General features: G+C 39.3%; 39 protein-coding genes and 1 riboswitch. Of the genes, 18 read left to right on the forward strand and 21 right to left on the reverse strand.

Annotated elements, in window-relative coordinates:
• Positions 1–37: 37 nt before the first annotated feature.
• The 6 genes from CXF64_RS04725 to CXF64_RS04750 form a co-directional block, all read right to left on the reverse strand.
• Positions 38–1,351 (reverse strand): sensor histidine kinase, encoded by a 1,314-nt coding sequence (locus CXF64_RS04725; RefSeq protein WP_101216457.1) that lies wholly within the window; start codon positions 1,349–1,351, stop codon positions 38–40.
• Positions 1,351–2,682 (reverse strand): sigma-54-dependent transcriptional regulator, encoded by a 1,332-nt coding sequence (locus CXF64_RS04730; RefSeq protein ID WP_101216458.1) that lies wholly within the window; start codon positions 2,680–2,682, stop codon positions 1,351–1,353. Before CXF64_RS04730 ends, CXF64_RS04725 begins: the two co-directional genes overlap by 1 nt.
• 121 nt (positions 2,683–2,803) lie before the next feature.
• Positions 2,804–4,012, reverse strand: coding sequence for an ABC transporter permease (locus CXF64_RS04735; protein ID WP_101216459.1), 1,209 nt, complete (start codon positions 4,010–4,012; stop codon positions 2,804–2,806).
• 11 nt (positions 4,013–4,023) lie between these two features.
• The gene (locus tag CXF64_RS04740; RefSeq protein ID WP_010553404.1) at positions 4,024–5,337 is read right to left on the reverse strand and encodes an ABC transporter permease; all 1,314 of its coding nucleotides are present in this window, start codon (positions 5,335–5,337) and stop codon (positions 4,024–4,026) included.
• Positions 5,338–5,340: 3 nt separating this feature from the next.
• Positions 5,341–6,051: an ABC transporter ATP-binding protein gene (locus CXF64_RS04745; RefSeq protein WP_101216460.1), complete on the reverse strand. Its 711-nt coding sequence runs from the start codon at positions 6,049–6,051 to the stop codon at positions 5,341–5,343.
• 42 nt (positions 6,052–6,093) lie between these two features.
• The gene (locus CXF64_RS04750; protein WP_101216461.1) at positions 6,094–7,347 is read right to left on the reverse strand and encodes an efflux RND transporter periplasmic adaptor subunit; all 1,254 of its coding nucleotides are present in this window, start codon (positions 7,345–7,347) and stop codon (positions 6,094–6,096) included.
• A gap of 698 nt (positions 7,348–8,045) precedes the next feature.
• Here CXF64_RS04750 and gltB point away from each other — a divergent pair.
• The 3 genes from gltB (at position 8,046) to CXF64_RS04770 (ending at position 15,872) form a co-directional block, all read left to right on the forward strand.
• Positions 8,046–12,503, forward strand: coding sequence for a glutamate synthase large subunit (gene gltB / locus CXF64_RS04755; protein ID WP_101216462.1), 4,458 nt, complete (start codon positions 8,046–8,048; stop codon positions 12,501–12,503).
• A gap of 9 nt (positions 12,504–12,512) precedes the next feature.
• On the forward strand, positions 12,513–13,928 hold the full coding sequence (locus CXF64_RS04760) for an FAD-dependent oxidoreductase (protein ID WP_007584567.1): 1,416 nt from the start codon (positions 12,513–12,515) through the stop codon (positions 13,926–13,928).
• A gap of 921 nt (positions 13,929–14,849) precedes the next feature.
• Positions 14,850–15,872 (forward strand): GGDEF domain-containing protein, encoded by a 1,023-nt coding sequence (locus tag CXF64_RS04770; RefSeq protein WP_232783785.1) that lies wholly within the window; start codon positions 14,850–14,852, stop codon positions 15,870–15,872.
• Between the two features lie 371 nt (positions 15,873–16,243).
• Here the strand turns inward: CXF64_RS04770 and recN are convergent, their stop codons facing one another.
• From recN to nadK, 3 genes are all read right to left on the reverse strand, one after another.
• Positions 16,244–17,917: a DNA repair protein RecN gene (recN, locus tag CXF64_RS04780; RefSeq protein ID WP_007584560.1), complete on the reverse strand. Its 1,674-nt coding sequence runs from the start codon at positions 17,915–17,917 to the stop codon at positions 16,244–16,246.
• Between the two features lie 75 nt (positions 17,918–17,992).
• Positions 17,993–18,550, reverse strand: a complete 558-nt coding sequence (locus CXF64_RS04785; RefSeq protein ID WP_101216466.1) for a hypothetical protein — start codon at positions 18,548–18,550, stop codon at positions 17,993–17,995.
• A gap of 77 nt (positions 18,551–18,627) precedes the next feature.
• Complete coding sequence (gene nadK / locus CXF64_RS04790) at positions 18,628–19,512, reverse strand: NAD(+) kinase (RefSeq protein ID WP_004335384.1); 885 nt, start codon at positions 19,510–19,512, stop codon at positions 18,628–18,630.
• A 154-nt stretch (positions 19,513–19,666) separates the two neighbouring features.
• Between nadK and CXF64_RS04795 the strand changes: the two genes are divergently transcribed.
• On the forward strand, positions 19,667–20,632 hold the full coding sequence (locus CXF64_RS04795) for an HrcA family transcriptional regulator (protein ID WP_024590838.1): 966 nt from the start codon (positions 19,667–19,669) through the stop codon (positions 20,630–20,632).
• Between the two features lie 58 nt (positions 20,633–20,690).
• On the forward strand, positions 20,691–21,302 hold the full coding sequence (gene grpE, locus CXF64_RS04800; RefSeq protein ID WP_024607690.1) for a nucleotide exchange factor GrpE: 612 nt from the start codon (positions 20,691–20,693) through the stop codon (positions 21,300–21,302).
• A 34-nt stretch (positions 21,303–21,336) separates the two neighbouring features.
• On the opposite strand, the gene CXF64_RS04805 is transcribed toward grpE, so the two are convergent.
• The gene (locus CXF64_RS04805) at positions 21,337–22,539 is read right to left on the reverse strand and encodes a Bcr/CflA family efflux MFS transporter (protein WP_101216467.1); all 1,203 of its coding nucleotides are present in this window, start codon (positions 22,537–22,539) and stop codon (positions 21,337–21,339) included.
• A gap of 197 nt (positions 22,540–22,736) precedes the next feature.
• On the opposite strand from CXF64_RS04805, the gene CXF64_RS04810 reads away from it, so the two are divergent.
• Complete coding sequence (locus tag CXF64_RS04810; RefSeq protein ID WP_101216468.1) at positions 22,737–23,534, forward strand: M48 family metallopeptidase; 798 nt, start codon at positions 22,737–22,739, stop codon at positions 23,532–23,534.
• Between the two features lie 234 nt (positions 23,535–23,768).
• Here the strand turns inward: CXF64_RS04810 and CXF64_RS04815 are convergent, their stop codons facing one another.
• The 3 genes from CXF64_RS04815 to CXF64_RS04825 form a co-directional block, all read right to left on the reverse strand.
• Positions 23,769–24,785 (reverse strand): alpha/beta fold hydrolase, encoded by a 1,017-nt coding sequence (locus CXF64_RS04815; protein WP_024592677.1) that lies wholly within the window; start codon positions 24,783–24,785, stop codon positions 23,769–23,771.
• A 161-nt stretch (positions 24,786–24,946) separates the two neighbouring features.
• Positions 24,947–25,735: a nucleoside-binding protein gene (locus CXF64_RS04820; protein WP_101216469.1), complete on the reverse strand. Its 789-nt coding sequence runs from the start codon at positions 25,733–25,735 to the stop codon at positions 24,947–24,949.
• 133 nt (positions 25,736–25,868) lie between these two features.
• A complete protein-coding gene (locus CXF64_RS04825; RefSeq protein ID WP_101216470.1) occupies positions 25,869–27,182 on the reverse strand; it encodes a Na+/H+ antiporter NhaC family protein in 1,314 nt (437 codons plus the stop codon).
• Between the two features lie 372 nt (positions 27,183–27,554).
• Between CXF64_RS04825 and dapB the strand changes: the two genes are divergently transcribed.
• The 6 genes from dapB to ribB all read left to right on the forward strand — a co-directional run bounded on the left by dapB (position 27,555) and on the right by ribB (position 36,076).
• The gene (dapB, locus tag CXF64_RS04830; protein ID WP_101216471.1) at positions 27,555–28,358 is read left to right on the forward strand and encodes a 4-hydroxy-tetrahydrodipicolinate reductase; all 804 of its coding nucleotides are present in this window, start codon (positions 27,555–27,557) and stop codon (positions 28,356–28,358) included.
• Between the two features lie 362 nt (positions 28,359–28,720).
• A complete protein-coding gene (carA, locus tag CXF64_RS04835) occupies positions 28,721–29,857 on the forward strand; it encodes a glutamine-hydrolyzing carbamoyl-phosphate synthase small subunit (RefSeq protein WP_007375827.1) in 1,137 nt (378 codons plus the stop codon).
• Between the two features lie 16 nt (positions 29,858–29,873).
• On the forward strand, positions 29,874–33,092 hold the full coding sequence (gene carB / locus CXF64_RS04840) for a carbamoyl-phosphate synthase large subunit (RefSeq protein ID WP_010553418.1): 3,219 nt from the start codon (positions 29,874–29,876) through the stop codon (positions 33,090–33,092).
• A 48-nt stretch (positions 33,093–33,140) separates the two neighbouring features.
• The gene (greA, locus tag CXF64_RS04845; protein WP_010553419.1) at positions 33,141–33,617 is read left to right on the forward strand and encodes a transcription elongation factor GreA; all 477 of its coding nucleotides are present in this window, start codon (positions 33,141–33,143) and stop codon (positions 33,615–33,617) included.
• A 241-nt stretch (positions 33,618–33,858) separates the two neighbouring features.
• Positions 33,859–34,917: a S66 family peptidase gene (locus tag CXF64_RS04850; protein WP_101216472.1), complete on the forward strand. Its 1,059-nt coding sequence runs from the start codon at positions 33,859–33,861 to the stop codon at positions 34,915–34,917.
• 80 nt (positions 34,918–34,997) lie between these two features.
• A riboswitch (FMN riboswitch) is annotated at positions 34,998–35,175 on the forward strand.
• Positions 35,176–35,422: 247 nt separating this feature from the next.
• On the forward strand, positions 35,423–36,076 hold the full coding sequence (gene ribB / locus CXF64_RS04855; protein ID WP_101216473.1) for a 3,4-dihydroxy-2-butanone-4-phosphate synthase: 654 nt from the start codon (positions 35,423–35,425) through the stop codon (positions 36,074–36,076).
• A 79-nt stretch (positions 36,077–36,155) separates the two neighbouring features.
• Here the strand turns inward: ribB and CXF64_RS04860 are convergent, their stop codons facing one another.
• Together CXF64_RS04860 and CXF64_RS04865 are read right to left on the reverse strand one after the other, a co-directional pair.
• Complete coding sequence (locus CXF64_RS04860; RefSeq protein WP_024592671.1) at positions 36,156–36,812, reverse strand: nitroreductase family protein; 657 nt, start codon at positions 36,810–36,812, stop codon at positions 36,156–36,158.
• A 368-nt stretch (positions 36,813–37,180) separates the two neighbouring features.
• On the reverse strand, positions 37,181–38,206 hold the full coding sequence (locus CXF64_RS04865) for a zinc-binding alcohol dehydrogenase family protein (RefSeq protein WP_101216474.1): 1,026 nt from the start codon (positions 38,204–38,206) through the stop codon (positions 37,181–37,183).
• Between the two features lie 133 nt (positions 38,207–38,339).
• Between CXF64_RS04865 and CXF64_RS04870 the strand changes: the two genes are divergently transcribed.
• The 3 genes from CXF64_RS04870 (at position 38,340) to rhlP (ending at position 40,742) form a co-directional block, all read left to right on the forward strand.
• Positions 38,340–39,275: a LysR family transcriptional regulator gene (locus tag CXF64_RS04870; RefSeq protein WP_101216475.1), complete on the forward strand. Its 936-nt coding sequence runs from the start codon at positions 38,340–38,342 to the stop codon at positions 39,273–39,275.
• Positions 39,276–39,288: 13 nt separating this feature from the next.
• Positions 39,289–39,633 (forward strand): lactoylglutathione lyase, encoded by a 345-nt coding sequence (locus CXF64_RS04875; protein ID WP_232783786.1) that lies wholly within the window; start codon positions 39,289–39,291, stop codon positions 39,631–39,633.
• A 314-nt stretch (positions 39,634–39,947) separates the two neighbouring features.
• Positions 39,948–40,742, forward strand: a complete 795-nt coding sequence (gene rhlP / locus CXF64_RS04880) for a rhombotarget lipoprotein (protein ID WP_101216481.1) — start codon at positions 39,948–39,950, stop codon at positions 40,740–40,742.
• A 69-nt stretch (positions 40,743–40,811) separates the two neighbouring features.
• On the opposite strand, the gene CXF64_RS04885 is transcribed toward rhlP, so the two are convergent.
• From CXF64_RS04885 to CXF64_RS04900, 5 genes are all read right to left on the reverse strand, one after another.
• Entirely contained in the window at positions 40,812–41,702 is an 891-nt protein-coding gene (locus CXF64_RS04885) for a dienelactone hydrolase family protein (protein ID WP_101216476.1), read from the reverse strand.
• 106 nt (positions 41,703–41,808) lie between these two features.
• A complete protein-coding gene (locus CXF64_RS04890) occupies positions 41,809–42,765 on the reverse strand; it encodes a hypothetical protein (RefSeq protein ID WP_101216477.1) in 957 nt (318 codons plus the stop codon).
• A gap of 124 nt (positions 42,766–42,889) precedes the next feature.
• Positions 42,890–43,066, reverse strand: a complete 177-nt coding sequence (locus CXF64_RS20750; protein ID WP_198551130.1) for a hypothetical protein — start codon at positions 43,064–43,066, stop codon at positions 42,890–42,892.
• 144 nt (positions 43,067–43,210) lie between these two features.
• Positions 43,211–46,360, reverse strand: coding sequence for an efflux RND transporter permease subunit (locus tag CXF64_RS04895; protein ID WP_101216478.1), 3,150 nt, complete (start codon positions 46,358–46,360; stop codon positions 43,211–43,213).
• Between the two features lie 2 nt (positions 46,361–46,362).
• Positions 46,363–47,541 (reverse strand): efflux RND transporter periplasmic adaptor subunit, encoded by a 1,179-nt coding sequence (locus CXF64_RS04900; RefSeq protein WP_007581894.1) that lies wholly within the window; start codon positions 47,539–47,541, stop codon positions 46,363–46,365.
• A 169-nt stretch (positions 47,542–47,710) separates the two neighbouring features.
• Here CXF64_RS04900 and CXF64_RS04905 point away from each other — a divergent pair, with 169 nt between their 5' ends.
• Complete coding sequence (locus CXF64_RS04905; protein WP_007375812.1) at positions 47,711–47,974, forward strand: YkgJ family cysteine cluster protein; 264 nt, start codon at positions 47,711–47,713, stop codon at positions 47,972–47,974.
• 204 nt (positions 47,975–48,178) lie between these two features.
• Entirely contained in the window at positions 48,179–48,649 is a 471-nt protein-coding gene (locus CXF64_RS04910; protein ID WP_007581896.1) for a hypothetical protein, read from the forward strand.
• A gap of 108 nt (positions 48,650–48,757) precedes the next feature.
• Here the strand turns inward: CXF64_RS04910 and CXF64_RS04915 are convergent, their stop codons facing one another.
• Positions 48,758–50,623, reverse strand: a complete 1,866-nt coding sequence (locus CXF64_RS04915) for a TonB-dependent receptor plug domain-containing protein (RefSeq protein WP_101216479.1) — start codon at positions 50,621–50,623, stop codon at positions 48,758–48,760.
• Positions 50,624–50,810: 187 nt separating this feature from the next.
• Here CXF64_RS04915 and CXF64_RS04920 point away from each other — a divergent pair, with 187 nt between their 5' ends.
• On the forward strand, positions 50,811–51,299 hold the full coding sequence (locus CXF64_RS04920; protein WP_101216480.1) for a peptide-methionine (S)-S-oxide reductase: 489 nt from the start codon (positions 50,811–50,813) through the stop codon (positions 51,297–51,299).
• Positions 51,300–51,688: the final 389 nt, after the last annotated feature.

Raw genomic sequence — 51,688 nt, forward strand, 5'->3', positions numbered from 1 at the left:
TTTTTAAGTGGCTTTGTTGTTTTTAATTTTTGTGAATTTACAAATAAGGAAGGCTCACTTGTACGTTTAAGCCGCCCTCTATTTTGTTATGTAAACTTATATGCCCCTGGTGCGCTTCTGCTATTTCTCTGCATAAGGCTAGCCCTAAACCACTCCCCGTACTTTTTGTAGAATAAAAGGGCACTAAAGCATTTGCCATTACTTGCTCGCTCATTCCTTTGCCGCAGTCGCTCACATTTATAACACAAGCTTGGGGTACAAATTCGACCTGAATATGTATTTCATTGGAGTTGGAGCCTGACTCGTGTGAATTTTTTAATAGGTTTATGAGCAGCTGCTCGAGTTGGGCTTGATCAGCTTGTAATTCATTGTGTGAATTTTTTATTTCGTAGCTAAATTGCCAGTGATTTTTTAAATTATTGAGTGTGTTTTGCCAGTTAATCCGTGTTTTTTGTGGCTGAGGTAATTTAGCAAACTTGCCATAGCCTTGTACAAATTCAGTTAAATGACTAATTCGCTCATCAATAGTTGCAAATACACGGGCAAGGCGGGGCTCATCAACTTTATTTGCGAGCAATTGTGCGCTGTGTAACATGGACGACATAGGGCCGAGTGAATTATTCAATTCGTGGCTGATAATGCGTATTACCTTTTTCCACACGGCAACTTCTTGGCGACTAAGCTCACGGGTTAATTGTTTAAATATATATAAATGATGCTTTTGGTTATTGAGTAAAAACTCCCCGGTGGCTAAATGCCAAGTTTGCGAGTCTTGATTCTCTATTTCTATATTAAAGAGGCCATCAACACCGTGCTCTATAGCTGCTATTAATTGCAGGGGCGAATTTTCGAGCAATTTACTTAGCTGCATACCTTCAAGGCGGGTTGCGCTATTAAATAAACTACGGCTAATTAAATTACTAAATACCACCGTATTATTATCATTGACCAGTAATAACGCTTGCGGCGAGCTTTGCAATACTTTATCAAGCATTAACTCGCGCTGGTAAATCCATTGTTTTTCTTGGCGAAGCTGTTTAGCGGTTTGATTATAAAGTCGGCATAGTTTTCCAAGTTCATCATTACTTTTATACGCTAGTAAGCTGGAGAGCTCACCATCTTTAAAATTAAGCAACCCGGTTTCGAGCGATTGCATGCCAAGCTTTATTGGTTTGGTGAGAGCTCTTGAAAGCAAGGTGCTAAATGCAAGCGTTAGTAATATTAAAAACAGAGTGTAGTACATATCAAAACCACTAAGTGCGGCAATAATAAAAACAGGCAGCGCGCTACAAAGTGCGCAAATTAACACAACCTTTTGGCTTAGGGTAAAGTGGCTAATAATGTTTGGCATTAATAATCAATATCCATTTTTTGTAATCGACGATAAAGAGCTTGTCGGCTTAAACCAAATTCACGGGCCACTTTGGCTATAACACCTTGATGAGCGCGCATTGCGTGTTCTATTTCCTGTTTGGTCGGTTCTGCTTTTGCTTCTTGTTGAGCAGTAACCGATGACGAAAGTGCAAAGTCATCGACTGTAAGCGCACCTGTTGGTTTTAGTACCGCTACACGTTTACAAGCATTTTCTAGCTCTCGAACGTTACCTGGCCATTTATAATGTTGAAGTGCTTGCTCTGTGTTTATAGTCAGCTCTCGGTGAGGTAAGAAGTGGCTAATGAGTGCTAAAACATCATCTTGCCTTTCGCTAAGGGCAGGCACATTGAGTTCAATTACATTAAGGCGATAATATAAGTCTTCCCTAAATCGACCTTGTTCAATTGCTTGTAGTAAGTTTTCGTTAGTAGCCGATATTACTCGCACATTTACTTTTTGTGTTTGTGTTGAGCCTAAACGTTCAAACTCGCCGGTTTGTACTACGCGTAGTAATTTTATTTGTCCTGAAAGTGGTAAATTACCAATTTCATCTAAAAATAACGTACCGCCATCAGCTGCTTCAAATCGACCAATACGTTGTTTAGTTATCCCCGTGTATGCGCCAGCTTCAGCGCCAAAAAGTTCGGCTTCTATAAGTTCTTGTGGTAGTGCGCCTGCGTTTACCTTAATAAAAGGTTGCGATACAAGTGGGGAGTTTTTTTGAATGATATGCGCAATGCACTCTTTACCACTTCCATTAGGGCCTGTAATTAATGCAGATATATCAGATTTAGCTACTTGTAGCGCCATAGTGACCAGTCGTTCCATAGCCGTGCTTTTAAATATTAGCCCGGCAAGGTCTGCGCTTTTAAATGTACCTTCACGCTCTTGTTGATGGCGATTATGTGTCGCCACTATTTTTTTAGCACAGCCTAGCTCTATTAAGTTACTGATACAAACTAGTAGTTTTGCATCATCCCAGGGTTTTGGTAAGTAATCGGCAGCACCGGCTTTTACAAGCTCAATAGCGGTAGCAAGTTCGGTCCAGGCTGTAATAAGTATAATAGGGAGGTGTGGGTTTATTTCTCGTAGTTCATAAAACAACGTTTTACCTTCTTCGCCAGAGGTTGTGTCGCTGGTAAAGTTCATGTCTTGAATTACAAGCTCAATTCGCTGATAGCGAACTATTTGCAGAGCATCAAACGGGTTTGTTGCAGTGACTACCGAAAAGTCGTGGATTTCGAGCAATAACGAAAGTGCGTCGAGTACTGCTTGGTTATCATCAACAATGAGTATTTTATGAGTCATAGGTTTTTTTTATAATTTTTTAATGGCTACACTGCCTTACTAATCAGTGTAGCATAGTGATTTTTGCATGATTTAGTAACCTAAACTCTGGATAATAAATCTACCTCAAGCGGATTCTAGGTTAAATTGTGCGAGTTGCGATACTGGGCGAAATATTAGCAGCGCGTTTAGCCGGCCCTAATACCGCAAGTAAGCTCATTAAAAATACGACAATGGCGGTAACGGCTATATAACTTGGCGGTAGTGCAGCTACAGAAAAATACTGCATTAACATTTTCCCAAGCAGTATTGCTGCTACTACACCTAAGGCTAAACCTAGGCTACAAATTAATGCATTTTCTACTAAAAAGTAGCTAACAATAGCTGACTTTCTTGCGCCAAGTGCTCTGCGTGTACCAATTTGCTTAGTACGTTTGCTAATATTAAATAAGGTTAAGCCAAAAATACCGAGAGCGGTTATAAGCACTAAAATAGTGATTAATACTATGAGCATGCGCATCATGAGGCGATCTTGAGCGGTATACTCATTTTTTAATTCATCAAGTCCTTTAATGTTGTTAATAACGCGTTTGCTGTAATTTTCGAGCATAGCATTTTCTATTTCTTTCATTACAGCTGCTCGCTGACCAGGCTCTGTACGAACGGCAACTTGTGCATAACTTGCTGCTTTAATATAAGGAATAAACGCAAGATTATCGGGTTTACTGTCTTTGAGCCACGGGCCTTTCATGTTTCCGATCACGCCAATAACTTTAAGTGGTAGGTCACCAAAATAAACTATTTTTCCTAAACCATCTCCATCAGGGTAGAGCTCATCAAGTAAGGCTTTAGTGACTATAGTGACGTTGGTGCGCTTTTGTGTAATTTCGTTTGTAACTAGCACTTCATCTTCGGTAAAGTTTCGCCCTGCAATTAAGTTAACGCCGTAGGTATTAATTGCGTGGTCATCTATAAAAAAATAAGCAGTTCTCACACTTAGGCCTTCTTGTGGAGCGGGTTGTAAATTAAAGCTCGAAGCGCTGCCACTCCCTGATAGTGGAATACTACTGCTTAATGCGGCATCGACCACGCCTGGCATTTTTCTAAGCATGCTTTCATCAAGCTCAAACTGCTGACTTAAGTTAATATCAGTACCAAAGGTCATTACATTAAACTTAAATATATCTTGTTCAGGGTAGCCCGTTTCTTGGTTTAAATAGCTAATTCTGTCTTGAATGATAAATGCAGCATTACTGACTATTGCCGTTGTGATTGCAATTTGAATTAGCAGTAATACAGCCCCCACCTTTGAGCGGCATAAGGCGTTGAATATAGGTTTTATTTCTAACATTGTTAAATTCCTTATTGGCTCTTAAGGTAAATGGCAGGGTTGGTTTTACACACTAGCCAAGCTGGGTACAAACCAGCCAAAATGCAGGTTGTAATTGCAATCAATGGGGCGCTCAATAGCATGGTTAAATCCATTGTCGCTAAGTTTTCATAGTAGTCGTAGCTTTGCCCTACGCCCATTAAGCCAAGTTGTGCTAGTACAATCCCTAGCATGCCACCTATAAAGCCAAGCATGGCGACCTCAACTAAGTGCTGTAAAAATATTTGCCTTTTACTAGCACCTAATGCGCGTCTTACACCTACTTCTGGTGCTCTGCGTAAAAACTTAGCTAAAAGTAAACCTAAAATATTGGCTAAGCAGACACCTAAGAACATAAAGCTCAGGCCCACTAAAATTTTATTGTCTTCGGTGACGACGTTGTTGTATTGCATCCATTGGTTTACATCGCGAAGTTTATACTCAAGTTCTTTACGATTAAATCGACCACGCTTTTGTTGTTCTTGCATGTAGGCTAATAAGTAATTTTGATAGGCTTGTTTTTGTTCAAGCGTATTTAGCTCTGCCCAAAACTGGATCCATACTTGCTCAGATTGCAGTTTATCTGCAAAGGTTGGTGTGTTTTCGTGTTTCCATCCATTGCTATTGCCCCAACTTACTAGCTCTTTTGCCTTTATTAAGCTAAAGGGCATAAATAACTCTTCTACTTGATTAAATGCACCGTTATTTAAATCATAATATTTAATATTGAGAGGCCAATGGTTAATAACACCAACTACTTGATAGCTTGCATCATCTAAGTAAATCAGTTCTCCGACGGAGTTTTGTCCTGCAAATAGTTTATCGTTTATCTCTTGGGTAATAACAACCACAGGTGCGGCTGAGTTTTCTTGCTCTTTGCTCCAAGCCCCTCCGTATAGAAATGACAAATTAAACATGCTAAAAAAGTCAGGCGTTGTCATGCGAGCATTACCTATAAAAGGTTTTATTTTGTCGGAGTCCAGATAAACTGAAAAGCCGGTACGCATCATAGCCACTTTTTTCTCTGACGTGGGTGCGTTTAATAAGTTCTCAGCATCTTGATAGGTCAGTTGCAGTGGCATGTTATCTTCTGTCCACCACGTACTACCATCGTCCATTGTTTGTAATTGCACACTGTAAAGTTGGCTGCTTTTTTCTGGAATAGGATCGGCCGACATCATGTGATAAACACTAAGGCTGGTCATTGTTATGCCTATACCTATCGCAATGGCAAGTACCATTAAAAAGCTAACCAGTGGGGTGCGCTTGAAGCTGCGCCAACTTAAATCTAAATAATGAATAAACATTAGTTAAACCCTCGATGCTGTTTTTATAGTTTGCGCGCCCTGATAAAGCGTAAAGTCGGCAAGTTGTCCATCAACTACTTGAATATTACGCGGAGCACGGCGGGCTAATTCGCTATCATGCGTTACCATTACAATAGTGGCACCGTCGCGATTGATTTGTTCAAGTAACTCCATAACTTGGCGAGCCATTAAGCTGTCAAGGTTACCTGTTGGCTCATCGGCAAGTAAAAAACGAGGTTTACCAGCAAGCGCACGGGCTATTGCCACACGTTGTTGCTGGCCACCAGAGAGTTGTTGAGGTAAGTGTTTAGCGCGAGATGCTAAACCAACTTGTTCAAGGCATTGCTCAATTCGACGTTTTCGCTCATTTGCTTTAATCCCTCTGTAGCGAAGAGGAACTTCTATGTTTTCATATAAATTTAAATCAGGGATCAAATTAAAGCCTTGGAATATAAAGCCAATTTTTTGATTACGTAAATCAGCACGTTGGTTATCGTTTAGGCAGCCAACATTAACGCCATCCAACAGGTATTCACCTTCGTTAAAAGGCTCGAGCATACCTGCAATATTTAAAAAGGTTGTTTTTCCTGAGCCGCTAGGACCAGTAACAGCAATAAATTCGCCTTCGTTTACTTGCAGATTAAAATCTCGAAGCGCATGGGTTTGTACCATTTCTGTTTGGTATACTTTACTTACATTGTTCATTTGTAACATGGTTGTTCCTAATTATTTTTAGCGTTGGTTGAGAACGTCTGTTTAATTTAATAAAATCGTGTTGGCTTGCTTAAAGTCGCTGTAGCTTGAAATAATAATTTCATCGTTTTCTTTTAGTCCGCTTAAAAGCTCAACCGCATTAATGCTGGTGGCGCCTATTGTAATAGGTATACGCTTTGCGATATTGCCATTGACTTTATAAGCTATAATTCCGCCTTGCTGCATAAATGGACCACGCTTTACTTGCATTACACCTTCTCGGTTGTCGAGTAAAATACGTGCAGTTAAGCGTTGGTTCTGACGAATGTTGTTAGTAACACCTTTAAACCGGACGCGTGCGGTTACTTCACGATTATTAACTTCTGGTGATATGGCGGATAAATTCCCCATCACTGTTTCATTGCCTAACTTAAGCTCTACTTCCATACCGAGCCCTAATTCGTTTGCGTAACTTTCAGGAACTTGGAGTTCGGCTTCAAAATTACTTAAGTCGACGAGAGTCATAAGAGGTTGGCTTTGCGTCACTGCGGCTTTTTGTTGCACTAATAGGTTACCCACGATCCCTGTAACGGTAGCCTTAATAGATAGGTTGCTTACTTTTCGGATTAAGTCATCAACAATAAGTTGTTGGCGGGTCACATCACTTTTAGCAGCTTGTAGTTCAAAAGCGAGCGTGTCTTTGGCAAGCAATACCTCTTGCTGCGCATGCTTATAGGAGAGCTTAGCTCGGGATAAATCATCAACTGCTTTTTCTAGATCAATTTGGCTAATTAAGTGCTTTTGTATTGATAACTGTGCGCGACGATTTTCGCGCTCAGCGGCGTTAAGCTCGACTTGTGCCATATCGAGTGTTTTATTTAAGGTGAGTGTTTGGCGTCTTGCTTGCAAATGTTGCCTTTGCTGTTCGCCTTCAAGTCTTTTAAGTACAGACTCCTGTTGCTTCAATTCATTAGTTAACTCAGGGCTTTGCAGCAGGGCAAGTGTGTCGCCTTGCTTTACTGTATCGCCGGCCTTTACTTTTAAATCTATAAATCCACGTTCTGGACTGTAGATTTTAGGAGCATTAGCAGCAACAATTTTACCACTGGCGGCAATGTCTCGAATGAGCGCTTTAACATGTACTTTTGCAATCTGTACTTTTGAGCGGCTAATAGAGCTTTTAGCGCTATGGCTCGTTAAAAAAATATAAGCAATTGCAGAGACTACAATGAAAACAATCGCAGTGATTATCGCGTATTTTTTATAGCTTATAGGTGCCTTTACTTGTACGTCTTGTGCGCTGGTATCTTTAATCATTTAATTTCCCCTAAATTGCTTTTATGTATTTTTCGCACAGCAGTAATAAAGCTGCTGTGCAAATAGCGGCAATAGGAGAGAGTAAAAATAAGCTTAGAGTAAACATAGTAATTCCAATTAGCGATTATATATAAAGCTATACGATTAATATGCCAATTATTATCTTATTGATATTTAAGTAATTTTATTTTTTTGTTATTGAAATTTATGTCCGCGGACAGTTTATGTGTCCGCATCGGACATAGTTTTAAATAAAAATTCACTATTAACGTACAAAAAATGACATGAACTTTCATAACTATACTAATGAGCAGCAATAATCAGGGATGTTAAGCCATTAAAGTAATGAAATAGCATAAAACTATCTAAATGTTAACTGAATAGCCCCTCTAGCGCTGAATACTTATTCACTTTCGGCCGCCTTTACGTTTACGTAAGCTGGCACGCTGAAGGCTCGTGTTTTTTACAATATGTTAAACTTGACACCAGTGTCATGAAAAAATAGTGGTTAAAATAACGCTAAATGTTAAAAATAATGATAAAAAGAAATCTTGCTATGAAGTGAGAAATATTCAAGAATGTGAATATGTATTCAAAGTGCTATTGACTCTATTTAAGATAGAGGCTAGTTTTGTCCGTCTGTTAGCAAATCGTCGAGCAGTTCATCCACGCTAACAGTGCAGCAAGGGGAGGGGTCTATGTTATACGACTCAAAGTTAGAAAAAGAAAATTGTGGCTTTGGCTTAATAGCCCAAGTTAATGGTCAAGCTAGTCATAGGCTTATTCGTACTGCTATTACGGGGCTTGATCGCATGCAGCACCGTGGTGGTATATCTGCCGATGGTAAAACAGGTGATGGCTGTGGTTTATTATTACAAAAACCAGATAGCTTTTTCCGTGCTATTGCTAGTGAACATAACTGGCACTTAGGCAAAAACTACGCAGTGGGTATGATATTTTTAAATTCAGACCCTGTTTTAGCGCAAGCTGCAAAACAAATACTTAGCGAAGAATTAGAAAAAGAAACGTTAAATATTTTAGGTTGGCGCGTTGTGCCAACCGACCCATCTATGTTGGGTCCTATTGCTGTACAGCAATTACCAGGTTTTGAACAAATTTTTGTTAGCGCGCCAGAAGGTTGGCGTTCTAAAGACTTAGAGCGTCGCTTATATGTAGCACGCCGCCGCGCTGAAAAGCGCATTGTTGATGACGAAGCTTTCTATATCGCAAGTCTATCTGGTTTGGTAACTATCTATAAAGGCTTAATGATGCCTGCAGATTTACCAAATTTTTACCTAGATTTAGCTGATATTCGTATGACGAGTGCGATTTGTGTTTTCCATCAGCGCTTTTCTACTAATACTCAGCCGCGTTGGCCTTTAGCTCAACCTTTCCGCTATTTAGCACACAATGGTGAAATTAATACTATTGAAGGTAACCGCCAGTGGGCACGCGCACGTTCATATAAGTTTGCGTCACCGCTTATTCCTGATTTACAAAGCGCAGCGCCGTTTGTAAACGAAACCGGCTCTGATTCATCAAGCCTAGATAATATGCTTGAGCTATTTTTAGCTGGTGGCATGGATTTATTCCGCGCTATGCGTATGCTTGTGCCACCTGCATGGCAGAAAAACCGTGCAATGGACGACGATTTACGTGCATTTTACGACTTTAACTCTATGCATATGGAACCATGGGATGGCCCCGCCGGTATTGTTATGTCGGATGGTCGTTTTGCGGCATGTAACTTAGACCGTAATGGACTTCGTCCTGCGCGTTATGTAATTACGCAAGATGGTTTTATTACACTCGCATCAGAAGTGGGTATTTGGGATTACACTGCCGATGAAGTAGTCGAAAAAGGCCGTGTAGGACCAGGTGAGCTGTTAGTAATTGATACTAAGCTTGGTAAAATTTGGCACTCAGATGAAATCGATCAAGATTTAAAATCTCGCCATCCTTACAAGTCATGGCTTGAAGAAAACGTTAAGCGTTTAGTTCCATTTGAAGAACTTACTGAGCAAGACGCCGGTAATCGCTCATTTGATGACGAAACGCTAGCTAAATATCAAAAAATGTTTGGTTATACCAACGAAGAGCTTGATAGCGTTATTCGTGTAATGGGTGAAAACGGCCAAGAAGCAACCGGCTCAATGGGTGATGACACGCCATTTGCTGTGCTTAGTGAAGGGCATCGTTCGCTGTATGATTACTTCCGCCAAAAATTTGCGCAAGTAACAAACCCACCTATCGATCCACTGCGTGAAAATCATGTAATGTCACTTGCGACATGTATTGGTAGTGAGCAAAACGTATTTAACGAAACAACAGGCCATGCTAAGCGCCTACAGTTTGATACGCCAATTTTAATGTACGCAGACATGCAGCAGCTATTAAATGCTGATGAAGCGCATTACAGCTACTGTAAAATTGATATTACCTACACAGTTGAAGAAGGTTTAGAAAATGCGGTAACGCGTATTTGTGACCAAGCACAAGAAAAAGCAGCCGCTGGTTGTATCATGCTTATTTTAACTGACCGTAACTTTAATGAAGCAAATTTGCCGATTCCAGCAGCTATGGCTGTAGGTGCGGTACAAAAACGATTAGTTGATAACAATCTTCGCTGTGAATCAAACATTATCATTGAAACCGGTAGCGTGCGTGATGCGCATCAGTTTGCTGTGTTATTAGGCTTTGGTGCTACGGCAATTTATCCATACCTTGCGTATGAATCGTTAGTTGCAATGAGCGACAGCAAAATTATTAATAAGTCGTATTGCGAAGTAACTCTTGCTTACCGTAAAGCCATTAACAAGGGCTTATACAAAATCATGTCTAAAATGGGCATAAGTACGGTTGCGTCATATCGCTGCTCAATGTTGTTTGAAGCGGTTGGTTTATCTGACGCTATTGTACAAATGTGCTTTAAAGGTGTGGCGAGTCGCATACAGGGCGCATGCTTTACCGACTTTGATGACGATCAGCAAAGCTTACACAAACTCGCTCTAAGTAAGCGTAAATTATTAAGCCACGGCGGCTTGTTTAAGTACGTACATGGCGGCGAGTATCATGCTTATAATCCTGATGTAATCCAAACCCTGCAAAAAGCAGTTCGTTCTGGTGAATACAGTGATTACAGTGAATATGCAAAACTTGTTAATACGCGTCCTATTGCCACTTTACGTGACATGCTTGCGCTTAAAATTCCAGAGCAAGGCATTAGCATCGATGATGTAGAGCCTGCAGAAAACCTATACAAGCGTTTCGATTCAGCAGCAATGAGTATTGGTGCATTATCGCCAGAAGCGCATGAGGCTCTAGCAATTGCAATGAACCGCTTAGGTGGTTGTTCAAACTCTGGTGAAGGCGGTGAAGATAAGCTGCGTTATGGTACCGAGAAAAACTCGCGTATTAAGCAAGTCGCTTCAGGTCGATTTGGCGTAACGCCGCATTACTTACGCAGTGCTGACGTTATTCAAATTAAAGTAGCGCAAGGTGCAAAACCAGGCGAAGGCGGTCAATTACCGGGTGAAAAAGTAACCCCATATATTGCTAAGCTTCGTTATTCTGTTCCAGGTGTTACGTTAATTTCGCCACCACCACATCACGATATTTACTCAATTGAAGATTTAGCGCAGCTAATTTTCGATTTAAAACAAGTAAACCCTAAAGCACTTATTTCTGTAAAACTGGTTTCAGAACCAGGCGTAGGAACCATTGCGACAGGTGTTGCTAAAGCGTATGCCGATTTAATTACTATTTCTGGCTACGATGGCGGTACAGGCGCAAGCCCACTTACTTCAGTTAAATATGCAGGTAGCCCATGGGAGCTAGGACTTGCTGAAACGCAGCAAGCCCTTGTTGAAAATGGACTGCGTCATCGCATTCGTTTGCAAACTGATGGTGGCTTAAAAACAGGTTTAGATATAATTAAAGCGGCAATTTTAGGTGCAGAAAGCTTTGGCTTTGGTACCGGCCCAATGGTTGCGCTTGGTTGTAAATACTTACGAATTTGCCATTTAAACAACTGTGCGACCGGTGTTGCAACACAAGACGAAACACTTCGTCAAAAGCATTACCACGGCTTACCAGAAATGGCGATGAACTACTTTAAGTTTATAGCGCAAGAAGCACGTGAAATCATGGCAAGCTTAGGTGTTGTAAACTTAACTGATTTAATCGGTCGTTTAGATTTGCTTGAAGCCATTGAAGGCAAAACAGCTAAACAGAAGAAAATTGATTTATCTTCAGTAATTGCTCAGCCTAATAACCCAACAGGTGAAACACTTTATTGTAGTGCGCCTAATAGCTCACATTATTTAGGAAAGCTTAATGAGAGCCTACTTGCTAAGGCGCAAGAAGCAATTGATGCTTCAAGCGGTATCTCACTAGTAAGTCGTATTTGTAATACGGACAGATCGGTAGGTGCAATGCTTTCTGGCTATATTGCTGATAAATATGGCAACCAAGGTATGGCGGCAGATCCTGTAGCAATTGAGCTACACGGTACTGCGGGTCAATCATTTGGTGTGTGGAATGCCGGTGGCCTTGAAATGACACTGGTTGGCGATGCAAACGATTACGTAGGTAAAGGCATGGCGGGTGGCAAGTTAGTTATTCGTCCACCACTTGGCTCGTCGTTCGAAAGTCACAAAGCCACAATTGCAGGCAACACATGTTTATACGGTGCAACAGGCGGCAAACTGTTTGCTGCAGGTTGTGCAGGCGAGCGCTTTGCAGTTCGTAACTCAGGTGTGCAAGCGGTTGTTGAAGGTGTAGGTGACAACTGTTGTGAATACATGACCGGCGGCGTTGTATGTGTGCTGGGCAATGTAGGCGTTAACTTTGGCGCGGGTATGACAGGTGGTTTTGCTTATATTTTAGATGAGCGAAATGATTTTGAAAAACGCATTAATCCAGAGCTTGTCGAAATAGTAACACTAGACGAATTAACGTCGCATCAAGAACATTTACGCGGCTTAATTGCTGAGCATTTAGAGCTTACGGGTTCGTGCAGAGCAGAAAGTATTTTGGCTAACTTTGAATTGTACTTACCGATGTTCAAATTAGTAAAACCAATATCAAGTGACGTAAAAAGTTTACTCGGGCATCGCGCTCGCAGTAGTGCCGAACTACGTGTTCAGGCGCAATAAGGGGGCAGTATGAGCGAAAATGTATATCAATTTATAGACGTGCAGCGTGTAGACCCACGCAAAAAACCAATCTCGTCACGTAAAAAATCTTTCGTAGAAATTTACGAACCCTTTTCAGAGAATCAGGTTAACTCACAAGCTGACCGTTGTTTAGATTGTGGTAACCCATACTGTGAGTGGAAATGTCCAGTACATAACTACATTCCACAATGGTTAAAGTTAATACGCACGGGCCGTATTATAGAGGCGGCTGAGCTTTCTCATCGTACAAATAGCTTACCAGAGGTTTGTGGGCGTGTTTGCCCACAAGACCGCTTGTGTGAAGGCTCGTGTACGCTCGATGAAGAGTTTGGTGCGGTTACAATTGGTAATATTGAAAAATATATTACTGATGAGGCATTTAAAATGGGCTGGAAGCCTGATATGTCTTATGTAACATGGACTGACAAAAAAGTAGCCATTATTGGTGCGGGCCCTGCAGGTTTAGGGTGTGCTGATATTTTGGTGCGCAACGGTGTTAAACCCGTGGTGTTTGATCGTCACCCAGAAATAGGTGGACTACTCACATTTGGTATTCCTTCTTTTAAACTTGAAAAATCAGTAATGCAAAAGCGCCGTGAAATTTTCACTGAAATGGGCGTAGAATTTAAGTTAAATGTTGAAGTAGGTGTTGATATTACACTTGATCAAATTTTAGCTGATTACGACGCTGTGTTTTTAGGGGTTGGTACGTATCAGAGTATGCGTGCAGGTCTTGAAAATGAAGATGCAGCGGGTGTTCACGATGCATTGCCGTTTTTGATTGGTAACACGAACCGTGTAATGGGCTACGACGAGACAAAACAACCGTGTATTGATATGGCTAATCAAAAAGTAGTTGTACTTGGCGGTGGTGATACAGCGATGGACTGTGTGCGTACGTCTATTCGACAAAATGCTGCAAAAGTAACGTGTGCTTATCGTCGTGATAAAGAAAATATGCCAGGCTCTAAACGTGAAGTTAAAAACGCGAAAGAAGAAGGCGTTATATTTACGTATAACGTTCAGCCTAAAGGCATTGTATTGAACGATAAAGGTAAAGTGACCGGCGTTAAAATGGTTAAAACTAAATTAGGCGAACCTGACGCAAAAGGCAGAAGCCGTGCTGAAGAAGTACCTGGTTCAGAACATGTTATTGAAGCTGATCAAGTTATTATGGCGTTTGGTTTCCAACCTCACAAAATGGATTGGTTAGAAAAATACGATGTAGAAATAAACAACTGGGGCGGTATTAACGCACCTGAACAAGGTGAGTTTACACATCAAACTACTAACCCTAAAATATTTGCTGGTGGCGACATTGTACGTGGTTCAGATTTAGTGGTAACTGCTATTTTTGAAGGACGTAACGCTGCAGAAGGTATTATGGATTACTTAAAAGTTTAATTTTTCGTTTTAAAATAACGATATTTAAAGCAAGCCAAGTGGCTTGCTTTTTTATTTGTTTTATCCAAATGTAATGTCAACGTAATTAGTGACAAATGGGGCTATATTTATACCACCTTTTGTATGGCTTTCTTGAACAACACCTTTTGTTAGTAACTTCATGTAGAAACCTTATATAGTAACTTTCAGAGAAACTGCTTTGTTATTATGGGTTGTTCTTTATAAGCCAAATGCGATTTCTTTGGGTATCTACTAAGCGGCTTTCAGGGCTCGTTTCATATATATAAACGTTATCGACACTTCTTTCTTCTATGTCGTTTATATACTCCAATACCAATTCGCTTAATTAAGTGATCTATTTTGAGATAACAAAATTATGTCGATAATGAGGCTAAAGTTTCGCTACTTAGGTGTTCTCGGTAATTACCTCTACATTGCTTTGTATTCATGCAGTCGTATCTCGAAAGTTTTAACGCAGTTAGCGCCAAGTTCAATCCTTGAAATTGATTGAGTATTATCGCGGATTGGTATAATGCGTGTATTTTTTGTAGCGGCACTTTTATTGATTAATGTGTTGTTGACTCGGTCCAGGCACAATTCATAGAATAGTTACTACCATCTTTAACTGTGCAGGTTTATATTATTTTTTGACTACCAGTCAGTTCGATTATTGCAGGAATAAAAGGGCGTACTTATATAATTTAGCAAATGGTATTAGTGCCAAGCAATTTAATATCGTAAAAATGTACTTACCTGAGATAAATGCAAGAGGCTAAAAATATGTGCGCAATTGTCAGTGCTAATTACTAACCTTAATAGTTGATTTAAATATAAAGTAGGTTCATTATTGCACGCTGTTTACGGTTTGCTTACTTTATATCTATAAGTTTGCTTTTATACATTAATAAATAAATAGAAATTATGTACGAATATTCAAACAATTTAGAAAGGAAGCTCATTGTTCGGTTCTTTTCCTCAATAGGCTTTATAGCAACGTTTTCGATGGCTAGCTTAGCATTTATTAACAGCAGCTATTTATTAGCATTTACTTTGGTTGTTTCTTCGTTTGTTTACTTATCGGCGTTTAATATAGGTAGAGGTGTAGAGAAGTCTGCAACTGTAATTTTATATAACCTGTATGCACTGATGTTTTATCTTGTACTTACAGGAGGAGCACAAGGTACAGGGCCTATATGGATATTTATAGTGTCTCCTGTTACTTATTCAATTCGAGGGCTTAAACGAGGGACGTTTGATATTGTTTTATTTTTATCGGCGATTGTTCTCGGTTTCTATTGCGCTGATACATTTAATATATATGACTACAATCCTGAGCAGTTTCCAGTCAGAATCATACTCGCTTTTATAATTGTTGCATCGCTGAGTGGTTATTACGAATTTTCAAGAGAAAAATACAGCAGTAAATTAATTGCTTTAAGCCAAAAAAATGAATTTTTAGCAACTATAGATCCACTCACTAATCTGCCAAACCGTCGTTTCACTATGAATAAGCTTATAGCTTTTAAAAATGAGCTTAAAAATAATAATATTCCGTTTGTAATATTATTAGCTGATGTAGATAATTTTAAAAAAATTAATGATCAATTTGGCCATGATTTTGGCGATGAAGCTCTTATCCATTTAGCCAAAACATTTGAAAATAATATTCCGCAAAATGCGATTGCTTCACGTTGGGGCGGTGAGGAGTTTTTAATTGTGATTCCAAATGTAACCGTTGATGAGGGCGAGCTCGTTGCAGAAAAAATCCATAATGCCCTTAAAGCTTCAGCTGTAAGCTTATTTTCAGATAGTGTAAATATAACGCTAAGCATTGGCATCACAGCTGCAAACGATGAGCGCTCAATTGACCTAGATATTAAGCATGCTGATGAACTACTTTATAAGGCAAAAGAGCAAGGTAAAAACAGAACGTGCTCTTTTTAAATGTTTATTTACTTTAGTCCATTGAAAACGAATCAAGGGATGGCCTTATTTTAGCCTTTCTGCGTTTTAAGCTCATGTAGCATATTACAATACACGCAATCTGCATTGTAATTAAAACCCAATAACTAACACCTAAATCACTTAGTCCATTTATTTTTTCGCTAGTAAAGTAATAGACCACAACGATTAGTTGAAAAACTAAAAAGCTATTTAAAAACTTAAATAAACGTTGTTTAAAACAAGTATGTTTATATTTACTAAATATAATTAAACAGGTGCTTAGTACTAATAACAACCAACTTAAAATTATACAAAAATCAACTAAAGTACTGTGCATTATTTAATCCTTGAAGACGTTATTTACTAACACATTAGGCGTGAGCCATTATTAGTTCTTTAGCATTTGCTTTAGCTGTTTTGCTTATGTTATCGCCGCCAAGTAAACGGGCTATTTCATTAATACGGCCATCTTTATTTAAAGGCAGCATATGAGTAAACGTTTCGCCTTGTGCTATTTCTTTAGCTACAAAAAATTGCTGATGTGCACTACTGGCAACTTGCGGTAAATGAGTAACACAAATCACTTGAGTCGACTTACCTAATTGGCGTAATAACTTACCTACAGCAGATGCCGTTGGGCCAGAAATACCTACATCAACTTCATCAAAAATAAGCGTTGGGGTTGTTACTTTTTGGGCAATAATTACCTGTATAGCAAGACTTATACGAGAAAGCTCACCACCTGATGCTACTTTAGCTAATGGCTGAAGTGGTTGCCCCGGATTAGTTGATACTAAAAACGAGACATTATCAAAGCCTAGGCTGTTTGGTGTACGATTACTCTCTTGAGTTAAGGCTATTTCAAAAACACCGTTTTCCATTGATAAGTTAGCCATGCTTTCACTTATTAGTGTGTTAAGTGTATTAGCATACTCGCAGCGGCTTTTACTTAATTCATCAGCAGTTTGCTTGTAACTAAGTAACGCGCTTTCTATTTCTGACTCAAGTTGCTCCAGACGATTACTATTATTACTTATTGACTCAAGTTCTTGAGCAATCGATTGATGAAACTCAACCAACTGCTGTGGTTTTATATGATGCTTACGCGCTAAATCCATAGCACCACTTAGCCTATTTTCTACTTCAACTAAGCGGGCCGGGTCTAAATCTGCTTGCTCAGTGTAATTGCGCACTTCGCGGCTTGCTTCTTCAACTTGTACAGCGGCTTCGCTAAGCATAGCAGCTACGCTTGCTAAACTTTCGTCATATTGAGCCAGTTCGGTAAATTGTTGAGCGCTGTGCTGTAGTAATGAGCAAGCGTTTTGCTCATCACTTTCATATAAGTGTTGTAACTCACGTTGGCACGATTCTAATATTGTTTGGCTATTGCTTAGTTTGTAATGCTCAGCCTCAATTAAATCAAACTCATTTTCTTGTAATGCAAATTCATCAAGCTCAGCAACTTGATACTCTAACAATTGTTTTTGCGCTGCTTGTTGCTGCTGTTGTTGTTCTAAGTGTTTAAATTCTTTTTGTAAGTTAGCAAACTGTTTATAGTTTTTATTTACTGAGTTTACTAAGTGGTGATGCCCTGCATAGGCATCTAAAAGCTGTAACTGATGCTCAGCTTTTAATAAATATTGGTGGGCATGTTGTCCATGAATAGATATTAAATATTGACCAAGTTCTTTTAATTGTGATGCGGTAACTGCACTACCATTAATATAGCTTTTACTACGGCCATTTTTACAAACAACACGACGTAATAAGCACTCGTTGTCAGAAGTGCTTAGCATATGTTGCTCTAAAAATGCTTGAGCAAGCGGTAGATCTGTTAAGTCAAATTGTGCACATACTTCTGCTTTATCAGAGCTTGGGCGAACTGCTGATGCTTCAGCACGCTCACCTAAGCATAGCGATAGGGCATCAATAGCAATAGATTTACCAGCACCTGTCTCACCTGTGATCGCAGTCATACCGCTGCGCCATTCGGTGCTTAAATTACTTACGATTGCAAAATTTTTAACTTCTAAACCAATTAACATACTGTTTATCCATCCAGTCAATTAACTGTTAATTTATACAGTGTTTTGGTTTTTTGCAAATTAATTTTTTATTATTTACGCAACACTTACATCTTGAGTAAACTGTGTAGCGGAAGTTTGGGAAGATGCATCAATTTGATCATCAACAATATCAGCAGGTTGTATGCTCTCTTCGGTTTTAAGCAGAGCAATGAGGGGAGGTAATGTATTAATATAAAAACTCTTATTGTACAAAATTCCTTGCTGGGGCAACTCAGATACAAAGTACTGTATATTATCAATCAATGGTTGAATTATATTTGTTTGATTGGTTTTAATTAACTCGTTGGACAACGTATTAATTAGTAGGTCGGCGGTATCTTCAAGCTGTTGCAAGTTCTCGTCTGTATGTGATTGAACAACAAAAAAATTATTTACAATAGCTTGAATGCGAGGAACGTATTTTGGGCGAATTATTTTAGCATCAAGTAGATCATTAAGCTTTGCTTTAAGGCGCGTATTTACATGCGAAACACGTTCATTAAATAGTTTTTTTCTAGCTTCTATCGCTTTTTTACGGTTACTCTCAATTTTGAGGTAACTGTATAAAAGTGTAATTAATAGCAGTAAAGCAAAGAATACTACATAAGTCATTGCTACTCGTTCCTAAATTAGTTGATTATTATTTTAAGCCGCCATTTTGCTTTATAGTACTAAATTTGGCAATAAAATTAGTACAAACGGCTACCCCAATTCAGTTTTGTACGTAAAACGTTGTAGTAAGAGTAATTTTTTGGATGAATTAAGCGCAATTGTTTATCGGCTTTTTTAATTACGACCTCATCGCCGGGTAATACGGCTAGCACTACGTGGCTGTCGCAGCTTACCTGTAGGCTATCTGTATTTTCTAGGCTTAGCTTTAAACGAACTTCATTATCGGCATCTACCACTAAAGGTCTGCTAGATAAGGTATGAGGAAACATAGGTACTAACGATATAGCATTTAGTTCTGGCGTTAATATTGGACCGCCACCTGAAAGAGAATACGCCGTAGAGCCTGTGGGGGTTGATACTATTAAACCATCGGAGCGCTGAGAAAACACAAAGTCATTATTTATAAAAGCTTCAAATTCAATCATGTGCGCTACTTTATCGGCATGAAGTACCGCTTCGTTAACGGCTGAGTTTGCACTTTTTAATTCGTTGTGGCGATATACTTCTACTTCTAATAAAAAACGTTTTTCTTCAAGATACTCACCACTGAGTACTTGCTCTAAGCTCGCTTCAAACCCTTCGGGGTTTAAATCAGTTAAAAAACCAAGGTTGCCTCTATTTACACCAATTACAGCAATGTTAAAGCGCGCAAGTACGCGAGCTGCGCCAAGCATGTTACCGTCACCGCCTACAACAATGGCTAAATCGGCTTGTTCACCTAAGTCGACTAACTTAACAAGTTTGTCATGCGGAATATCGTCTAACTGACTCCCTGTGCGTTTTTCTACTATTACCTCAAAGCCAAGCGCAAGTAAAAAGGTATGTAAACGCTGAAGGGTAGCAGCGGCTCCCGGGTGATTAGGTTTGCCAATTAGGCCTATGGTGTTAAAAGGAGAGTCCATAATGTACGCACAAAGAGATTTAATAATAGTAGAGTAACTCAAAACAGAAGTGTTTGAAAATACAGATTATAGCAATATTATAAACCTTCAATTTTATTCGCAGTGAGTTAGCTGCACGACTTGAAAAAGAACTAAACGCCCCGATATCTCTTTCATGCAACAAGATGTAGATACCATGAAACTAAACCCACGAGATCAGCAAATTTTTTCAGCTGTTATGAACATGTACTGTAATGGTGAAGGCTTGCCTGTTCCATCAACAAAAATTGCCAAGCTTAAAGGCATGGCAGTGTGTTCGGCTACGGTTCGTAATGCTATGGCTCGCTTAGAAAAAGTGGGCTTATTGTATTCACCTCATACATCCGCAGGGCGAGTGCCGACAAATGAAGGGTTTGATTATTGGTTTGACGAATTTTTTGTGCTTGCTGATATTGCTAATTATTGGCAACCACAGCAGTCACAACTCGTTGAGCTAGCGCATGGTTTGAGCCAAAAATATCAAGTATGTTGTTGTGTTGGTTTACCTCAAGCCAGTTCACAGCAAGTGTTTAGAGTAGAAGTGCTTGATTTTGATTCTACCGACTGGCTTATTTTATTAATAGATAGGGCAGGGCAGAGTCACAATATTTGTATTGATAAACCTCATGATTCGTCAGACTCTGTTCGTTATCAATTTGCCACGTGGTTGAACACTGTATTTAGCCAACAAACCTTAATGGAAGGTTTGTATCGTATGCAAGCTATGGCAAATACAGCGCCTCGAAATTGTCATGATTCGCTTAATCAATGGACGCGACAACTAAGCCAAAAATTAGGCTCAGATAATAGTATTGTTGTTGGTGAAAATTACCTCTACAAACAAATTGATTGCGAACAAAGTTTAAATATTGGTGTTTCGTTTTTAAATTATGTAGAAGATAAGCTTGCTTTTAAAAATGGTGTATCGGTACTTAATAGCGAAAAATTACCTTTTACTGAGTGCGATGAATTAATTGTAATAAGCGTGCCGTACTTTAAAAATCAAGAATATCAAAGCCGTTTTTGTATCATTTGTCCTAAATCAGCGCAGATTGAAGAAATAATTCAAGAATTTAAATTAATTGAGGCATCTAACTCTTGAATCTTTTTATTCAATCCCCATAATTACCGCAGTTGTAAAGAATTGGAGCACGTATTTTATGTCTGAGCAGACACAAAACCCTGAGCAAGAAGTAGAATTAAACGAAGAAATTTCTAAAATGCAGGCTGATGTAGAAGCAGCAGTAGAAGCCGCTGAACAGCATGCAGAACAAGAACAAAGCCCTGAAGCAGAAATTGCGATGTTATATGCAGAGCTTGAAGCTGCAAAGCAAACAATTGCTGATCAAAAAGACGGTGTTGTTCGTGCCGCAGCAGATGTAGATAATATTCGTCGTCGTGCAGCACAAGATGTAGAAAAAGCGCATAAATTTGCACTAGAAAAATTTGCTAACGAATTACTACCTGTAATTGATAACCTTGAACGTGCTATTGAATTTTCTGATAAAGAAAATGAGACACTAAAGCCGTTGCTTGAAGGTATCGATATGACGGTTAAGAGCTTTAATGACGCTGTTTCTAAATTTGGTGTTGAAATTGTAAACCCACAAGGTGAGCAGTTTAATCCAGATTTTCATCAAGCAATGTCAATTCAACCAAGTAACGATGTAACACCTAATACAGTACTTGCTGTTATGCAAAAAGGTTACACATTGAATGGTCGTTTATTACGCCCTGCAATGGTTATGGTTTCTAAAGCTGCTGACGCTTAATTAATTTAAGGTTATTAGCTTTGATAAAAATGCCTCATATTGAGGCATTTTTTTTGTCTTTTTTATAGTGAATTAGCTGTACGAGCATAGTGAGTAATACAGCACTAAACATTAAACTTGAAAATGGCACTGCGCTTTTTGCGTGCATAATGGCGAGTAGCGGGCCAACTAATGCACCACTACCAAAACGAAGTGTGCCAATTACGGCAGTTGCTGTACCTGTGTTTCTTTCAAATTTCATTAATATTAGCGAATCAGCATTACTTGCAGTGACACCTAAACTCATCATTAATGGCGCAATAGCAGCCACAATATAATAAAGTGATAAGTGCAATAAGCTAAATGTTAACAGCGCAAGCCCCGATACAAACCCACATACAAGCCCAATATAGAGCATTTTTCGAGAGCCCAGCCTTGGTACAATTCGCGTATTTAAAAAGTTACCAAACATCAGCGCCATTACATTAAACGCAAATAATACACCAAATAACTGTTCTGACACTTCATATAAATCTAAATAAATAAATGGTACTGAGGTCAAAAAGCAAAAAAATCCAAACGATACAAACATAGAACTGAGTATATCCGCACGTGCGTCTTTATTACTCAGTACAGTTTTATAGCTATCAAAAAATAGAGCGAGGCCTTTTTTCTCATTTTTATGAATAGGTATATCTATTAAATACACTTGTACAAACGCTAATATTAAAAAGCTATATCCAGCAAGAACCAAAAATATGGTTGACCAAACAGAAAATCCTAAAATAAACGAACCAACAGAGGGGGCTACTAACGGTGCTACCATCATGATCATCGACACATACGACATTCCCTTAGCTGTATTTTGCTGATAAATATGGCGAATAATACCCGGTACGACTACGGTTGCTGCCGCTCCGGTAAATGCTTGCACTGCTCTAAGAGTCCAAAACGCATGGATTTCGGTTGTAAATGCGAGTGCAAGTGAGCTTGCGCCAAATAGGGTTAAGCCAATACGTGCGAGCTTACGGCGGCCAATTTGATCGGCAATAGGGCCAAAAAATAACATCCCCAATGAATAACCCGCTAAGTAAATACTCAACGATATTTGTACATTTGGCATATTAGTTTTTAAATCGCTTGCAATTACCAGCATGGCAGGCAAATACATATCAATAGCCAAAGGAGTAATCGCCACGATACTGGCTAATAAAGGCAATAAAATACGGGTATTAAAAGACGAGGCTGAGGCGTCCATGTGTAAACTCAACAATCACTAAAAACAAGGGCTATAGTGTAACAGGGCATTGTATTTGGATAAACTTAGTTTGCCTGCTAAGTTTATCGTCTTATCGTATCTTTTTAATATAAAGGTATATAAAGCAAATATTTTAAATTGGTACTGTGTTTGCTATTCTACAAGCAATAAAAAATTCATTACTTAAGAGAATTATCATGAAAAAACTAGTACTTGCAGTATTAGCGACAGCCGTTTTAGTCGGTTGTAAAACGTCACCAACAGGACGCACTCAAATAGCGCTTTACTCAGATCAACAAATGAGTGAAATGGGCACTGCTAGTTTTGCAGATATGAAAAAAAACCAACCAATTAATAAAGATGCAAAAACAAATGCATATGTAAATTGCATTGCTGAAAAAGTAGTGGCTGTATTACCAAAAGAATACGCGTCGCAAAATTGGGAAGTAGTTGTATTTGAAGATGAATCTGCTAATGCTTTTGCACTACCTGGTGGTTACATTGGGGTTCATACGGGCTTATTAAAAATAGCCACCAATCAAGACCAACTAGCAACAGTGCTAGGGCACGAAGTAGGGCACGTAATTGCTGAGCATTCTAATGAACGTGTTTCACAAAGCTCTATTTTAGATACCGGTATGCAACTTGGTAGTGCAGCACTTGAAATGGGTAACATTCAATACCGTAATGAAATTATGCAGGGTCTAGGCTTAGGCGCACAGTATGGTGTTGTTTTGCCATTTAGCCGTTCGCACGAGTCAGAAGCTGATGAAATTGGCTTGGATTTAATGGCTGAAGCAGGCTTTAATCCACAAGAATCAGTAACCCTTTGGCAAAATATGAGTGCAGCAGGTAGTGGTACAACACCTGAGTTTTTATCAACTCACCCAGCGCCAAGCAGTCGTATTAAAGACTTACAAGCACAAATGAGTAAAGCACTTAGTGAGCAAAGTACAGCTAAAGCACAGGGTAAAAACCCACAATGTAAGCTGTAATACCAACCTGCATAAATCTTTGATCAATTTAACGAATTAAATTGCACTATAACGTCGTTAAAAATTTTTTATTTAGAACAACTAGATACAAAAATTTTTGCCTAGTTCTAGCGTAATTTTCTTAACGTTAAATAGACCCCATATATAAGCAGATTGGTATAATTTAGTTTAATTACTAAATAAAAACCCCTGTGAGTAATTACTTACAGGGGTTTTTGTATTCAGTACTCACCTTTATTTAGTTGTAAGCGCTTTTTGTAATACATTTTTAAAGCGTTCAAAATCTTCAATGTGCGGCAGGTGCCCTAAGTTATCTAGTTCGAATAATTGTGCGTCAGGGATAAGTGTTGCAGCGTGTTTGCCTAATTTATCGTATCGACCAAGCTCGTAATCAACATCCTCTTTTTTCCAGTTACGGCCAGGGCCGGTTCTATCGCGTGTACCAATAATTAATTTAACTGGCACAGTTAAATCTTTAAATTCGGTTATTACAGGTTGAGTGAAAATCATATCGTATGTTTTTGCATTTACCCATGCCATTTGTTCTTTATCTGGGCCTTGTATTTGCCCTGTTATAAAGTCAGTTAAGGCTGAATATGTTGTATTCCACTTACCATCGTAGTAATTTTTTTGCTGATAACGTTTAACGCCTTCCGGTGTTTTTGAAAGCTCGTTTTTATAGAAAAAATTAGTATCTTTGTAATCAACATACTGCAGGTAGTTTTCAAGGCCAATAGGGTTTAATAAAATTAGCTTTTTAGTGGCGTTTGGGTACATTAATGCAAAACGACTCGCTAGCATCCCGCCCATAGAGTGCCCAAGTACAATCGACTCTTTAATATTAAGTGAATCTATTAACGCGTGAGTATGATGAGCAAGCGTCGCAAACGAATACTGGTAATTAGTTGGCTTAGACGACTTGCCAAAACCAATTTGATCAGGAATTAATACGCCGTAACCTAAAGATTGCAGATACTGAGCGGTTGTAGTCCAGTAGTCAGCGTTAAAATTTTTGCCATGCATAAGTGTAACTGTAGGCATATCGGCTTTAGTTGGCTTTAAGTAAATATAAGCCATTTTTAATGATTGTTTTTGCGACTCAAGTGCAAAGTAATTTACCTTAAAATCGTATTCGTAATTGCTTAATAGTGCATCATAAGAAAGGGCGGATGTATCTTGAGAAGGGCCAGCTAAGGCATTGTTTGTTAGTACTAATAAAGTAGAGAAACAAATAACTTTAATCGACGACATTCAGTTACTCCTATTAAAGGCGAGCGCTTGGCTTAAAAAGAAGTACAACAATAACTAAGTATTTAAACCTGTTCAATTAAATGTTTTACGTGGACGAAAAAAAGCGAAGCTAAAATAGTGCTTCGCTTATTATTACTGAGTAAAGAGCTGATTGTTGAAGCTTAAAATGTCCACTCAATATGGATTTGTGGTACCGATTCAGTGACTTCAGTACCTAATTTGTTGTGCCAGTATTGTAATTCCATTCCCAGCAGTAGTGTGTTTTCTTTCATTTGAAGGGCGTGACCCATATCCCACACTAAAATAGGCTGTGCTAGTATCCAAGCTTGTACATCGTTACCAAATTCATCTTCACGCTCTGCTATGTATTCAGCGTGGCCTTTAAAGCTAAACTTTTGTGAGCCAATAGTGAAAGGATATTCAAAAGCTACATCAAGCATCCAACTATTAGTTTCAATAGGTGCGCCGCCTTTTGCTACACCTTCACTATCGTCAATGTAGGCTGTGAACAGCGTTTGAAAAAAGTTAAACCCAGGTACATCCCAGCTTAATTTTACACCTGGTAGATACTTCATTACTTTTGCATCACCAGCAACGTTAATACCGCCCGTTAGGCCAACATCTAATAATGCGCCAGAGCCAATTTGCTTACCAGTGATGGCAGGTAAGCTAACCGTTGAGTACCACTCACCATAAAAATCAGCATCTTGGTAACCGTCATCTATATCGTCTTTACTGTAATCGATAAAAAAGAAGTTATCGCCGTAATCGTAACCCGATGCATGTTGAACCGAGTAAACGGTAGTGTCAGATTTTTGCTCAGTAAATGGGTTTTTTTGGTCGCCATTATTAATATGTAGTGCTGTGCTGCCCCAATTGGCAGCAAAAGCTGACGATGATAAAGCTAGAGAAGTAAGGGTAATAAAAGGGAGTAATTTTTTAAATTTCATAACTGTTTAATAACTATAATTTTAGTGACACGCGAAGGCGCGCATTATAGCAAAAGTGATTGATATGTAGAGTATTATTTTAACATATGTTGCAGCTTACTTATTGAGCTGCAACATAGTATAGGTGTTTAAATTATGCTTTATTACGGCGCAAGCAAATAACTGCAATGGCAGTAAATGCTAAAATAAAGCAGTAGTATGACGAGGTTGATACTTCCCACGGGCTTATTTTAAACGTAGCGCCCAGTAATAAGGCTTGTGCGCCATAAGGCAATGAACCCTGTGTTACACAAGCAAAAATATCTAGCAAACTAGCTGAACGTTTACCGCTTATTTCACCGTCATCTGCTAGTTTTTTAGCAATAGGGCCAGCAACAATAATTGATACGGTATTATTGGCAATACACATATTACTTGTCATAACCAATGCTGCAATACCTAATTGATCGGCCACTTTACGGTGCCATTTTGCGATGATTTTAGTTATGGCTTGAATTTTTTGGGCAATGAAATCAAGGCCACCGTTAATACGAATAAATTCAGATAAGCCACCAATAAACATTGATAGTAAAAATATTTCCTGCATATCGGTAAAACCTTTGTAAATGTCTTTTACAAAGCTTGCGCCTTCATAACTTCCTGTAAAGCCCATTAATGCAGCAAAAATAATACCGCTAAATAACACAACAAATACGTTCAAGCCAGCAACTGCTAACACTAAAATAAAGGCATAAGGAAGTACTAACCAAATATCGTAATCTTTGGTCTCAACTACTTGTGCTGCAGGTGTTAAGTAAAACAACAAGCCAATAGTTAGTATTGCAGCAGGGACTGCAATTTTAAGATTCTCTTTAAACTTGTCTTTCATTTCACAGCCCTGCGTTCGCGTAGCTGCAATAGTGGTGTCGGAAATAATTGATAGGTTATCGCCAAACATAGCGCCAGATACAATCGTACCTGCCATTAATGCTGGATCTATACCTGTTTTAATTGATACCGCATAAGCAATAGGACCAATCGCACCAATCGTTCCCATCGACGTACCCATTGCAGTAGATACAACCGCTGCAATTAAAAATAAGCCAGGGAGCAATAACGCAGGTGGAATAAGAGATAAGCCTGCATTTACTACCGCATCTACACCACCGGTTGCACTGGCAACAGCAGAAAACGCACCTGCAAGTAAGTAGATTAAACACATGGTAATAATATTGTTGTGTCCGGCACCTTTAATAAAGGTCTCTACACATTCGTTTACTGTGCCTTTATTTAATATAAACGCAAGCATAATAGCGGGTAATATAGCCACTGGAGCAGGAAGTTGATAAAAAGCGTAATCAACCCCTTGCGATTGTAAATATAAACCAGAGCCCAAAAATAGTGCTACAAAGGTTAAAAGGGGTAGTAAAGAAAGTATTGCTTTGTTTTTGTTAAATGATGGCTGCATCATAATCCTCGAAACCAGTTAATTTACAACAGCCAAAAATTCCTCTTTTAGCTGAATTTAGCAAATCTACCTACTATGTTAATCATTAACAAAATTAGGAGAGTGCAGCGCCCGCAAGCCAAAGACCAAATCGACGCGAAAGAGAAGTTTAAATGTATAGATGGCTAAAGTAAACTGGTATTGTTATTATTATTAAATTAAAAGGTCACCTGACTATTGCATGACTTTTAGATAATATCTACAAAGTAACGCTATTTTCAGCGATTAATATTTGTCCAACTGCATAAAAATGCCTAAGCGCGTATTTGTAATGCACCGGATATATACACAGATTAGTAAAAAACGGATTCAAATTTAAATTAGGTAAAAACAATGACTACAAATCGAATAGGCGTTTTTGGTGCTAATGGCAGAATGGGCTTAGCTCTATTAGAAGCAGCGACAATTAAAGAGCAAACACAACTTACAGGTGCATACGTTCGTAGCAGTTCATCGTTATTAGGTATTAATATAAATCAAGTAAATAGCGCAGCCGATAACAGTGTTAGCTTTAGCGAAGAAACCACAATAGATAATGTAGATGTTTTAATCGACTTTACGCTTCCCGCTGGTATGAAAAACCATTTAAAAACCGCTGTAGCACAAAAAATTCCTATGGTTATTGGCACGACGGGCTTAACAAGCGACGATATGGCACTTTTACACGATGCCGCTAAGCATATTCCTATTGTATTTGCGCGAAACTACAGTGTAGGAGTCAATGTATTACTGAACCTTGTGCAAACCGCAGCGACCAAATTTGGTGACGATTTAGATATTGAAATATTTGAAGCGCATCATCGTCATAAAATCGATGCGCCATCGGGCACAGCATTAGCCATTGGCGAATCAATTGCACAGGCTAAAGGCTGGGACCACGACGAGGTTGCTGTATATGACCGCAGCCAAGTGGAGACAGCTAAATCGCAAAATGAAATTGGTTATTCGGTACTAAGAGGGGGCGATATAGTAGGTGAACACACCGCATACTTCGCCACAATGGGTGAAAGACTCGAATTAACCCATAAAGCAAGTTCAAGAATGACATTCGCTCTAGGTGCTGTAAGGGCTGCAAGCTGGTTGAAAAATAAACCAGTAGGACTTTATGATATGCAAGATGTGCTAGATCTGAAGTAGTTTAGTTGCTTTTTTAACTGTTTGGGTCTAATTTTGCCTACAGTGACTTGTTTGTAACAATTTACTAAATAATATTAGACCTAAAAGCTAACTTAATGTAATATGCAGCCAATTTGCCAAAAATTACTAAATGCGTGTTTCCAATTATACCCAAGTGGCTAGTAAATCCGGGGTTTCAGTGGGAATAAAAATAGTTTTAGGCAAGAAAAAATGATTGAAGGTTGAATGCTTTACATCTGCATCATTTAAGACTGCGTAAAACAATTTAAGCTCACAGAAATCTGGTTTTGACGATCCCTCTGGGTATTGGCGGGGTGTTAAGCAATTGCTTACTCCCGTTTTTTACTGTTAGGAGGTTTAACTTGACTAAATCCGCTCTGTTAGTCCTAGAAGACGGCACAGTGTTTCGCGGTACTGCAATCGGCGCTGACGGCATGTCAGTCGGTGAAGTAGTATTCAATACGTCTATGACTGGTTATCAAGAAATTTTGACTGATCCATCATACGCGGAACAAATCGTAACTTTGACGTACCCACATATCGGTAATACGGGTACCAACAGCGAAGACGAAGAAGCGAATCAAATTTGGGCTAAAGGCCTAGTGATCCGTGATTTGCCACTGCTAGCAAGTAATTTTCGTAACGAGCAATCGTTAGATGATTACTTAAAAGAACGTAATATTTTAGGTATTGCGGACATCGACACCAGAAAGTTAACTCGAATTTTGCGTGATAAAGGCGCACAAAACGGGTGTATTATTGCTGGCGACGAGCTAGACGAAAATAAAGCGCTACAAGCCGCGCAAGCCTTCCCAGGCTTAAAAGGTATGGATTTAGCAAAAGTTGTCTCAACCAAGGAAAATTTTGAGTGGCGCGAATCAAGCTGGACATTAGGCGAAGGATTTAAAACTCTTGATGCTGCTGATGAAAAGTTTCATGTTGTTGCCTACGACTTCGGTGTAAAGCGTAATATTTTACGTATGCTTGTAGACCGTGGTTGTAAACTTACAGTAGTACCAGCGCAAACCTCTGCCGCTGACGTACTGGCTTTAAACCCTGATGGTATCTTCCTATCTAATGGCCCTGGCGATCCTGAGCCATGTACTTACGCTATTGATGCAATTAAAACCTTTTTAGAAACCGACACACCAATTTTTGGTATCTGTTTAGGTCATCAGTTATTAGCCCTTGCCTCAGGTGCTAAAACAGAAAAAATGAAATTTGGCCACCACGGCGCTAACCACCCAGTTAAAGACCTAGACCGCGATGTAGTTATGATCACAGCTCAAAACCATGGTTTTGCAGCTCAAGAGTCAAGCCTGCCAAGTACGCTTCGTGCTACGCACAAATCGTTATTTGACGGAACGCTTCAAGGTATTCATCGTACAGATAAACCTGCGTTTAGCTTCCAGGGTCACCCTGAAGCAAGCCCTGGTCCGCACGATGCAGCCCCATTATTTGACCACTTCATCGATTTGATGCAAGCGCGTAAACACTAATTTAACTGGAGTAATAATGCCAAAACGTACCGACATAAAAAGCATTCTTATCTTAGGCGCAGGCCCAATTGTAATTGGTCAAGCTTGTGAATTTGACTACTCTGGTGCTCAAGCGTGTAAAGCACTTAGAGAAGAAGGCTACAGAGTTATATTAGTTAACTCAAACCCTGCAACTATCATGACCGACCCTGATATGGCTGATGCAACATACATCGAACCAATTCACTGGGAAGTGGTAGAAAAAATTATTGAAAAAGAAAAGCCAGATGCAGTACTGCCTACAATGGGTGGTCAAACGGCATTAAACTGTGCGCTTGAACTAGACAAGCACGGTGTATTGGCTAAACATGGTGTTGAACTAATTGGTGCAACGGCTGATGCAATCGACAAAGCAGAAAACCGTGAACGCTTTGACGTAGCAATGAAAAATATTGGTCTTGAATGTCCTCGTGCTGAGATTGCTCACTCTATGGATGAAGCCAAAGACATCATAACGCGCATTGGTTTACCATGTATTATCAGGCCTTCTTTTACTATGGGCGGCACCGGCGGCGGTGTGGCGTATAACTTAGAAGAGTTTGAAGAAATTTGTGAACGAGGCTTAGATTTATCGCCAACGAACGAATTACTAATTGATGAATCACTGATTGGTTGGAAAGAGTACGAAACAGAAGTTGTACGTGATAAAAACGACAACTGTATTATTGTTTGTACCATTGAAAACTTTGACCCTATGGGTGTTCACACTGGCGATTCAATCACCGTTGCACCAGCGCAAACGCTAACCGACAAAGAATACCAAATTATGCGTAACGCCTCTATGGCAGTATTACGTGAAATTGGTGTAGAAACTGGCGGTTCTAACGTGCAGTTTGGTATTAATCCTGAAGATGGCCGTATGGTTATTATTGAGATGAACCCACGTGTATCACGTTCATCTGCATTAGCATCAAAAGCAACGGGTTTCCCAATTGCTAAAATTGCAGCAAAACTAGCAGTAGGTTATACGCTTGACGAGCTTCAAAACGACATTACTGGTGGCAAAACTCCCGCGTCTTTTGAGCCTTCAATCGATTACGTTGTTACAAAAATTCCTCGCTTTAACTTTGAAAAATTTGCCGGTGCAAACGACCGTTTAACTACGCAAATGAAATCAGTTGGCGAAGTAATGGCAATTGGTCGTAACCAACAAGAGTCGTTGCAAAAAGCATTACGTGGTCTTGAAGTGGGTGCAACGGGATTTAACCCGATAGTTGCGCTTGATGATCCTAAAGCAAAAGAAAAAATCATCCGTGAACTACGCGAGCCAGGCGCTGAGCGTATTTGGTACATTGCCGATGCAATGCGCCATGGCATGAGTGTTGATGATGTTTACGAACTGACTAAAGTTAACCGCTGGTTCTTAGTACAAATAGAAGACATTTTAAAAGACGAAGCAAAAATAGCGAAAGTAGGCATGGCGGGTTTAAATGCTGACTTCCTACGTAAACTTAAACGTAAAGGCTTTGCAGATCCGCGTATAGCAGAAATTGCAGGTGTATCTGAAGCTGAAATTCGTAAAAAACGTCATTTATTAAACATCGTGCCAGTATACAAACGTGTTGATACGTGCGCTGCAGAATTTAGCTCAGACACTGCTTACATGTACTCAACTTACGATGAAGAGTGTGAAGCTAACCCAACAGATCGTGATAAAATCATGGTTATTGGTGGTGGTCCAAACCGTATCGGTCAAGGTATTGAGTTTGATTACTGTTGTGTACATGCCTCGCTTGCGCTTCGCGAAGATGGTTACGAAACCATTATGGTTAACTGTAACCCTGAAACGGTCTCTACCGATTACGATACATCTGACAGGTTATACTTTGAACCAATTACGCTTGAAGACGTACTCGAAATCGTACGTGTTGAAAAGCCAAAAGGCGTTATCGTACAGTACGGTGGTCAAACACCACTTAAGCTAGCGCGTGAGCTTGAAGCCAATGGCGTACCAGTGATTGGTACTTCACCTGATGCGATTGACCGTGCAGAAGACCGCGAACGTTTCCAACAACTTGTTGAGCGTTTAAACTTACTTCAGCCAGAAAATGCAACAGTAACTTCAACCGAAGAAGCCTTACTTAAGTCAGTTGAAATTGGCTTCCCATTAGTTGTACGCCCGTCGTACGTACTAGGTGGTCGTGCAATGGAAATTGTATACGACGAAGATGATTTACGTCGCTACATGACCGAAGCTGTACAAGCATCAAACGAAGCACCTGTATTACTGGACCGTTTTTTAGATAACGCGATTGAAGTTGACGTTGACGCAATTTGCGACGGCGAGCAAGTAATTATCGGCGGTATCATGGAGCACATTGAGCAAGCGGGTGTTCACTCGGGTGACTCAGCCTGTTCATTACCTGCACATTCTTTATCACAAGAAGTGCAAGACGTAATGCGCAAGCAAGTAACCGACATGGCGCTTGAGCTTGGTGTTGTTGGCTTGATGAATACACAGTTTGCAGTAAAAGAAGACAAAGTGTACTTAATCGAAGTTAACCCACGTGCTGCACGTACTGTACCGTTTGTATCTAAAGCAACCGGTGTGGCGCTTGCAAAAGTAGCTGCACGTTGTATGGCTGGTCAGTCTTTAGCAAGCCAAGGTATTACTAAAGAAGTGATCCCTCCTTACTACAGCGTTAAAGAAGTTGTTTTACCATTTGCTAAGTTTCAGGGTGTGGATCCAATCCGTGGTCCTGAGATGCGTTCAACAGGTGAAGTGATGGGTGTTGGTGATACTTTCGCCGAAGCATTCGCAAAAGCACAATTAGGTGCAAGCAACACTTTACCACGCGGTGGTCGCGCGCTATTATCTGTTCGTAATAGCGATAAGCCACGTATTGTTGAATTAGCCAAAATCATGACCGACTTAGGTTTTGAACTTGACGCAACTGGTGGCACGGCACAAGCTCTTGAAGAAGCTGGCATTGAAGTACGACGTGTAAACAAAGTATATGAAGGCCGCCCGCATATTCTTGATTATATCAAGAATAAAGAGTACAGCTATATCGTTAATACCACCGAAGGTCGCCAAGCGATCGAAGATTCGAAGGTGTTACGTCGTGGTGCATTGCAAAATAAAACCAACTATACGACAACCTTGAACGCGGCATTCGCTAACTGTACTGCTAATAAAGCAGATGACCGCAGCAAAGTGACGTCAGTTCAAGAGCTACATCTGCGATTGAACTAAGGAAATGTGCCAAGGCCAACTAGGGCCTTGGTGTTAAGTGAGATAAGTATGCAATCAATTCCGATGACAGTTCGTGGCGCAGATTTACTGCGTAAAGAGCTTAACGAATTAAAAACAGTTACCCGTCCTAAAATCGTAAGTGATATTGCGGTTGCACGTGAACATGGTGACTTAAAAGAAAACGCTGAATACCACGCTGCGCGTGAGCAACAGGGTTTTTGTGAAGGGCGTATTCAAGAAATTGAAGCTAAACTTTCAAATGTTCAAATTATCGACGTAACTAAAATGCCAAATACCGGTAGAGTTATTTTTGGCACTACGGTAACTATTGTAAATATAGAAACCGATGCTGAAGTAAAATACCGTATTGTGGGCGATGACGAAGCAAATATTAAAAACAACTTAATATCTGTTAACTCACCGATTGCACGTGGCTTAATTGGTAAACAAATGGACGACGCAGTGTCTATTCAAACGCCAAAAGGTATTGTTGAGTTCGAAATCATTGAAGTTGAGTATCTTTAACGCATAACTCACTTTAACGTTTTTAAATAAAAACCGATGTAATTACATCGGTTTTTTTATGTCTGTAATTTAACCTTTAATGGTAGGCGCGTTTGTACAGTATTCATATTCTATAAATATGGTCTATGTTGGTATAGTAGGTACTTATATCAATTTATTAAAAACATGAGCATTTAGCGCATCAAATAACTCGCTGATTTAATGTAATTGGTATTAACGTATTCTCTAAAAAGGAAAATATATGCCTAATATACTTTACCCAGCGCCTTTAAAAGTAGGATCAAAAATAGCAATTTGTTCACTTTCATCAGGCCTTAAAGAAAAGTACCATGCACGGTTAGACATTGTTATTAATGGATTAAAACATCGAGGGTATGATGTTGTTGAAGGAGAGTTTTTACGCCAAAGCAAACCGCATGGACAGCTTAACGCTAAAGCGCATGCTCAGCAGTTAATGGGTTTTTTATTAGATGATCAGATAGATGCAATTATGCCACCATTTGGTGGCGAGCTTGCATTGGAAATACTGCCCCTACTTGATTTTAATGCAATTAAAGAAGCAAAGCCTAAATGGTTAGTTGGGTTCTCTGATGTAAGCACCATTGCATGCGCACTCACGGCAAAATGCCAATGGGCAACACTACACAGCGCTAATCTTATGCAGTTACATCCTGACGAAAAAAGTCCTTATTGCCTGCAAATATTTGAAACACTAAGTTATGAAGCAGGTAGCAAATTTGAGCAAGCACCGTCATCGCATTATCAAAAAAATAGACCTGATTACGTACAAAACCCAAATGCATTGTTTGAACACACAGAAGTTACTCAGTGGCAGTGTTTAAATTACTTTGATGCACGCACTATTGAAATGTCGGGTCGCTTATTTGGTGGCTGTTTAGATACAGTTGGCTTATTACTCGACTCTCCATTTTTGGCACTACATGAATTTAAAAAACACAGTGCACCCGAAGGGCTTATTTTATACCTAGAAAACTCAGAGCTGACGCCAACAACCGTTGCACGGTTTTTACTTTCATTAAAATTAGCAGGTATATTTGACGATATAAACGGTATTATTATTGGTCGCAGCGTGATCACTCAAGGTCAAGATGCTTCTTTTGATTACCGCCACGCGCTTGATGTTGCACTAGGTGGGTGTTTATTTCCTGTGATTATTGATGCCGATATTGGTCATGCTCCACCTAACTTAAATTTAGTAAACGGCGCTACTTGTACAATCACCGCTGATATAAATGAAGGTAAAGTAGTCAAAGCCTCATTAAATACCGAGCTTTGTTAGAAGTTTATTCACTTACCTTTGATAAGTAATTAAGTTAAAGGGTATAATAAGCCCGCTTTTATAGCGCTTTAGTTATAAAAGTACATTCTCAGGGCGGGGCGAAATTCCCCACCGGCGGTATGTTTAATGTTATTTATAACTTAAACGAGCCCGCGAGCGCTTTATTTAACTTATTTTTTAACTAGGTTCAGTAAAGGTCAAGCAGATCTGGTGAGATGCCAGAGCCGACGGTTACAGTCCGGATGAAAGAGAATATGGCTTATTATACTAATATCAATTTTATTAAAGATACGATCATTGTATCGCGTTAAGTGAGCTATTTTTCTAGCGTTATAATAGGTCACTAATTTAATGCCGTTGGTATAACAGTGTGCGCTGCTTTTTGCTGCGTGCTTTTTGTTATTTTATTTAAGCTATTTTGGTAGTGATCGTTTTAAATTTAAAGCGATATATTACTGATCCTTTCACAGTCCTGAATCTATTATTTTTTATTTGGAATATAATGATGATTCAGTCTCTACTTACTCAATTCGGCGAAAGCCATATCCGCGTACAAAGCGCAATTACTGCACTACAGCAAGGGCAAGGCGTACTTGTTGTTGATGATGAAAACCGTGAAAATGAAGGCGACTTTGTATTTTCAACTGAGCATTTAACGACTTCTCAAATGGCCGAAATGATCCGCGAAGGCAGCGGTATTGTTTGCTTATGCATGGGGGAGGAGCGCATTAAACAGCTCGACTTACCGCAAATGGTAACCCACAACACAAGTCAAAATAACACCGCTTATACAGTCACTATTGAAGCTAAGCATGGCGTTACAACAGGCGTGTCTGCTGCTGATAGAGTAACTACTATAAAAGCAGCGACAGGCGATAACGCTAAACCAAGTGATTTATCGCGCCCTGGGCATGTATTTGGTTTAAAAGCACAAACGGGTGGAGTATTAGTTCGTCGTGGTCATACCGAAGCATCCGTTGATTTAATGCAGCTTGCCGGCTTAAAACCATTTGGCGTAATTTGCGAACTAACAAATCCAGATGGTTCAATGGCGCGCTTACCTGAGGTGAGTGATTATGCTAATAAACACAATATGACTGTGGTTTCTATTGAGGATTTAGTGCAATACATTCAGGCTGCGCAGCTTCAAGTAAGTTAAACTGCTTTAAAGCAAAAAACCACTTATTTAAATAAGTGGTTTTTTAATATTGTTATCATTTAAGTTTATAACGTATTACTTATAAAACCTGAATAACTTGCTCTTTTGCCAAGCGAGATTTAGGTAATTTAGCATTATAGTCTTCTGCGCTATCGTGATAGCCAAGTACTAATGCTACGTCGCACACGTAACCATCAAGTTCTTTTTCAAAAACTTCGCCAATCAGCTCGGCATCTACGCCTTCCATTGGAGTAGAGTCAATACCTAAGCGTGCAGCTGCATGCATAGTGTTACCCAGTGCAATGTAAGTTTGTGCTTTAGTCCACTCTTCATTATTGCCTTGCTCATCAGTATTCATATCAACAAACGCGTAAGCACCAAAAGCTTGTTCGCGATTTTCTGCTTTAGTACGACCATTTTTAATATCTGCATCAATGATTTGTGCGTAATCATCGCGGGTATATTTAGGGTTGTGAGCAAATAATATTATATGCGAAGCTGTTTTAATGTGTGGCTGGTTAAACGCAAATTTATTAGCAAATGTACTATGCATACGCTCTTTAGCCTCATCTGATTCAATTACGATGAATTTCCAAGGCTGCGAGTTAATAGATGAAGGAGACAGGCGCATAGCTTCGTAAATAACGGCTAAATCGTCTTGAGATACACGTTTCGTTGCATCATAACGTTTTGCTGTGTAGCGCTTTTCTAAGTCATTAATAATAGGGTGAGTCATTAGTTTTTCCATTGAGTAGGTGTTTTACCAGTATTTACTATGTTGAGTCAATTTTAGTAAAAACAAACCCTTTTAAAAATTTATTACAAAAATAATATCGTGCTTTTAAATCACTCTACTTACTTAATACAATCGATATATCTACGTAACGTAAGGCTTATCAATATAGCTAGGTACGGATAGTAGTGGATTATTACAATATGATAAACAGGTATATGGTTGAATCATTATCAAATATTATTAGGTAATCGTTTCTTTAATAAATATAAATACAGCAAAAGCCACCCCGAAATATTGGCTGGAGACGCCAATTGCATTGGCGCCTTTAATCAATTCAGGTATAAATAAGGCGAGTAATATTTATAGTATTAAAAACCTTCCAACACTATTTTGCCAATAGAGCGACCTTCTTCAAGTTCTGTGTGTGCAATACGCAGGTTAGCTGCATTTATAACACCTAAGTTTTTACCAATCGTTGTTTGAATGTGACCCTGATCAATTAGCTCAGCAACATGATTTAATAACTTACTTTGTTCTATTAAGTCTTTTGCGTTAAACATTGAGCGGGCAAACATAAATTCCCAATGTAGAGATAAGCTCTTCATTTTTAATTTACTAACATCTAATGACTCAGGATCGTCAATCATTGCAATTTTACCAAAGGGTGCAAGTACCTCTGTATACGCTTCAAAGTAAGTATCAGTACTATGCAGGCTTGCTACATGTGTTACCGAGCCAATGTTTAACGCGTCAATTTGAGCGGGTAATGGTTTTGTATGGTCAACGACATAATCTGCACCTAGTTTTTTAACCCATGCTTGTGAGCTTTCACGCGATGCAGTGGCAATAACCGTTGCGCCAGTAATCGCTTTAGCGAGTTGAATAAAAATAGAGCCAACGCCGCCTGCGGCACCTGTTACTAAAATAATTTCGTCTGATTTTGTTGTTGCATCAGCAGCTTGTTTTACAATTTTTAAATGCTCAAATAATAATTCGTACGCTGTTATTGCAGTAAGGGGTAATGCAGCAGCTTCAGCATCGTTTAAGCTCTGCGGTTTAAACCCTACAATGCGCTCATCCACTAATTGAAATTCTGCATTACTACCTGGGCGAGTAATGTCACCTGCGTAATAAACCGCATCACCGAGTTTAAATGCCGTTACAGCATCGCCGATTGCAACAACCTCACCAACTGCATCCCAACCAATAACTTTTACTTCACCATCAGCAGGGGGCATAGATGCACGCACTTTGTAATCTGCTGGGTTAACTGCAATAGCTTTAACTTTAATTAATAAATCGCGACCTGTTGCAACTGGCTGTGGTAATTCAACATCAATTAACGATTCAGGATTAGTAACAGAAAGAGATTTTTTATAACCAATAGCTTTCATAATAAATGTCCTAATTTGTTTACGTATAAGGTGCAAGCCATGCTTTGGCTAGCTAATAGATATATAGTAGACCTTGCTTTAATGTAGATAAACCGCATAATCGTTGAATCATTATCAAATATAAATAGATAATATGAACATAGAAGATTTAAAACTTATTTTAAAAGTCGCTGAGTTTAGAAGTATTACGCTCGCAGCTGCTAAGTTAGATATGCGTACAGCCACAGCAAGCGCCGCTATTAAACGCGTGGAGTCAGCGCTTGGTAGCGAGCTGTTTGTTCGTACCACACGTCATTTGAGGTTGTCGGCTGCTGGGGAGCGCTACATACCACAATGTGAACAGGCTTTAGCAGTGCTTGAGCTCGCAAAACAAAACCTTAAAGGTGAACACGACGAAATAGAAGGCGAATTGCGTGTTGCACTTTCATCTGACTTAGGGCGTAACTTGGTGATCCCATGGATTGATGAACTCATGGACACTTATCCAAAGCTAAGTTTAAGGACGCATATAAGTGATAGTAATATCGACTTTTACCGTGACTCAGTTGATATAGCACTTCGTTATGGCTCGCCTAATGATGCAAGTATTTATGGTTTTAAAATTTGTAACATACCGCGCTTATTATGTGCAACTGACGAATATCTTTTACAAAATGGAACTCCCGTGCATCCTGACGATTTAGCGTCGCATCAAGGTTTGTTTTATCAGTTGCAGGATATTATAAATAATACGTGGGAATTCAGCGATGGTGAGGCAAAATATAAAGTTAAAATGGATGGCAGGCGCGCCTCAAACGACGGCGATTTAGTCAGGCGCTGGTGCGTTGCGGGTAAGGGCTTAGCTGTAAAGTCGGCTCTTGATATGGCTGATGATTTACTCAATGACAGGGTGGTTACTGTAATGCCAAATTATCAACATGTTAATGGTGAACTTTGGCTTATTTGCCCAAGTAGGCAGTCAATAACCCCTGCGGTGCGTTTACTACGTGATGCATGCAGAGCAAAATCCCAAGCTATTCTGCAGCAGTTGGTAAATAAAGGAATTATTGATAAAAGCGTACTGAGCTAATTAAGGAAGAGTTATGCAAGTTGATGATATTAGAATTTTTATTCCCTGTAAAAATTATGGACAATCTCAGCGCTTTTATAAAGCGCTTGGATTTAAGATTGAAGATGCCTCAAATGATTTATGTGTGTGTACCTTTGGCGAATGTACGTTCTTTTTACAGCGTTATTATAATAAAACGTTTGCTGAAAACTTAATGCTGCAACTTTGTGTGTTAAATATAGATGAAGCATACGAACTCATTAGTAACCTAAACGGTTTTGATATCCGCTTTGAGGGTATAAAACGAGGGCGTGTTGAACTTTATGGATTGAAATTTGTTCAATCTAGGGGCGATTTAATCGCGGCGCAGGGTTTGTAACCTAGTGGGCTAAGTAAAAACCGAGCAACAAAGAGTCAATCGCCCCTAGAAAGAACCCAAAGGGCAGCGTATGTTTGGTCTTTATGCTACGTTATCGCCTATGTATGGGGAACAACCACATATCATAGGCTCTGCCTTGCCTAAATACCAAACACACAGCTGCAAATTCAACCACCAAAGGTCAACACGCCCTAGACCCTTGGGGTAGCGTTATTTACTTATGGGGACCATCGGGTGAGCTTTGGCACGTAACTGAATTAAATTAAAAATAAAAAGGAATAAATGTGAGATTTAATAAATATATAATCATTTTTATGGCGACCTTACTTGCTTCTTGTAGTTCGTTTGTGAGCAACAATACAGGTAAAAATACGCAATCTAGTAGCTTAATGGACTTCTTATATCCTGATCAACAAAGTCGCTCTACCTATAAACCTGAAATACCTGTTTTAAAACTCCCTGTTACCGTCGGAATTGCATTTGTACCGTCTAAAAACTGGCAGCTAGACGGGTTAGAGACACAAAATCAAGTCGAATTACTCGAAAAAGTAAAAAAGTCATTTCTACAATATGATTACATTGACCGCATTGAAGTTATACCAAGTACCTATTTAAAAGGAGGTGAAGGCTTCGCAACACTCGAGCAAGTCGGGAGACTTTACGATGTCGATGTAATGGCACTGGTTTCATATGATCAAGTTACGCAATCTTATGAAAATAATGCAGCCTTACTTTATTGGACAATAGTGGGTATGTACGTTATTCCAGGTAATGAAAATACAATTCAAACCTTTGTGGATACAGCTGTTTTTGATATTAAAAGTAGAAAAATGCTATTTAGAGCACCAGGTATAAGTAAACTTGAAAAAAGAACAACAGCAATAGGTATTGATGAAACGTTATCTGAAAAGTCGGCTGAAGGTTTTAATCTAGCGGTTAGTGATATGAGTACTAATTTAGATGCAGAACTAGCAAGGTTTAAAACACGTGTTAAAGAAGAAAAAATTGCAAAAGTCGAAAATAAAGATGGCTCTAGTAACGGTGGCTCTTTGAGTATTTATTTACTCGTTTTGGTGTCGTTATTAGTTATGCGTAGCAAAAAAATTTAAAGTTGATAAAAAAATAAGTATTTTTAATAATGCCACCGGCTTAGAGCTGGTGGCATTATTTTTTATTAGCTAACTTAGCTTTTTATTAAAAAACTCAACGGTACGTTGCCATGCAAGCTCGGCATTGTCTTTATCATATCGACCTGTCGAGTCGTTATGAAATCCATGATTTGCCCCTTTATACATATGCATAGTGTATTCAACATTATTAGCTTTTAAATCTTGTTCGTACTGTGGCCACGACGCGTTTACACGTTTATCCAGCTCGCCTAATTGAATCATTAACGGTGCTTTAATATTTTTACGTAAACTTTCACTGGCAGGAGTGCCGTAAAAAGGTACGCCGGCACTGAGTAAGTTGCTATCTACTGCCGCTAAGTAATTAACAATGTAGCCGCCAAAACAAAAACCGACAGCACCTAACTTACCGTTACTGTTAGCATGCGATTTTAAAAAGTGCGCTGCGGCAACAAAATCGTTTTGAATTTTAGCGCGATCCATGTTTTTTTGCATAGCGCGTCCTTCATCATCGTTACCAGGGTAGCCACCCAGTGGAAAGAGCGCGTCGGGTGCAAACGCAATAAAACCGACCTTAGCTAAGCGCCTTGCTACGTCTTTTACGTAAGGATTTAAACCACGGTTTTCGTGTACCACAAGTACAACAGGAAGCTTACCTTCTATGTTTTTAGGGGTTGCTAAGTAACCTTTGCCTTTTCCGTGCCCGTCTGGCGAATCGAATTCTTCGTATGTTGCTTTAATATCATCGTCATTAAACGACACTTGTTCAGCAAGTGCATAGTTAGGTAATAATGCTGATGTAAGTACAGCCATCGAAAAGCCAAGAGCAGCAAGGCCACCGAGTTTTTTCATAAAAGTACGTCGGTCCATTAAACCGTGGGCGTATTCGTCATACCAATCAAAGGCTTCTTGAGGAATGTGATCAGAGGGAGATGTATTCATGGCTGTTCCTTAATTTTATTATGTCTATTTATTATTTAAATACCATAACGTATTAAGAATAAAAAACGAGCAATATTTCTCTCAATTATTAGGACTGTTGCCAAAGTTATCCGTCAAGCAAGGAAAGGAGCACATTCCTTTGTTGTGCGGATATTAAAGAAACCATTTCAAGGTGATTTAAATCTTTTACCTCATAAATGCTCACTTTTGGATTATTAAGAGTAAGCAACCCATTATATGGACTCACTTTGTCTGCATTACTTGCAAGTATGTAAGTTTTTTCAGAATAACTAGGTGTGCTAAGTGCATTGAATAGATTAAGTTTGTAAGCAGGAACTCCACTTTCTTCAATTATTTTAATAGCCACTTCATTCAAATAATCATCACCTAAAAACATACTATAAGTAGGGTGAGTTAACCTAGCAATAGTATTTAATGCAGTTTTAAAATTAATCATAGGAGCAATAAGTATATGTTTATCAATATTTAGCTTGGTTTTTATGTGACTACTCGCAACTGCACCCATTGAATAGCTAATAAGAGATATATTTTCATATTCTTGTATCTTTATATATTCACTCACAATATTTGCGTTTACTAAACCAAAATCAAATGGTTCGTTTTGGTTAGGGGAAGGTGCAACAATAACGTCAGCTCCTGTAAAATGAGCAAGCCAGCGTGATTGCATGCCATAGATCGTGTAATCAACACCATAGCCTGGGAATAAAACGATTAAATTATTTTTTTTAACAGAGTGCTTATTTTCGTTATTTAAGTTTTCTTCGAACGTTTTAATTTTAGAATCGATTTTTAATTCAAAATTGAGTGTAACCGTTGAAATTTCTGTGCCATTATTAAACATTGTTGGTGAGGTGTATAAAAAATCCACACAGTGTTTATTGCTTATACAATGTTGGGTTTTCTTCCCCAAAACATTGCTATCTACAACTGCTTTATCAAAAATAACAGGTTTAACTGGCTTCGTTATTTGCTTGGCAATAAAGTGCTGACAGCCGCTCAAAAGCGCAACATAAGACAAGATTAGAACTATAAAAAAACGCATTAGATTCCTTTCCTATATACAAAAATTTGTAAAAATAAAGCCTTAAGTGTCTAACTTTTAAGTACCTTCCATAGTATAAGATACAACGAATTTAAATAATGTGAACTTACCTAGGTTTGTAAATTCATTCATAACCAGTCTCTGATAAGCCCTCATCTACGCCGATTAAAAAGTCGAGCCCTACAAACGCAAACGATATTGCTACGGCGCCTAATAGCATTAAGTTGCGGTTATTCTTTTTGTAGCCAATTGTGGTTAGTACAGCAAATACAATAAATAAAATAAGTTGAAGTGTGCCCATCATTATTCCTTTTGAGGGTTATATTTATAGAGTCAAACTATCAGTAAGATAAAGACTTGGCAAATAGGTGAATATCATTTTTAAGCTAAAAATAAAAAGCTCGGCATAATATGCCGAGCTTTTTTGGTTGGGATGTTACTTAATTTAGCTATTAGTAGGCGCTGGTTGGGCATCTACTAGTGGTGGCTTGCCACGCATTTTACGTACTAATCGTTTAGCATCTTCTAGTGCAACATACTGGCACGGTATAAGTATCAGTGTAATTACTGTGGCAAATAACACACCAAAAGCAAGTGATACAGCCATCGGGATAACAATTTTAGCTTGTAAACTCGTTTCAAAAATAATTGGCATTACACCAATAAAGGTAGTGATTGAGGTGAGTAATATTGCTCTAAAGCGACGAGCACCGGCTTGCATTACAGCATCCTTAATCGAAACACCTTCAGCGCGGGCTTTGTTTACAAAATCAACCATAACGAGGGAATCGTTTACGACCACACCCGCTACAGCAATAATGCCAAACATCGATAAGCTACTCATGGTCATACCTAAAATCATATGGCCAAACATAGCGCCCACTACACCAAACGGAATAACCGACATTATAATAAGTGGCTGCGAGTAAGATCGAAGCGGAATCGCTAACAAGGCAAATATAATCATCATTGATATACCAAAATCACGAAGCTGCTCTGAAGCGCTATCCATCTCTTCTTGAATGCGCCCAGCTACATCACTTGTAACGCCAGGGTAGCTTTTAAGTAATGTTGGTAAGTATTCATCACGAATTTCTTCTGCAATTGCAAATGGTTCGGCTTGGTCGGTATTTACCGCAGCCCATACGTTTACAGTACGTTTAGAGTTTTCGCGGCGAATACGGTTTACACCGTCAACCAGCTTAACTTCGGCTACTTCACTTAGCGGTACTTCAGCGCCTGTAGGCGTAATAATACGCACACTTGCTATGTCACTTATTGAGTTACGTTCGTCTTCTGGATAGCGGATCATGACTTTAATTTCTTCGCCTTCACGCAATATTCGCTGCGCTTCTAAGCCGTAGTAACTAAAGCTAACTTGCGACGCTACATCAGCAAGCGTTAAACCCATGCTGTAAGCGAGTGGTTTCAAATCAAGTTGCACTTCGTCGGTAGCGCTTTGCATTGAATCGTTTACGTCGCCAACGCCTTCCATTGTTTGTAATTTGGCTTTTAATTTACCAGCCACTTCTTTTAGCTCGTCAGCATTTTTGCCTTCAAGTTTAAAGCTAACGTCGCCATCATCTCGACCGCCATTCATTATACTGTCTTGAATGGTCATGGTTTTAATGCCTGGTAGGGCGGGCATTTGCTCGCGCCATAATGCACTTAGGGCAAAGGTGTCGATAGGGCGTAAGTCAGGCTCTACCAAAATGGCCATAATATTTGCTTGCGTTCGTCCGCGCAGGCTTACCGATAAATCGCGGATCATCGGTTTACCGTATTGCTCTTGTAGTTGCTGATCGACCTTTAACAACACGCTTTCTATTTTACGTGCGGTTTCAAGCGTTGCTTGCTCAGATGAGGCAAGGTTCATTTCTATATCAATACGCGGAAAGTCGTGCGGTATTTTAGGGTTTGGTACAAACTTAACTAAACCACCTGCAAACATACCTGCGCTTACAATAAGCAAACACATAAAGCCAACAATTACGGTATAGCGGTAGTGAATACAGCGGCTAACAAAAGGAAGGTAGTAGTTATTCACAAAGCCTTTTAAGCCACTATCAATTACCATACGTAAGCGATGTAATAGGTTTTTAGGATTTGGTTTACGCGGGTTCATTGCTGCAATGTGTGCAGGTAAAATAAGTTTTGATTCAATGAGTGAAAAAATCAAACATAAAATAATAACGCCACCAATGGCCTTAGAAAAAGCAGCACCAGGGCCGGTTGCGAGTGTTTGTGGTAAAAATGCAGCAATGGTAGTTAGTACACCAAAGGTTGCTGGCATCGCAACACGTTTAACACCGCGTACTACGTTATCAAGTGTATGACCGTATTTTTCTATTTCGGCACTGGCTGATTCGCCCACAACTATGGCGTCATCAACAACAATCCCGAGCACAAGTATAAAGGCAAAAAGTGAGGCTAGGTTAATTGTTACATCTAAAAAGCCAATGGGCATAAACAAAAAGGCACCTAGAAAAGACACCGGTAAACCCATCATTACCCAAAATGCCAAGCGTAGTGGTAAAAATAGTGCCAGTACTATCATTACTAACAAGCCACCCCAAATCATGTTATCGACCATCATATCAAGTCGACCTTCAAGGTAGTAAGTTAAATCAACAATAGGAGAGAGCTTAACGCCTGCAGGTAAAAGCGGCTCTTTAGCTGCCATGTAGCTTTTAAGTACTTTTGCTACATCGGTAATGTCTTGATCTTTTGATGCGTTTACTTCAAACGAGAGTGAATTTTTACCATTATATTTTGAATACTGCAGACCTTCTTCAAAGCCATCGTTAATGGTTGCTACATCGCCTAAATAAATTTGTGCGCCATCAGCAAGGGTAATAAGGGGCAGTTTTTCAAACTCAAAGCCACGGTAGGCTTGTTTTTCAACACGCATCGAAATATAACCGTTTTCAGAGCGTATTTGCCCCGCCGACATATTGGCCGAAAAGTTTTGTACAGCGCCTGCAATATCTCTAAATGTTAAGCCGTACTCGCGTAGTTTATCGGGGCTAACTTCTATACCAATTTCGTATTCTAAACCGCCGTTAAAATTAACAAGATTTACGTGAGGCAGTGCTTGTAACTCGTCTTTAATATCGTTGCCAAGCTCTTTTAACTGGTAGTTACTCATGTCGCCATAAAGCGCGAGTATCATTACTTCTTGCTCAAATTTATCGCGGCGAACAACAGGGCGCTCCATTCCCGCAGGAAAGGTGTTTATTGAATCAACTTGTACTTTAATTTCATCAAGTACTTCTTGTGGATTGTATTGTTCTTCTATTTCAATCCACGCTTGTGAAAAACCACGGTTAGAGTAAGTAATTAGGCGTTTAATGCCTTCAATACCTTCGAGGTTTTCCTCAACTTTTATGGTTATGCCTTCTTCAACTTCTTGCGGGGCTGCACCTGGGTAAACCGCTTGTACGCTTATCCAGTTACTTTCAAACTGTGGGAACATTTGTTTGCGAATGGTCATCGCCATTAAAATACCGCCCACTAATATAAATATCATTAGTAGGTTGGCAGCAACCGGGTTTCGGGCAAACCATGCTATTAACCCTGTTTCACGAGTGTTCATGATTATTCCTCTTTCAGCGCAAGTTGAGTTACATCAGTTTTATCAGGCGCAATATCTTCAACTTTTACTGCCATACCTTCAGTTGGATACTCAAGCGCTGAGGTAACAATTTGCTCGCCATTTTTTAGCCCTTGGCTGGCTATAATCATGCCGTTTTGTTCGCGTATAATATTGAGAGTTTTAAACGATAATGTTAAATCGTCATTTAAAATTACAATTTTATTATCTTTAACTAAGTGGTGCGCAACAATAATTGCGTTATCAAGCGGGCGACCTTCAATGGTAGCGTTAATGTATGAACCAAAACGAAGGGGGCGTGTTTTATCGCCATAAGGTGTTGCAAGTTGTGCAACCAAGTAGCTCATACGGCTTGTTTGATCAACCACACCTTCGGTGCGAATTACTTTGGCTTGCCACATTGTTTGCTTACCCGCGTATTCTGCGTTAAATGTAACATTTGAGCCTACGCCGCCATTTTTTAAATATTGCAGTTCTTGGTCGGCAACGGGTAAACGGACCTCTGCAACTGAGGTTGCACTCAATGCACCAAAACTATTACCTGGGTTTACTACTGAACCCAAGCTAATTGTGCGTTCATTAATAATGGCATCGTATGGGGCTTTAATATAAGTACGTTCAAGATTGCGGCTAGCACGTTTAACACTTGCTTGAGCAGAGCGGTAACGCGCTAATTTTTCGGCCAGTTGTGGTTTACGTAAATAAAGTTCTGAGGCAATAGCTTCGCTTGAGTCCGATTTAATACGCTCCCATTCAGCTTTTGCTACATGTGCTTGTGCGCGTTCTATTTCAAGTGCTGAGCTTGCTTGAGCTAAACCTGCTTGCGCTTCAATAAAGTCTGCCTCGTAATCATTTGCATCAATTCGTGCTAAAATATCGCCTTGCTTTACAAACGCGCCTTCAACAAATTGATCTGATACCGAAATAACTTGCCCACTAACTTGTGCTATCAGCTCGGTACGGTCCTTTGGTTTAACAATGCCGTACGATTTAACATCGAGCGTTATAGAATCTAAAAGTATGCTTTGTGTTGCAACTAAAGGGCGTAAATCTTGCTCAGGCTTTTCTTCGGGTGGTTTTTTCATTGCCATAAAGGCGAAAGCTAAAGCAATACCGCCTGCTAAAACAGCAATTGGGAGTATTATTTGTTTTGTAGTAGCCACAAGGCATTCCTTCATAATTGGTGGTGACAGAGCAATAATACGCAATAAAGTGTTTACAAGCTGTTTTAAGATGTAACAAAGCATTACATGTGTGTGTTACAACTCACTATGCGACTAATTAAGTTCCTAAAAAGAAATTAAAGTAAGTGTTTTTTATACAGAGGAAATTATGAAAACCGAATCGATGAATTGCAGGCTAGGCTGCGGCGCATGTTGTATTGCGCCAAGTATTAGTTCGCCTATTCCAGGTATGCCAAATGGTAAAAAAGCCGGAGAGCGTTGTATTCAGCTAGATGAACGTAATTTATGTAAGTTATTTGGTGATGAAAGTCGCCCAAAAGTATGTAGCGATTTTAGCGCCACGCTTGATGTGTGCGGGTCAACAAATGCACAAGCTTTAGCGCTTATTACAGAGCTTGAAGAGCTAACTTAATCCTCGTTTTTAATACACATCTATTTACAATATATTATTAATAAAAATCTTCATAAGGTTAATAAAAGCAGTCGTTAATTTATTTAATGGCGAAATATTAGACATATTTAACTTTGTTGCTAATATAGGAAATTGTAAGATACTTTTTATAAATCTAATTTATAGGTGATTTCGTTCAATCTTAATTTTTAAAAGGAAAGAAAAATGAAAAATTTACTTACAGCATTTACATTAGGTGTGACTTTATTAGGTTGTTCAAACTTACCCATTAAAACCGATATTAAAGAAGACCACTTTAGACTCGAAAACTTTAAAAGAGAGCAGGGAGTAGATCTAGAATATGTCCACTTGATGTGCTTTAACAAAAAACCTACACAATGGGCTGAACCAAAGCAGTATATCAGTGGTGAGCATGATTTATGGGTAAAGGCGAGTGTTTCAAACCCTGATGTTTTAAATAGTCAAAAAGAAGCTTTTGTTAATTTTAACGTTAATTTAGATTCTGATAAAAGCTACATGCTAAATAGAAAAAGGGAAGGGGATAAAATATCAATCTGGATACAAGAAGTTGAAACCGGTACGGTTGTTTCGCAGGTTCTTACAGATGAGCTTAGTCGCCCTTTACAAATTGATAATGAGCTAAGAAAAAGACAATGTCGTTCTGGTTCAATATAAGCTGAGTAATCAAAGCTCTTAATATTTAGTAGGCCGTTTATTCTTTGCTAAATATTTATTCAAAGACCTGTTTTAAATAAACAGGTCTTTGAATGTGATAGCTCAATTCTACCAACTATACGTTGCGCTTAACGTATATTGCTCACCTCGCCCTGGTGTACCAGGTATCTCTTCAAACGATTCACCCCATAAGTTATCTGCTGCTAAAGTAATAAATAAGTTTTTTAGCATTGGCGGCGTAACTTTTAACGTTAAATGAGTAAATAAAGCATCGTCGTCACTACCGCGCAGCGCATTTTCGTGCTGTTTGCGCCACTCGTTATCTATTCTAAACTGCAATATATCAGTAGGATTCCACACTGCGCCGAGTGTTAGGCGGTGATCAGGAAAGTTTAATGCGTAAAAACTAGCATCAATATCTGCCGCACCGTAATTTTCTGATTTATGAAGGTAGGTGTAACTCGCTACAATTTCGGTGGTTTCAAAGTGTTTAGTTGCTAAGAACTCAATGCCCGTCGTATTTATATCTACAGCGTTTGCAAAGCGCGCAGAGCTTGAATCAAAATTAAACGTCCAATCGGTTAAGTTGTCATCTTTGCGATAAAAAATAGCCGAATTAAGTTGCCAAGTTTGCTCATCAACTAATAAACCTAGCTCTAGGCTTTTAGTCGTTTCGCGCTCAAGGGTGTAATTACTTTTAAATAACCCGCCTGAATCACTTCCGCCAATGGCGGTATAGCCTGCTACTTGGCTTGCCTCTGCGTACGATAAATAAAACGTGCGCTCAAAACCTTTGCTGTTTTGTGTATTAAGCGTTATATCACCAATAAGTGACAGTTCAGAGTCGTCTCTATTTGTATCGTCAAACGCAGCACCTAAACGAAATGTAAGTTGTTTATTATCCTCAAGCGCCATTTTGTATTCAGGCAATACGCTTAATTTATAATACTTACGAGAGGTAAAGTTGTTTTCAAGCGTGGTAGATTCAATTGAGTCGTCAATAAACTGTGCTGAATAATTTACAGCAAATACATCGCTTTGAGCATGATGCCCCGATAGCGCTAACGACTTAACTTCACTTTTGTGAAACGCTTCAAAAGCGCTTGGATTTTCGCGAGAGTAAATATAATGATCGTCGTGTGTGCGGTAATAAGCCGACACTTCAAAGTTACTATCCTGCGCATAATTTTGCTTATGGTTTAGCATTAATAAGCGGGTTTCTAGCTCTTCTGTTTCGTTAACGCCAAATGGTGTGTACAAATTTGGCCAGCCAAAAAACTTATCTTGTGAGCCAAAAAACAAATCTGTTTGAGAATCAGCGCCAGCTAATTGAACGCGACCCGATGCACGCGTAAAGTCGTGATCGCCGTTATCAATTGTGCCATCGCTTTGTGAGTGAGAAATCTCACCTTCAAAACCAAGCTTCCAATCCTTTGCGCCTTCAAGGGGCATACTTACACCTGCATGTAAGCTTTGTAAGTTAAAATCGTTTGTGCCAGTACCTACCGATACACTGCCGCCCGTGCTAATTGGTTTCCAGCCAAACGATACAGTGCCTACAGAGCTATTAGCACCATTAAGCGCATTGTCTGCGCCTGTTAAAATATAAGGGCCGGTAAGCATTTGCGGTGCAATAGGAATTTCAGCAAAGTAATGACCAGACTGTGGGTCAAGTAAAGTAGCACTACCAACTCTAAAGCCGGTATTTTCAAAAATACCACCGCGTATAGTTACATCGGCTTGCGCTTCAGCCATATTACGTGATTGTAAATCAACACGTGGGTCATACTCTAAATTAGATACTGGAGAGTCAAATGTACCTACAGGTAATGTGTTTGCCGTGGGCGATGCCTCAACCGTTATTTTTTCGATTGCCGGTGATGCTTCAGTTTTATCAGTTATAGCTTCGCCGTAGGCAAAACTGCTCGCGCTGCATAGCAGTGCAGGGAGTATAAAGTGCGGTGACCATTTCATGTTGTGTGTCTCATTTTTTATATGCAATTACGGTAACAATTAAATTCAGAACACACTTTTAAGGCGTGATAAAATAATTCAATTAAACAACTGCGATTTTGGCGCGATTGTACATTAATTCATTAAAAACTGCATTTGATAATCATTTGCAAAGTTAATGCATCTAACAAACTTGGTCACATTTATTATGAATATAAAACAGCAAGATACTATTTACTTTGCAGGTGGCTGCCTGTGGGGCGTGCAAGAGTTTTTAAAGCACTTACCTGGTGTAATAAGTACTGAAGCAGGGCGGGCTAATGGAAAAAACGATAATACACAAGGCGAATACGACGGTTATGCTGAGTGTGTAAAAGTAATATTTAGTACAAAAGAGGTTAGCTTAAACGAGCTGTTTGGCTTCTTTTTTGAGATTATTGATCCGTATAGCGTTAACAAACAAGGGGATGACGTAGGCCCTAAATATCGCACTGCCATTTATAGCAAAAGCCAAAGCCATTTAGATGCAGCAAGCAATTATATAAACCAGCGAAGTGATGCTGATAAAATTGTGGTAGGGGTAGAGCTGCTAACTAACTACGTGCCAAGCGATCCTGAGCATCAAGACCGCTTAACTAATCATCCTGATGACTATTGCCATATACCGCTTGAGTTACTGCATAAGTATAAATCGTAACTTAGAGTAGGGTAAGCGCACAAAGATAAGTAATTAGAAGCTATCGCTTCTCGCGTAAGCAAGCTTAGCGCCTACGGGTAAAGTTTGACGCGGTGTTTTTTGTAGACGTGCAGCTTGCTGACGTGACGAGTGCAGCTCGTAATTTAAGGTTGAATATAGCGTTAGGTAAAGGTAAGTGATTAGAAGCTATCGCTTCTCGCGCAAGCAAGCTTAGCGCCTACGGGTAAAGTTTGACGTGGTGTTTTTTGTAGACGTGCAGCTTGCTGACGTGACGAGCGCAGCTCGTAATTTAAGGTTGAATATAGCCCTATAAAAGTAAGTAATTAGAAGCTATCGCTTCTCGCGCAAGTAAGCTTAGCGCCTACAGGTAAAGTTTAATCCGGTGTTTT

The sequence above is a fragment of the Pseudoalteromonas sp. GutCa3 genome (assembly GCF_002836155.1).
In the GTDB taxonomy this organism is placed as follows: domain Bacteria; phylum Pseudomonadota; class Gammaproteobacteria; order Enterobacterales; family Alteromonadaceae; genus Pseudoalteromonas; species Pseudoalteromonas arctica.

What these genes read in the sequence shown, in the direction of transcription:
- CXF64_RS04725 (WP_101216457.1), bottom strand. Translation starts at nt 1,351, where the DNA reads ATGCCAAACATTATTAGCCACTTTACCCTAAGCCAAAAGGTTGTGTTA.
- CXF64_RS04730 (WP_101216458.1), bottom strand. Translation starts at nt 2,682, where the DNA reads ATGACTCATAAAATACTCATTGTTGATGATAACCAAGCAGTACTCGAC.
- CXF64_RS04735 (WP_101216459.1), bottom strand. Translation starts at nt 4,012, where the DNA reads ATGTTAGAAATAAAACCTATATTCAACGCCTTATGCCGCTCAAAGGTG.
- CXF64_RS04740 (WP_010553404.1), bottom strand. Translation starts at nt 5,337, where the DNA reads ATGTTTATTCATTATTTAGATTTAAGTTGGCGCAGCTTCAAGCGCACC.
- CXF64_RS04745 (WP_101216460.1), bottom strand. Translation starts at nt 6,051, where the DNA reads ATGTTACAAATGAACAATGTAAGTAAAGTATACCAAACAGAAATGGTA.
- CXF64_RS04750 (WP_101216461.1), bottom strand. Translation starts at nt 7,347, where the DNA reads ATGATTAAAGATACCAGCGCACAAGACGTACAAGTAAAGGCACCTATA.
- gltB (WP_101216462.1), top strand. Translation starts at nt 8,046, where the DNA reads ATGTTATACGACTCAAAGTTAGAAAAAGAAAATTGTGGCTTTGGCTTA.
- CXF64_RS04760 (WP_007584567.1), top strand. Translation starts at nt 12,513, where the DNA reads ATGAGCGAAAATGTATATCAATTTATAGACGTGCAGCGTGTAGACCCA.
- CXF64_RS04770 (WP_232783785.1), top strand. Translation starts at nt 14,850, where the DNA reads ATGTACGAATATTCAAACAATTTAGAAAGGAAGCTCATTGTTCGGTTC.
- recN (WP_007584560.1), bottom strand. Translation starts at nt 17,917, where the DNA reads ATGTTAATTGGTTTAGAAGTTAAAAATTTTGCAATCGTAAGTAATTTA.
- CXF64_RS04785 (WP_101216466.1), bottom strand. Translation starts at nt 18,550, where the DNA reads ATGACTTATGTAGTATTCTTTGCTTTACTGCTATTAATTACACTTTTA.
- nadK (WP_004335384.1), bottom strand. Translation starts at nt 19,512, where the DNA reads ATGGACTCTCCTTTTAACACCATAGGCCTAATTGGCAAACCTAATCAC.
- CXF64_RS04795 (WP_024590838.1), top strand. Translation starts at nt 19,667, where the DNA reads ATGCAACAAGATGTAGATACCATGAAACTAAACCCACGAGATCAGCAA.
- grpE (WP_024607690.1), top strand. Translation starts at nt 20,691, where the DNA reads ATGTCTGAGCAGACACAAAACCCTGAGCAAGAAGTAGAATTAAACGAA.
- CXF64_RS04805 (WP_101216467.1), bottom strand. Translation starts at nt 22,539, where the DNA reads ATGGACGCCTCAGCCTCGTCTTTTAATACCCGTATTTTATTGCCTTTA.
- CXF64_RS04810 (WP_101216468.1), top strand. Translation starts at nt 22,737, where the DNA reads ATGAAAAAACTAGTACTTGCAGTATTAGCGACAGCCGTTTTAGTCGGT.
- CXF64_RS04815 (WP_024592677.1), bottom strand. Translation starts at nt 24,785, where the DNA reads ATGTCGTCGATTAAAGTTATTTGTTTCTCTACTTTATTAGTACTAACA.
- CXF64_RS04820 (WP_101216469.1), bottom strand. Translation starts at nt 25,735, where the DNA reads ATGAAATTTAAAAAATTACTCCCTTTTATTACCCTTACTTCTCTAGCT.
- CXF64_RS04825 (WP_101216470.1), bottom strand. Translation starts at nt 27,182, where the DNA reads ATGCAGCCATCATTTAACAAAAACAAAGCAATACTTTCTTTACTACCC.
- dapB (WP_101216471.1), top strand. Translation starts at nt 27,555, where the DNA reads ATGACTACAAATCGAATAGGCGTTTTTGGTGCTAATGGCAGAATGGGC.
- carB (WP_010553418.1), top strand. Translation starts at nt 29,874, where the DNA reads ATGCCAAAACGTACCGACATAAAAAGCATTCTTATCTTAGGCGCAGGC.
- greA (WP_010553419.1), top strand. Translation starts at nt 33,141, where the DNA reads ATGCAATCAATTCCGATGACAGTTCGTGGCGCAGATTTACTGCGTAAA.
- CXF64_RS04850 (WP_101216472.1), top strand. Translation starts at nt 33,859, where the DNA reads ATGCCTAATATACTTTACCCAGCGCCTTTAAAAGTAGGATCAAAAATA.
- ribB (WP_101216473.1), top strand. Translation starts at nt 35,423, where the DNA reads ATGATTCAGTCTCTACTTACTCAATTCGGCGAAAGCCATATCCGCGTA.
- CXF64_RS04860 (WP_024592671.1), bottom strand. Translation starts at nt 36,812, where the DNA reads ATGACTCACCCTATTATTAATGACTTAGAAAAGCGCTACACAGCAAAA.
- CXF64_RS04865 (WP_101216474.1), bottom strand. Translation starts at nt 38,206, where the DNA reads ATGAAAGCTATTGGTTATAAAAAATCTCTTTCTGTTACTAATCCTGAA.
- CXF64_RS04870 (WP_101216475.1), top strand. Translation starts at nt 38,340, where the DNA reads ATGAACATAGAAGATTTAAAACTTATTTTAAAAGTCGCTGAGTTTAGA.
- CXF64_RS04875 (WP_232783786.1), top strand. Translation starts at nt 39,289, where the DNA reads ATGCAAGTTGATGATATTAGAATTTTTATTCCCTGTAAAAATTATGGA.
- rhlP (WP_101216481.1), top strand. Translation starts at nt 39,948, where the DNA reads ATGGCGACCTTACTTGCTTCTTGTAGTTCGTTTGTGAGCAACAATACA.
- CXF64_RS04885 (WP_101216476.1), bottom strand. Translation starts at nt 41,702, where the DNA reads ATGAATACATCTCCCTCTGATCACATTCCTCAAGAAGCCTTTGATTGG.
- CXF64_RS04890 (WP_101216477.1), bottom strand. Translation starts at nt 42,765, where the DNA reads ATGCGTTTTTTTATAGTTCTAATCTTGTCTTATGTTGCGCTTTTGAGC.
- CXF64_RS20750 (WP_198551130.1), bottom strand. Translation starts at nt 43,066, where the DNA reads ATGGGCACACTTCAACTTATTTTATTTATTGTATTTGCTGTACTAACC.
- CXF64_RS04895 (WP_101216478.1), bottom strand. Translation starts at nt 46,360, where the DNA reads ATGAACACTCGTGAAACAGGGTTAATAGCATGGTTTGCCCGAAACCCG.
- CXF64_RS04905 (WP_007375812.1), top strand. Translation starts at nt 47,711, where the DNA reads ATGAAAACCGAATCGATGAATTGCAGGCTAGGCTGCGGCGCATGTTGT.
- CXF64_RS04910 (WP_007581896.1), top strand. Translation starts at nt 48,179, where the DNA reads ATGAAAAATTTACTTACAGCATTTACATTAGGTGTGACTTTATTAGGT.
- CXF64_RS04915 (WP_101216479.1), bottom strand. Translation starts at nt 50,623, where the DNA reads ATGAAATGGTCACCGCACTTTATACTCCCTGCACTGCTATGCAGCGCG.
- CXF64_RS04920 (WP_101216480.1), top strand. Translation starts at nt 50,811, where the DNA reads ATGAATATAAAACAGCAAGATACTATTTACTTTGCAGGTGGCTGCCTG.